Here is a 57,237-nt window from a genome sequence, read left to right on the forward strand (position 1 = left end):
CACCCCCCCACCCATGACAATCCCGTCCAGAAAGGACACGACCGGCTTGGTGGAGCGGGCCAGTTGCAGCATGGTGGCATACGCCTTGTCCATGCGGGCAAAGCCTTCATCCGGACCAGAATCCAGCAGCACCTCACGAATGGTTTTAAGGTCCCCGCCAGCGCAGAAAGCGCGGGCACTGCTGCTTTCAAGCAGGATCTGGCGCACGCCGGGCTCCGTCGTCCAGGCATCCAGCACGCGGCTGATCCCCGCCGCCGTATCGGCGTCCAGCGCGTTCAGCTTGGCGGGACGGTCCAGAATGATCCGGCCCAAATGCCCCTGACGCAGGGTCCTGACGCTCGTGGTGCCAGAAAGGGCATCTTCCGTCATTGCTTTCCTCTTCATTTCATGCACAAAAACAATTCCGCATTCGTATGAAAAGGAGAGCAGATGTTGGCCCCCGAGACCAGCGCCTATCGCGATACAATGGCCAAACTTGGCGCAGCTGTGAACATTATTACCACAGGAACGCTTGAGGCCCCTGTCGGCTTTACGGCCTCGGCCGTGTGTTCGGTCACGGATACCCCGCCAACCCTGCTTGTCTGCCTGAACCGCAACAGCCGCGCCCGCGCCGCATTCCATGAAGGCAGCGCCCTGTGCGTGAACGTGCTGGCCGGCCCGCAGCAGGCCCTGGCAGGACATTTCGCCAGCCCCTTCACCATGGCCGAACGCTTTGCCCAGGGACACTGGACCAGCCTTGTGACCGGAGCCCCCGTGCTGAACGAAGCCGTGGCGACGTTCGACTGCCGTGTGAGCCAGATTGTCGAAGTCGGCACCCATAGCGTGATGTTCGGTATTGTGGAGGCCCTGCGCAGCCACGAAACCCATGGCGGGCTGATGTATTTCAACCGCGCCTACCACACATTGCCCACCGTTTCGGCCTGACCATACCGCGACGGCGCCTTGCGCCGGGATAACCAACCCGGCGCCCCCGCCAGCCACGAGGTTCCGCCCATGACACCCCTGCCCCCAGCGCTCCGCAAAGTGATTCCCGCAGCACTGCCCATGCCAGACGGCATGCAACGCCCCGGCCTGCGGCGAAATGACGCGTCACGGCAGGCTGGCACCACGGCGGAGGATGACGGGGTGCATGTACCGATCATGACCGGGCGGGCCCTTATCGTCATGCAGGGGATGTTGCTCGTATTCGTGGGACTATGGTCCTGGCTGGGCTGGTCGATCCCCCGTTAGCCCATACCGGCGCAGCCCCGCGCCATTTTACGCCTTGCAGGCCTGATATTGCCGCCTGGCAGCCTGCCTGACGCGGCAGACTGATGATGCCCCCCGGACCAGCCCGCCGCATTAGCGCCCCGAATTAGCGCCCCAGAGCGCGGGCAACGCCAAATGCCGCGCCACAGGCTCCGCAGCCCAGCGCCGCGATCCAGAACACGGCGGGAAAACCGCTTTGCCATGACAGGGCAAGCCCCGCCCACGATTCCGCCAGCGCCAGCCCCGCCGCCGCCGCCATGCCAGCCACCGGTGCCAGCCCCAGCCGCAGCACGGCCGCCGCCGGTGCGATCATCAGGGTAAAAACCAGCAGGGCTCCTGTAATCTGCGCGCATTCGGCCGTGGCCAGCGCCACAAGAGACAGGAACAGGATATCGAGCCCCCGCAGCGATACGCCCTTTGCCTCCGCCACATCGGGCTGGAGCGAGGCAAACAGCAAGGGGCGCGCCATAAGGGCAAGGCCTGCCAGGCACGCGGCCGAAAGCCCGGCCAGCCACCACAGGGTCGCATGGGCAATACCCAGGATATCCCCGAACAGGAGCGATGTGGCGGCTCCGGCGGAGCGGGTTAGAAAATGCAGGCACAACGCCCCCAGCCCCATGGCCAGCGACAGCACGAGACCGATTGTCACGTCCCGCCCCATGATCCGTTCACCCGCCAGCCCCATGGCAATACCGCTCAGCACGGCACTCGCCCCAAAGCCTGTAACGGCGGGCTGCCCGGCCAGCAGGGCCGCTGCAGCCCCGGCAAACCCGACATGGGACAGGGCATGGCTGGCAAAGCTCTGCCCGCGCAGGACCAGAAACCACCCCACAGGCCCACAGACGACCGACACGAAAAACGCCGCCATGAAGGCCGAACGCATGAAGTCATAAGCGAGCATCAGGCCATATGTCCCGCGCAATCGCATGAATGCAATGTATCCCCGCCCCCTTCGGCCACCACGAACACACGCCCCCGGGCGTGAATGACCTCCACCGGCGCACCGTATAGCGCGCTCAGGGCCGGGGTGGTCATGACCTCATCCACCGGGCCGAGCAGCGCCTTACCATGCGCCAGATACAGCACATGATCCATGAACCCGTGCAGGGGGTTGATGTCATGCGTGGACATGAGCACCGTCAACCCGCGAGCGCGGGCCAGATCGTGGATACGGCGGGCGGTCTCGCGCATACGGGCCGGGTCCAGGCTGGCCAGCGGTTCGTCCAGCAGCAGAATGCGCGGTTCGTCCAGCAGGGTCTGGGCCAGAAGCAGACGCTGGCGCTCCCCGCCTGAAAGACTGGCCAGCGGGCGGTGGGCAAGTGCTCCGGCGTCCACCGCATGCAGTGCGGCATCCACCCTGGCGCGGGCCGCCCGCCCGTACCAGGGCAGGCCCGGCACGCCGCCGCCAAGGGCCGCGGCCACCATGTGCCACCCGCTCAACTGCCCGGCGACCAGCCTGCGCATCTGCGGCATGTAGCCAATGCCTGCCTGCGCGCCACGGGCACGGTGCCCAGCCACGCGCCCCTCAACCCGAACCGTGCCCGCAACCGCCGCTTCCAGCCCCAGAATGGCGCGGAACAGGGTGGTTTTTCCAGCACCATTGCCGCCCAGCACGCCCACAAAACTACCTGCGGGCACCTCAAAACTGACCGAATCGAGCACCAGCCGCCCCTGCCTCATGACACTCAGCCTGCATGCTTCCAGCGCGGGGGTGGGCGCTGCATGGCTCATGGGTGGGGCTCCAGCAGGTGGGCGGCCTGTTCCGCCGTCATGCGTATCCAGCCCTGCCAGTGCAGGCCTTCTGGCATTGTCTCGGTCAGTGGCAACAGGGGCACATGGGCCGACCGCGCCAGATCGAGCACGCGTTCGACCGAAGGTTCGACCACCTGCCGGTTATACGCAACAAGCCGCAGCCTGTGCTCAGCCAGATCGGTCTCGAACGCGGCCACCACGGCGGGTGCGGGTTCCACCCCATTCATGACCGCGAGCTGGTAGGCGCGTTCTTCCATCACCAGCCCCATACGCTCGGCCAGCGGGGTAAAAAGAGGCTCGGTCGCGGCGACATGCAGGCCACCAACCCGCACAGCCAGGCCGCGCACCTGCCGGTCGAGCCGGTCGATACTGGCCAGAACATCCGCCGCCCGCGCGGCATAGGCGCTGGCATGGGCAGGGTCCACCTGCTGGCAGGCCAAGGTAAAATGGCGCACGAACGCCGCTGCCGCGTCCAGATCGAACCAGAGATGCGCATTGCCTCCGTCATGCCAGCCCGGCCAGGAATCGGCCCGCACATAGCGGGCCGCGGGCAGGCCGGCACTGGCGACAAGCCTGTCCACCCACGAATCGTACCCTGCGCCATTGGCCACGACCAGCGTGGCATCAGCAATGTGGCGGGCATCGTCAGGGGTGGGTTCATACACATGGGGATCTGCCAGAGGGGAGGCCAGCAGGGTGGTGACAGTCACATCTGGCCCCGCGACCTGCGCCGCCAGATCGCCCCAACTGTTTTCCGCCGCGACAACGGAAAACACCGGAGCCACCCCGGCCCCACGCGCAGGGCCCGGCGCACCGGCCATGACAAGCACGGCGGCCAGCGCCCGCATGGGGGTATATGCCGCACCAGCCATGGCACGCAGCCACTCGGCAAGCCTATGGCGCGTAAGTAAAGCCATGTCTGTCCTGAACACTCCCGATGTATGTAATAATGTTACATTAAATTTTTCCGCCCGTCACCTCCCCGCGCGCGTATCTGGCCTTCCCCCCAGGGCTTGGTTACGCTAGAGAGAAAATGAGAACGGAAGACGAACATGCCAAGCACATCGCAGCACGCTACACCCGGCGCGGACGTTTACGGTTTTTCGGCCCGCACGCGCCAGCAACTGGACTACGCCACACGGCTCTGCGCCAACCAGGGCGGTCGCATGACCCCGCAGCGCCGCGACGTTCTGGGCCTGATCCTGCGCGCCAGCACACCCGTGGGCGCGTATGACCTGCTCGAACAGCTCAAACACGCCAGCGGCCGCCCGGCCCCGCCAACGGTCTACCGCGCGCTGGACTTTCTGCTCGAACACGGGCTGATCCACCGGATCGAACGCCTGTCCGCCTTTGTGCCCTGCACGCACCTGCTGCACGACGCCCCCGACAGCGCGGCCGACTGCTGCGACCATGACACCACAGGCCACAGCCATGCCGGACATTGCCAGCACGCCGCCCAGCCCATGGACCCCGCGCAGGCGGCATCCATGCACACGGCACAGTTCCTGATCTGTAGTGCCTGCGGCGCTGTGACGGAAATTGCCAATGCCACGGCCATTCTCGACCTGCTCAGAACCATTTGCCAGGACAAGAGTTTTACAATGCACAGCGCCTCGGTCGAAGTGGAGGGGCTGTGCGCGCAGTGCGCCGCAACCGCGCGCAACACCCCCCCGCACGATGCGGCGAAAGAACACGATCGATAGGTCATTCATGCCGCGCGCGCATTTTTCCGCCCAGCCCTGCTTTCCCGGCTTCGATACCGGATGCGACACGGCACCCGACCCGGCACGGGCGCAAAGGCGGACAAGCCGCAGACCGGCCACCCGCGCGCGCAAAATACCGCCAGCCACCCTGCAGACCGCACCCGGCCTGACAGGCGCAACGCAGCAGCACCCGGCTCCGGCCAGCCAAAAAAAGCGCGCCCCTTCCGCCCGTACGGCGGCTGATTTATCCGCGGCCTTACCCGCCGGCACATCCTCTGACACGCCCTATGGCACACCAACTGGCAAACACGCTGGCATATCACCCGCCACCGCTGCCCACAGGTTTACTGGCAAGCTTGGTGGCAAGCTTGGTGGCAGGCTTGCTGGCGGACATAATGATGGCCCAGATGGCCCATCGGGCAGCAGATTGAAGGGCAGGCCGGGCCCCCCCACCGGTACCCCGCCCCTGCCACCATCGGCACGGCAGGACCCTCCGGACCTGTTCTCCCTGCCGTTGCCCGCCTTGCCCCGCAGCCATTTCACCCCGGATGAACTCCGGCTGGCCCCCGTACCCGCCTCCACCCTTATGATGGGCCGGACCAGCCGCCCGGCACAGGCAAAAGGACAGGCCGCCACAGGCGACGGAAACGACGCCTGCCTCTACCTTGTCACCACGGATGAAGAGGCGGCGCATTTTCTTGCCCATGGCCTGAAACTGAGCCGCGCTACCCCCATCATGCTGACCGAGCGCGACGGCATAGGCCCATGGCTTGCCAAACTGGCGGAAAACGTGACAGACGAGGCGCCATGCTCCAACGTGGTCCTTCGCCTGAGACGCGCCATGGTGGCCCAGGCGCTGGAGCCCGAACCGGACCATTCGGCGGAATTTGCGGCGCGGTGCTACCTGCTGAGCGGAAACTGACCGCGCCACCAGAACGGGATCTCTTGCATGGCGGATGATGTGCTTTTGGCCGAAACAACGCGCGGCGGTCGGGTGGAATCCCGCCATTATGGCGCGGCGGTGGTGGTGGACGCCCATGGCGGGGTCGTGTTTTCTGCCGGGGATGTCACAACCCCGGTTTTCCCGCGCTCCACGGTCAAGGCCTTCATGGCCCTGCCGCTGGTCGCAAGCGGAGCCGCCGACCGGTATGGCCTGAGCGACGCCGCACTGGCCCTGGCCTGTGCCTCCCACCAGGGGGAACCCGCTCATGTGGCGCTGGCCGCCGACATGCTGGCCCGCACCGGGCGCGATTATACCGCATTGGAATGCGGCACACACTGGCCGCTGGATACCACAAGTGCCCGCGCGCTGGCCGCCGCAGGGCAGGACGCCTGCGCCCTGCACAACTGCTGCTCGGGCAAGCATGCCGGGTTTATCTGCCTGTCCTGTGCGACAGGCGTGGACCCGGAACATTATGCGCGGCCTGAACACCCGGTCATGCAGACCATGGCCAGCACCCTGACAGCCGTAACGGGAGCGGCCCATACGCAGGACAACAGAGGGGTGGATGGCTGCGCCATTCCGACATGGGCCATTCCCCTGCCAGCGCTGGCACTGGGTTTTGCGCGTTTGGGCACCGGCGCAGGGCTGAACGCCGACCATGCCGCAGCCGCGGCCCGGCTGCGGACGGCCATTGCCGCCAACCCGTTCATGGTGGCGGGCACCGGCCAGTTCGACACGCTGGTCATGCAGGACGTGGCCCCCTATGCCCTGACCAAAATGGGGGCGGAAGGCGTCATGACCGTGACACTCCCCACGCAGGGGCTGGGCATTGCCATAAAATGTCGTGACGGTGGCATTCGCGCGGCAGAAGCCGCAGCCGCTGCACTGATCAGCCGGTTCGGCAAACTCGAAAGTGCCAGGCTGCAACATTTCATGCGCAGGACACTGAAAAACTGGAACGGCCAGATCGTGGGCGAATTGCGCGCCGCAGCCGACCTGGCCCCTGACCACCTGCCCGCAAACGCAAGTTGAGCCAGTAAGCCGTAAGCCGTAAGCCGTAAGCCGTAAGCCGTAAGCCGGGGCAAAACCCGCCAGCAAGATCCCACAAGCCGATGCCAAAAACACTTGGCTTGAACGGGGTTTATGCAAGGGGGATTCGTACGCCCCGCCCCGTAACCGGGCAGCACCCAAAATACCGGGCCATCAAAAGAGCAGAAATTAACGGGACAATACGGCCCGGCGAATACCCCCTGGCCCATTAAATGAGACGCCCCCCACGCGCGGCACGCAACGTCACATAACATTCCGCATGACCCGCAGGCGGTGCGATATTGCCTTAAAACAGGCCGCAATGTCGTATCACGGAAAAAAACCTTCGGCCATACGCCCCCTTTTGCCGGGCGAAGGCCCATAAAAAATGGCCCCGCCTTTACTGGCGGGGCCATTCCATGACCGGAACGCATGAGTTCGAAAGGTCGTCTGTCACCCAGCCCCGAAAGGCCGGATCACAGGTCGTGCCGTCAGGTCATCAGGCCTTGGGCGCACGGGGACGCTTGGCGGGAGCGGCCTTGCGCTTGCGGGCGGGGGCCGCCTTTTCAGCTTCCGCGGTCGCAGCTTCCGTCGCCAGACGCTCATAGCGCTTGCGACGGCGACGTTCCTGGACATGACGCAGCTTGTCCACGGCGGAAAGATGCTTGAGGCTTTCTTCCTTATCCGCGGCGGCGGCACGACGGGCAGGAGCTGCCTTGCTGGCTGCCACAGCCGGAGCCTTGACGGGTTTGGCCTTGACGGCCTTGGGTTTGGCAACGGGTGCCGCCTTGCCGGAAACCGGCTTGGCTGGGGCCGCTTTTACGGAAACACCCTTGGCCCCGGCGGATTTGGCCGCAGGCTTGGCCGGTGCGGCCGCCTTGGCGACAGGCTTGGCAGCATCCACCTTGGCGGACTTGCGGCCACGGGGTGCTGCAACCGGCGCGGCCTCTACACTGTCCTGCGGCTTGGCAGCCTTGCGGGCACGGGCAGGGACTGCCTTGGCAGGGGGGGTGTCTTTTACGACAGGTTTCGCGGCTTTGGCGGCACGGACCGGGCGGGCGGGTTTTTCAGCTTCGGCAACCTTGACGGCCTTGGCTGCTTTGGGGGCGGCAGGGGTCGCCACCTTCTTGCGGGAAGCAGGAGCCGCTTTCACGGGTTTTTCGGCCCGAGCGGACTTGCGGGCGCCAGCCGGGGCGGACGCGGTTTCGACCACCGCGTCAACGGGGGATACATCCACTTCGAAAATTTCTTCCACAATGGCTGCTTTTGCCCGGGGAGCCCGCTTTTTGGCGGCGGGGCGGGGTGTTTCGGCAACCGGGGCCGGGGCGGCTTCAACCGTCTTGCGGCGTTTTTTTGTCTCGCTCATGCGTACTGTCCTTACGAGGTCTTATTGAAAAGACGCTGTTTTTATAAAAGAGTTTTAAAATCCTGATGCAGCAGGACCTTATTCCGGAGATGCACCTGTGATAACAGATACCTGACCATTTCTCTCTCTACATAACAAAAATTGAAAGAAATGCAAAAAATACTAGGCGTGTTTCACAAATAAACCCCACCCCCAAGCATTGCCGCACACTATGTTCTCTTACTGTTCTCGTTTTATGGGGGTGTCGGCAGGCCCGGCCCCCCTCCCGACCGGTTCTTCCATACCCCCCTGTTGCCCCCTACCGGCAAGTCGCCTTAATATTGAGCAGTCTTTCTTCATTTCCTGCATAAGAGTCCCGCCATGAAAATTAACGGCATCCCGTACCGCAGCGTATGGATCGATGAAAAAGACGGCTGGTCCGTCCATATTTTCGATCAGACCCGCCTTCCCTTCGCACTGGATGTGCTGACCCTGACCACCGCCGGGCAGGTTGCCCACGCCATCAAGACCATGCAGGTCCGTGGCGCACCGCTGATCGGGGCGGTGGCGGCATACGGGCTGGCGCTGGCGCTGCGCAGCCAGGCCGACGACGCAACGCTGGAAGACACCGCCGCCATGCTGGCGGCCACCCGCCCCACCGCGATAAACCTGCGCTGGGCCATTGAAAGAATGCTGAACCACCTGCGCCCCCTGCCCGCCGGGGACCGCGCACGGGCCGCCTATGCCCAGGCCGCGCTGATCTGCGACGAGGACGCCGCCCAGAACGAGGCCATAGGCCGCCACGGACTGGAGCTGCTGCGTGCCCTTGCCGCGAAACATGGCCCGCAGAAACAGATCAATATCCTGACCCACTGCAATGCGGGCTGGATTGCGACCGTCGACTGGGGTACGGCGCTGGCCCCCATCTACATGGCCCATGACGAAGGGCTGAATGTGCATGTCTGGGTCGATGAAACGCGCCCCCGCAACCAGGGTGCGGCACTGACCGCCTGGGAACTGGGCAGCCATGGCGTTGCACATACGGTCATTGCCGACAATGCCGGCGGGCATCTGATGCAGCACGGACAGGTCGATATCGTAATCGTCGGCACCGACCGCGTGACCCGCACGGGCGACGTCGCCAACAAGATCGGCACGTATCTCAAGGCGTTGGCAGCGCAGGACAACGCCATTCCGTTCTGGGTGGCCCTGCCCTCCACCACCATTGACTGGACGGTTGCCGACGGGATCACGGAAATTCCCATCGAGGAGCGTGCCGGCGCCGAAATCACCCATGTCGCGGGCCGCGATGACAGCGGCCAGGTCACACGCGTACAGATCACCCCCGACGGCAGCGCCGCAGCCAACCCGGCTTTTGACGTAACGCCCGCACGGCTTGTCACGGGGCTGATTACCGAAAAAGGCTGCTGCCCCGCGACACAGGCCGGACTGCTTTCGCTCTTTCCCGAACAGGGCCGGCAGGCCGCCAGCGGCACAGCGTAAAAGCGCTGCGCAGGATTACAGGCACCTTTCAACCCCGGCTTTTACCCGCCCAAGGCCAAAAGCCGGCATGAGCCGAACGAGGCAGGCATGTCAGAAACACCAGACACCCCGACAACGCGGTTTCTTGCAGCACATGGCATTGCCTTTGCCGTGCATGATTATGACTACGTGTCCGACCCGGGCAAGATCGGGCTGCACGCGGCCGAGGGGATCGGCATTGAACAGGACAAGGTGTTCAAGACGCTCATGGTCGAAATCGACAAGTCGACCGTGGTGTGCGTCGCCATTCCCGTACACCTGAAAATGGATCTCAAGAAAGTGGCGGCGCTGTTCGGCGGGCGCAATGCCCGCATGCTGGGAGCTGAAAAAGCGGAAGCGCTCACCGGTTTCAAGGTTGGCGGGATCAGCCCGTTCGGTGCCCGCACAGCCGTGCCTGTCGTGTTCGACGCCCGGCTGAACACGCTGGACAGGCTCTACATCAACGGTGGTGGTCGTGGCCTTGTGGTGGCCCTGCCCCCGGCCGATGCGCTTGCCTGCGTGCAGGGCCGCGTGGCGGATGTCACTGTGGATACAGACGGCTGACAATACCGGGGCCTGCACGCAGGCCTCACCCAGCCCGCACACTGCGCACCACCCGGCGGCGTAGCCCCATGCACCGCCCGGACCATGCCAGGAGCATGCCAGAACAGCCCCTGAACACATGACCACGCAGCGCATGGCCCACCCCGCCAAAGCCGGTCTGGGCAAAACGGGGTTGGCTGCGGTAAAGAGAAAAGGCAAGACCGTCCAACCGCACCCCTTTCGGGTGCTGCGCCTCTTCATGGAGCAGGCGGCGTTCTGGCGCACTGCTTCGGCCGGGCCGGGGCCCGTTCTGGTATGGAGACGACATGTCACGTCCATTTGCCGCCATCCTGCTGACAACACTGGGCCTTGCGGCCTGCACCCCACAACCCGTATCACCCCACCAGCCAGCCGCACGATGGACCAGGAACCTGGGCGATGTCAGCGCCAGTGGCGGCCACGTTCCCGATTTTGCGACCCGGAATTTCGAACCGTTCAACCGTCAGGATGTCGTGGCCATCGCGATGCGCGAATGGCGGCTGTTCGGCAGCCCCGTCAATGACGACGACCCCGAACTGCGTCCCGAACCCCAGTCTTCAGCACTCAAGCCCGAGCGCGCACCCGGCCTTTGGCAGCGTGTGGGCGAATACTGGTGGATCGGTATGGACCCCAGCATGACCGAGGCGTCATGGAGCGGCAAACACGACGGAAACGGGCAGGTCACCAATTTCGTGCATGACGGCATCTATGCCTGGTCGGCGGCCTTTATTTCCTATGTCATGCGCGTGGCGGGCGCGAACGAACGCTTTCCGTATTCCCCCAACCATGCCACCTATATCAACGCCGCGGCCTCCGGACAGTCGCCTATACTGCGCGCACGGGACCCGGCCGCCTACACACCCAAGACGGGTGATCTGGTCTGTGTCGCGCGCGGCAGCAGCAAGCAGACCATCCGTTTCGCCAGCCTGCCCACCAGCTACGGCTTTCCCGCCCATTGTGGCTACGTGGTGGCCACCGGCCAGAACGGCCCGCCCTTTGGCCACCAGATCAGCATTATCGGCGGCAATATCGACGACGCCGTGACCCTGACGCATGTCCCCACAGACACGCAGGGCCGCCTGTCCGGGGCTGACGGCGCCAGCTACGATCCGCGCTATCCTTGGTGCGCCGTGCTGGAAGTGTTATACGACGCCGAGGCGGAACCCGATGCGGGTCAGTAAAACCACGCGCCCTGTGCTGCGCGGCATAAGGGCAGGAAGCATGACACCGCGCCCCTGGCCACGCCCCTGATCGCTCCGCCCATGCCGGGCAGGGCAAATCCCCGTTGGAAAGGCGGGTGCCGGTCCCGGTCGTTCCATTTCGGTCCATAGTCATCAAGGCAGATCCCATGACCCAGAACGCCGCTCCTGTCTCCCACCCTGGCTGGACCAGCTTGTCCGCCGACATGCCCGCAGCCGTCGGGGGCACGCCCCTTATCCTGCTGCGCAAGGCGTCAGCCGCCACGGGGTGCGAGATTTACGGCAAGGCCGAGTTCATGAACCCCGGCGGTTCGGTCAAGGACCGCGCGGCACTGGCCATTATCAACGATGCCGAACGCCGGGGCGTTCTCAAACCCGGGGGTACGCTGGTCGAAGGCACGGCTGGCAATACCGGCATCGGGCTGACGCTGGTGGCCAATGCGCGAGGCTATCGGTGCGTGATCGTCATGCCCGAAACCCAGAGCCGCGAGAAAATCGGCTTTCTACGCATGATCGGGGCCGATCTGCGCCTTGTGCCCGCCAAGCCTTTTCGCGACCCCGGCAATTACGTCCATGTCTCGCGCCGCCTGGCGGAAGAAAACGGCTGGGTCTGGGCCAACCAGTTCGACAACCTTGCCAACCGCGAAGGCCACCGCGCCACCACGGCGCAGGAGATCTGGCAGCAGGCAGGTGGCAGGGTGGATGCGTTCACCTGCGCCTGCGGTACAGGCGGAACGCTGGCCGGCATAGCTCTGGGCCTGCATGACGCCGCGGCCCGTGACGGCGTGACCCCACCCCGCATCGTTCTGGCCGACCCTGAAGGATCGGGCCTGTATGGCTGGGTCAAGAACAATGACCTGTCCGTTGAAGGCTCGTCCATTACCGAGGGTATTGGCCAGTCCCGCGTGACCGCCAACCTTGAAGGCGCCCCCATAGACGACGCCGAGCGCATTCCCGACCCCGAGGCGCTGGAGATCATCTACAGCCTGCTGGGCGAGGAAGGGCTTTCGGTCGGTGGGTCATCGGGCATTAACGTGGCGGCGGCCATTCGTACTGCGCGCAGGCTGGGGCCGGGGCACCGCATTGTCACCATCCTGGCCGATGGCGGCGCACGCTATGAATCCAAACTGTTCAACCCCGAATTCCTGCGCGAGAAGAACCTGCCCGTGGCCTCCTGGCTGGACCGGTAACGTCTATACCCGGCCACACCCGACAGGGTGGGCCGGGGCGTGCGGCATAAACATCCCGTACGCGGAACAGGCAGCCGCATGATACGGCAACGCCCGGAAGCATTTCATGCACAGGCCCGGCGCCGATGGGGCTGAAGTCTGCGGGGCTGGGGCCTGCGGGCAGAACAATCCGCCCGCTTACGCCGCTGCCGGTTCAGGCCGAACGGGCGCGGGGTGCGGCAACGAGATACCCCACCACCGACAGCAGAACCAGCGCGCCGCCGATCAGGGCCGGGGTTGCCGGTTTTTCGCCAAAAACAAGCCAGACCCATAGCGGCCCCAGCACGACATCGAGCAGGGTGATCAACCCGGCCTCGGATGAGGGCACGTGCCGGCTGCCTTCGAGAAAGAACAGGTAGCTTACGCTCTGCGTCGCCAGGCTGAACACGAACAGCAGCGCAAGCTGCGTCATGGTGGGCATGGGCACGGATGGCAGCGTGACAAAGGCTGCGCCAAAACAGACAATCGCGCCAAAACCGCTGGATAACGCCGTTACCAGCATGGCGTCGTAACCGGTCCAGCGCCGGGCAATGACCATGGAGGCCGCGAACCCCAGGGTCATGACAAAAGCAAAGAGATTACCCGCCAGATCCGACATGCTGGTGGCCGACCCCACCATGATGACCACGCCCGCGATCGCAACGCCGGCGGCGCAGAGCGAGCGCAGGCCGGGTCGTTCGCCCAGCACGACAAAGGCAAGACCCGCCGCCAGAAACGGAACGGTTGCGTAAACAACCATGACGTTGGCCACACTGGTCAACTGCAATGCCTGAACGTAGCCGAACACGGACACAGCCATGATGGGAATGCTCAGCAGCCCACCCAGCCCAACGCTATCGCGCAGGCGCAGCAGCGCGCGGCCACGCAGAATGAAGGAAAGGGGGAACAGCAGCATGAAGCCGAACAGGGACCGCCACGCGACCGTGCTCCAGACATCCATGTTCAGTTCACGCACGAAAAATCCCGCCGTGCTCCATAACACGGTCGAAAGCGTAATCAGCACGACGCCGTAAAGGCGTCTTTCCCTGAACCCTGTCGAGACAGATTTTGTGTCGGCCAGGCACTCTTGCACGCTGCTTGCCATACTGCTTGCTCTCCGCCCGATCGCTCATCGGACACGCCTTCGCTCTCAGCCCGATCTAGTAAAAACCATGACGGAACGCAAGATAAGTCACAACACGACGACAGGGCATGAAACCATTCGCGCCGCCCCTGCTTTACACCGGGGCGCACACGCTGGCGCAAAGCCTGCCATTCAGCACCTGCCACCACCTGCGCGCCGTATACGGGGAAAGACAGTCCCCTCTTCACCCTTTGGTGAAAACCTGTTGAAAATCCATGCCGGATCAGGTGACATCGCACATCCCGACGAACGCATGAAGGACAGGACCCCATGGAACGTCGCATCTTCAACGCAACGCTGGCCGGACTGGGGCTGGCCCTGGGGGGCGGTCGCGTTCGCGCGCAGGGAACCGCCACACCCGCCAAGGTCGACAGCTTTTTTCTGGCCGCCAATGACTGGGTGCCCAACAACCAGAAACTGCCGATTCTTGTCTATCGCAACGCACTACCCGTTACGGGGGACGACCCGGCAGCCGCTTTCGAGGACCTGTTCCAGCGCAATGGCTGGCCCCCGCAATGGCGCAACGGCGTTTACCCTTTTCACCATTATCATACGCTGGGGCACGAGGTTCTGGGCTTTTACGGTGGATCGGCCCGGCTGATGCTGGGTGGCCCGGGTGGGCGGGAGGTCAATGTCAGGGCGGGCGATATCGTCCTGCTGCCCGCAGGCACCGGCCACAAGAAGCTGGAAGCGGATGCTGACTTCGCGGTTGTGGGCGCCTACCCGCCGGGGCAGGACTTCGACATTGTCCGCCAGGCCCCGGACAGCACGCAGCGCGCACGCCTGCTGACCCTGCCCTTTCCCGCATCGGACCCTGTTGCGGGTGTGGGCGGCCCCGTTACGAGGGAATGGCATTATTCCTGACCGGGCTGCGAGGCCTGACCACCCCGGCCCCAGCCACTTTGGCAGCCCCGGCCCGCCTTGCCCGGTTCATGCCCGGTTCATGCCCGGTGGGCAGACAACAGCCCCGCCCCGATACGGGCAAGAGCACATTCGTTGACGCACCCGGGATAGCGCTGGGTGTCAGGTTCCCGTAATGGCGGGGTATTGCCTGTCAGACGATGTCACGATCTGCTCCAGCAGCCATTCGGTAAACCTGCGCGACGCTTCCAGTGGCGCGGGCCCGCGATGACACTGATCATGCCAGTGCGCCGCCTGGCTGCCGACCAGCCCGGATGCCGCCAGCCAGCGGGTGATCGGACAGTCATCGACGGATTTTTCGGTCAGATCCTGCCCGCCACGCGTCGCCATCCAGTGATAGGCCAGAGCGCCCAGCGCACACTTAACCTCGTTGGCAGGTGCGGTCCGATCGGCCAGGGCCGCTCTGTAGGCGCGGTACCAGGCGGGAAAATCGGTATCGGGCATAGGCCGGGCTATGCCGTACCCCTGCCCGTAAGTGCCCCCCAGATGACGGATCGCCTCGATCACCTCGTCATCCTCCAGCCCTTCCGCCACGACGACATCCCGGAAGTCTGCCCCCATATCCAGCACCGACTTGACCATGCTGAATGTCTGCAACGGCGTCCTGCGGATGTGTTTGAGCAGCCCCTGATCGATCTTGATGATGTCGAACGGCAGGGATGAAAGACGCAGCAGGCTGCTATACCCCGAACCCAGATCGTCAATGGCGACGCGTACGCCCAGCGCCTTGAAACGCTGGATGACAGCACTTTGCAGGGCCGGGTCGATACTCTGGGTTTCCAGCAGTTCGATCGTCAGGCGACTGGCCGCCATGCCATAGGTCCTGAGCGTATCGCCAACCCAGCGGGGGCCTTCGGCGTTGAGCAGGTAGGTCGGCGGCATGTTGATCGCGAGACTGACACCAAGCCCTTCCCCGTCCCATTCCTTCACGCGCGCCAGAATCTGCTCCAGCCCCAGATGGAACAGCCGGTCCAGTTCGTTACGCCCCAGCAGCGGAAGAAAAACAGCGGGGGAAATAATCTCGCCGTTCTCGTCCTGCAGGCGGGCCAGGGCTTCCACCTCCAGCAGGGCGCCGGTTCTCAGGTTCACGACCGGCTGCACATACATGCGCAGCCCGCCCGAAAAAAGACGTTCGCGCAACTGGCAGGAACGTTCCTCCGTCACGGCCGGGGCGCGCCGCGAATAGCAGCGTTGCAGCACCTGTTCCCAGCACCGCTGCAGGCCACGGGCGAACTGCTGCATCATCAGGGATTCGAACTGGCTGGGATAGACGCCGAACACGGTCAGTACGGCGGCCACCTGTTCTTCTTCCTGCTTGATCGGAATACTGATGGACGAAGAAATACCCAGCCGCTCCATGACATCGCGCCAGACAGTCAGGCGGGAATCCTGTGCGTAGGACGCACAGCTCTGCCGCTGCCGGGTCCGCCAGGCCATGGCGGTCACCGACTGCCCGAACGCTGTCTGGGTGTCGAAAACCGTATACCCCATCGAATCTTTCAGGACGTCTATCAGATCCAGGGCCTTCGAACCCGCGCTGCCTTCCACCACCAGATGCCCCGACGGGTCCATGCGGAACAGCAGCACGGCCTGGATACCGGGCAGTCTGGCCAGATCCTCCATCCCGCGCGCACTGGCGTCGGGCCAGACGCTGTCGATCGCGGGCAGCGGGTCGGACAGCAGGGAGAAATAGGCCTGCTCTATGGCCTGCCCGGCCTCAAGCTGCGTGCCCTTGTCATCCTGAAGGCGGATTTCTGTCGTCAGCAGGATATGGTAGCGATCATATGCCCGCAGCATCGCATTATCGAGACTGTCTATGAGCAGACGCCGGTAGATGCTGTAGGATTCGCTGAGCAGCGCCGCCCCCATACCGGAAAGCGCGTGAACTTCTCCCAGCCTTTCGGCAACGGTGACAATATCCTTCTGGGTGGTGTCGGGGGCCAGCAGAAAACCCAGATGGGCAACCTGTCTCTGCTTGAGCCGCTCGAGCTTTTCGGGGGAGAGGGAGGACAGAATGCGTTTGCCCTCGCTCATTTCCCAGACGATTTCGTAAAAACGCTCGACAAAATCCTGACGGATCTGGGTCAGGAACGTCTTGGCGCGGGTCAGCAGTTCCGCGGCTTCCGGACCATAGGCGTTGAAGGTTACTGGCTCGGGTATGCTGTCCGTCGCCTGCCGTGCGGATGTGGCACTTGCCAGGCACCACCAGGTCTTGCGGGTGGCCTTGGTTTCCTTGGACTGGTACATGGCGGCATCGGCACGGCGGAGCAGGCTGTCCGGGTCATCGCCATCCAGCGGGTAGAACGCAAGTCCCAGTGTCATGCCCACGGTGGCGAACGCGTCGGCACGGACCTGGAAGGGTGTTTCCACCGCGACGTGCAACTGGTTCAGCACCGTGGTGGCCTGCGTTACCGGCAGCAGCGCATCCAGATCTTCAAGGATGACAACGAACTCATCCCCGCCCAGACGGGCGACGTAATCGGTCTGCCGCAGCCCAAGCTGCACGCGGGCGGCAAGCTCCTGCAGCAACCTGTCACCCGCTTCATGGCCGTAACTGTCGTTGACGATCTTGAAATCGTCCAGGTCGAGCATGCACACGCCCACGGCCGTGCCACGCCTGCGGGCCCGCGCCAGGGCCTGGGGCATGTATTCCTCCAGCGCCAGACGGTTGGGCAGGCCGGTCAGCAGGTCATGGCGGGCACGCAGCGATTCCTCGACCTGGAGTTTTTCAACCCGCTGCTTGGCGTCCAGCGTATCGAGCGCATGGCCCAGCAACTGGGCAACACGCTGGCACAGGGCAATGCTCTGCGCGTCGAACACCATGGCCTGGGGTGATACGAAGCTGATGACAGCCCAGATCGAGCCGCCACGCCAGATGGGGGTGGCCAGTACGGCACGCCACTGATTGTCGTTGAGGAAATCGTACCAGGGGGCGTCCGCATGGTCGCCCAGTTCATCGTTGCTGTAGGCCAGGGTCTGCTGGTTCCAGGCCCGGGCCGCAACCAGCGATGCGCTGCCGGGCTGGCTGACGCGGATATCGAGCTGTTCCAGCCCGCCCGTGCCTTCCCCGGCATGGGCGACGACACTGATCCGGTCGTCAGCCGTCACCTGCCCGATCCAGACCGCGTGGAACAGCGTATCCTGCACCAGATCGGCGCAGGCCCGGTCGCACATTTCCGTATCGCTTGACGCCTGGAGGACGGCATCCGCGGTATTGATCAGCGCGTGGTACAGACGCTGCGCCACGTCACGGCTGGTCACGTCCTCTATCGTCCAGACCGAGACATTGCCGTTGAGGTCGCGAAGCTGAACACCGGAAAAATCGGCGATCATGATCCGCCCGTCAGGCCGGGACAGCCGCACGCTGGTCACCCGCACTTCACCCTCCGCGCGGAGCTGCTCGTAAATGCCCCCCACGCGGTCATATTCATGCCGGTCGGCGTAAAGCATTTCCGCCGACTGGTTGAGAAACGAATCCGGGCTTACGCCAAGCATCTGCGCAACCCGGGTGTTGGTCATCTGGATGACGCGATCACGGACCAGCAGAATACCCACCACCGAATTGTCCAGCAGGGCCTTTTGCAGGCGACGGTTGTAAAGCTGCTCCAGCCCGTTGGAAATATCGGCGGAAATTTCACGCAGCAGGGCCTGCAACTGGCTGTCGAACACATGCGCCTGCTCGTGATAGACGCTGAGCACCGCCCAGACGCGCCTGTCACGGTAGATGGGCAGTACCGCATTGGACCGCACCCCCTGGCGCATGGCCCAGTCCTGCCAGGGCTGTGTATACTCCGTCGTGGTGAAGGAGGCGTTGAAAATCGGCTGCCCGCCGCGCCAGACCCGCCCCACGCTGCCGCGCCCTTCGGGCAGGTTGGGGTCGATGGAAATGGACACGCCCTTCATGCAGTCGGGCGGCCCGCCCACGGCCAGAATCTGGAGAGCCTTGCTTTCATCCGGACGGCCGATGAAGGCGATCTTGAGATGGGCGTAATGAATGGCCATGTCGCAGATTTCGCGCAGCAGGGTTTCTTCATCCACTGCCTGGCTCACGCACTGGTTGATCTGCGCCATGAAACTGTTGAATTCGGTCAGCCGTGTCAGATGCTGCATCTGCTCACGCTCGCGGCGGCGAATCACCAGAACGCCAGCAGTCAGCAGCACCGCGAAGGCCAGCGCCTCCACCCCCCAGCGGGAAGGGGCTTCCTTTTCATAGGTCCGCCACACGCGACTGGGGGCAATGTCCGCTTCCACACTGAACGGATAATCCCCCACCGGGGTCGATACCACCGTGGTCCCGGCTTCGACGGGGGCCGCGGGTTCCCCGCCGCGCGGGTCCAGCCAGCGGCTGACGGATGTGCCGTCCCTGTTGTCCTTGAGCGTGAAGGACCAACCCTGACGATAATCGGACGGCAGTTCCTGAACGTCGAGCAGACGGTTCAGCGGATAAGGCGACGCCAGGAAATACCCGGCATGGTCGTCTGTATCGCCATGCACGCGCATGGGCAGAACGGCCTCTTTCGTCCCGTCCCGCAGGTGCACGCGCCCCAGAAGGTGGTCGACACTATGGGGAAGAGAAGAAAAATCCTGGATTTTCGAGACTGTGCGGTTGACCAGGGGGGCTGTCGACCACTGGATTGTCTCCCCGTCGGGGGAGAGGACATTGAACGTATGCGGTGACGACCGCGACAGCAGGTACCGACGCAGCGCCTCTTCAACCTGGGGGGACGGCGCCGCCGGGTTGGCATGCGGTGCCAGAAGCTCCGCCGAGGCGACATCAAGCTCGGTAAAACGGGTATTCAGCCTGTCCGCGATCAGGCTGGCATAGGCCTGACTGTCGCGCAGGGCCTCCTCCGCCACTTCGGTCCTGGCATGGTAATAGTCGTGCACTTCGATCGCCGCCCCACACGACACAACCGTCAGCACCGGCAGGGCATAGGGCAGCAGGGATCTCAATCGGGCCCGCAGTCGTTGAGACGAACCCAGAATGGGGGGGGAAGTGCTCACACAAATACCTATTCTTGAATCAGGCCTTGGCAGAGTCCGGGGCGGCGTGTGGTCGCGTTGCCACGGCGGTGCATCAAATCGCAGGCTGTTACCGCCGTGTCATTGCTCCACTGTCAAGTCAAATAAAAACACAATTAAAACGACCGCCGACGTCAAAGACATCACGCTCGGAATTTTTCCTTTCCCTGAGCCAAACGACAGCAAAAGCAATATAACAGTCCCGTCGCAGACCCGTCACTTGGGAAATATCCAAAATTTATACAGACTGGATATTTTGAATATCCGATATCGGCACCCACTGCATAAATAATACCCCCCACCCGTTCCGGTCTGCTGCGCCGTGCAACATCGCGCGTAAAAACCTATGCAGGCAGACCATAAAAGCTGACCGGACCGGTCCTTGAACATCGTCCCGGGCAATATGGCTTTCTCTGCCTTGCTGGAAAAACGCCACACCGCGACAAAACCGTTTCACATGCCCGACGTTAAGACGAGTGAAACTATTTTGTGCGATCATGCCCGCTACATGGCGGGCGCGCGCACTCCACATCATAAATTTATTAAGAAATCATGTTCATATCCAAAAATCCGATATCACGTTTTATTTCCGTGAAATTTATTGCATAAAATCCAGGCTTTGCCATAGTGATTGCGGTTCCGTTTTTATTGCCTGCCCCTATGAGCCGTTCTTTGTTTATTTAGCCTGCATTCCACAATTTTTTCCTAACAGATGGGCATATCCGCCAATCAAGCACCCTCTCCCGTCAGACATGGTCCCGCAATGCGGTATATGAAAGCCCTGACAGCGGGATCATGATCACAACTCAAGGCGATCGGATTTTGCGCCACTTCCCTGCGCATGGGTAACAGGGGGCAGGCAGGGTATTTTACGCAATATCGGCAATCGTGCAGGTTTTTTTAGGGAATTTTCGCCACTGTCCTGAATGTGGCGCCATACAGGCCAGCACGTGCGGGGTTATCTCTTCCGGCCAGGAGTTCATGACAATGATTGCAAAAGCCGACAAGTCATTCCCCCTGCCCCTGGCACGGTCCGCAGGCGACCCCGTTCCGACATACCCTGTTGCGGCAGCACCATGGTCCGGGCATTGCGTAACCGGCATGGATACATCCGCCCGGCCGCCATCCCGCCGGATGCCTACAACACAGTGACACTTATCCAAAGTCCGGCATGATTTTACGCCGGGCTCCCTGCTTTATGTTCCATCAAGGTCGGTCAATGTCTGCATCCTCCGCCCCCCTGCCCCCTGTCGTAGAAAACATCGCGCTGTATTTCGACATGCTTGAGCAGGCAACCGACGGTGTGGTCATTATCGATAACCGCAACCACATTGTCTTTTTCAACACCGCCGCGGAACGGCTATGGGGGCATACGGCGGCGCAGGTGATCGGGCAGAACGTGAACTGCCTTATCCCGATCGAACACAAAGCCACGCATGACGGCTATATCGCGCATAACCGCGATACGGGCCATAACCGTATTGTCGGCAAATCGCGCGAAATAACCTTCACCCGTAGCAACGGGGATTATGTCGCAGCCGAGATGTCGATCTCCACCGCAGTACTCGGCCCCCAGCGCGAACGCTATTACATGGCGTTCGTCAAAGGCGTGACGGAGGAAAGTCACCGCCGGAAAATTCTTGATCTGCAGAACCATGTTTTCACGCAGCTTGCCGGAGAAATGACCGAAAAGGACATTGCCGGCCTGCTCTGCGCGGAGGCAGAGCGCATGGTCCCCAACAGCGTGGCTGTGCTGCTCCAGGTCACGCCGGGGGTGGAACTGGAAATCCTTTCGGGGGAAGGGCTGCCGTGGCGCAGGATCGCGTCACTGACAAACGTGATCCTGACCGATGACGATATAGCGGCCCTGCACGCCAACCCCGAAGACGCGCGTGCCCTCGTCTGGCACAGCAGGGCCAGCGACGCACAGGAAATCGAATTGCGGGACTGCTGGGCCTCCGCCGTTTTCGGTAATTCCGGCGAACTGATCGGCATATTCGCCCTGTATTCGCGCAACCGCGACAAAACGACCGACTGGCCGCAGAAAATTGTCGCGGGATGCGTGCCGTCCTGCGCCGCCATTATCAAACAGGGGCTGACCCGCCAGCACCTGACGCGCCTCAACCATTACGACGTCCTGACAGGGCTGCTGAACCGCGCCTCCATTACCGCCACCCTCAAGGACATGACATCGCAGCCAACGCCCTTGCCTTTTGCGCTGCTGGTGCTCGATCTGGACCTGTTCCAGGACATCAACAATGTCATGGGCTACGACCAGGGCGACGTTCTGCTACAGATCGTGGCCAGACGTCTTGCCCAGCAATGCCGGGGCAATTTTGTGCTGGGCCGGCTGGGCGGGGACGATTTCGTGGTGATCATGCCTGGCGGAAACGTCGAAACCACGCGAACCTTCGCCGAAACGTTCACAACCGCCATGAGCGAACCCATAGAAATCAATGGGCAGGAACTGATAATTTCCTTCAGCATCGGTATCAGCCTGTATCCGTATGACGGCGTTGAAATCGAGCAGATTCTCAATCATGCCGATGTCGCCATGCGCGAAGCCAAAAAAACCGCCCGTGGCAGTTTCCGGCTGCTGAGCGGCGTCGCCAATGACGAGGTGAAATCGCGGCTGATTATCGGCTCGGCCCTGCGCAAGGCTGTCCGGCATTCGGAACTGCACCTGTTCTACCAGCCACAGATCTGCACCATGACAGGCCGGCTTTACGGGGTTGAAGCCCTTGCACGCTGGTTTCATCCCACCCTAGGGGCGGTGCCACCGTCACGGTTCATTCCCATTGCCGAAGAAACAGGGCAGATCATAGCGATCGGCAAATGGTCCATTGAGGAAGCATGCCGCCAGCTCGCCAAATGGGACATGGCGGGGATTGTTGTGCCCGTTGTCAGCGTCAACATCTCGGCCGCCCATTTCTACGGCACCGATCTGGCTGGCCATATCAGGGCCCTGCTTGACCGCTACGACCTGGACGCATCGCGCCTGACGGTAGAAATTACCGAAAGTGTCATGATGCAGAACCATACCGAGGCCATGACCGCCATTCGCGAAATCGGGGTGGGGTTGTCGCTGGACGATTTTGGAACCGGGTTTTCATCCCTGTCGCGTCTGGCCCATCTGCCCCTGACCGAAATCAAGATCGACCGCAGCTTTGTCGTGAATTTCGAGCGCGATGTCAGCGCGCTGATCGTAACGGAAGCCGCAATCAATATCGGCAAACGCCTGGGCGTGAAGGTCGTGACCGAAGGGGTGGAGGAAACACGCCAGGAAACCAGGCTGAGAGCCATGGGGTGCGATGTCATGCAGGGCTATCTGTTCAGCAAACCCATGCCACCCGCCGACCTGCCGGAGTGGCTCCGCAACTTCTCCGCCCTATCCCACTCCCAGACTCAGCCCCAGTCCCAGTCAGAGGCACAGGCACAGGCACAGGCACAGGCACAGGCACAGCCCCGAACGGGCAAATAAAAGAACACCAGCAGGGAACGTAACCCCGCGTCATGCCTTATGAGCAAGACGCCGCGGGCAAAATGCCAAAGCCACCAGCAGGGGCATAAGATGGCAAGGCCGATACAGGCCGGAACGTCCGCTGAACCCGGTATGGCAAATAGCGCTTGCATCACTATCTTACGATATGTATATCTTACGACATGATTAGACATCTTAAATCCAGACTCCATCATCACGCCTTCTTCCACACCGCAGGCCGGCACAGGGGCGGCCACGATGGTGGCCATGGCTTTGGTGGTGGTTTTGGCCGCCGGTTTGGCGGCGGAGATTTTCCCACCAGCCGCAAGTTCAGTTCGGAAGAATTGCAGCTCCTGCTTCTTGCCCTGCTGGCCGAACGCCCGGCCCACGGTTACGAACTGATCCGCCAGTTGGAAGAAAAATCCGGCGGTTTCTATGCCCCCAGCCCCGGCATGATCTACCCGGCCCTGACCTATCTGGACGAAATCGGCCAGGCGGTCTCAACGCCCGAGGGCAATCGCAAGCTCTATACCCTGACCGAAACAGGCAGCGCCTACCTTCAGGCGAACCGTGCACGGGTCGACGCCATTCTGGACACGCTGGCGCGGATCGGCAGCCGCATGTCCGAGGTCCGCGACGCTTTTGCCGGTGTCGATGCAACGGACCCCCAGGCCGCGGATGAAATCCACCAGGCCCGCCGCACGATCAAGCAGGCCCTCATGAGCAAGCGTGGCTGTTCGGCCGAGGAAGCTCGCCGTATCGCGGATATTCTCAACCGGGCCGCCAAGGACATTCTTGGCACGTCTCACTAACCGCGACGCAGGACCCCTTTTCATGACCTCACTCCTCCGCCATACGGCGCTGCGTGTGCGCTACCCCCTGCGGTTTCGCATGATCCAGGTTGCACGCATCGAACCCGTTTCTCCGCGCATGCGCCGGATTATTTTTACCGGCGACGATCTGGACGGTTTTACCTCCGGCGCGGCTGACGATCACGTCAAACTGTTCTTTCCCCTGCCGGGCACGGACACGCCGCATCTGCCGACACTGGTGGATGGCAAGCCGGTGCACGATCCGTCCGCCCCCGTCATCATGCGTGATTACACGCCCCGCGCCTTCAACCCCCAAACGCGGGAACTGGCCATAGAATTCGTCCTGCACGGGGACGGCCCGGCCAGCGGCTGGGCGGCCCAGGCACAGCCCGGCCAATGGCTGGGCATGGGCGGACCGCGCGGCTCGTTCCTGGTGCCCGACACATATGGGGCTTACCTGCTGATGGGGGACGAAACCGCCCTGCCCGCCATAGCCCGACGGCTGGAAGAGCTGCCGGCTGGCCGCAAAGCCCTTGTCATGATCGAGATCGCCGACATGCAGGAACAACGCGTGCTGGACACCCGTGCGGACGCCACCATCCAGTGGCTCCCACGCAACGGCACCCCGGCAGGCCAGTCCGATGTGCTGGTGCAGGCCTTGCGGCAGACGACACTCCCCGACGTGGATCTCCACGCCTGGGTCGGGGCTGAAATCCGAACCGCCCGTGCCCTGCGCGAGTGCCTTATGAAAGAAAAAGGCCTTGCGCGCGATCAGGTCCGGGCGGCGGGATACTGGCGCGAGGGCACGCCAGATGGCGGCGCCCGCGTGGAAGACTGAATAATATCCTTCAGATCAGCCCTTCTTCCTTCAGGGCTTTTAATGCCGCTGGCCGGGCCAGCACACGCTCCTTGAGCGCCCAGGCCTTCCTGTGGTGAGAAATATCCACATTCTTGAAAGCCGCCCAACTCATGACCACGGCGGCATAGGCATCAGCCTGCGTGAACTCGGCCCCCAGCCAGTAGGGGCCGGTTGCATCCAGCATGCCTTCGAGCTGCTGCATGCGCCGATGAATGTCATGCCGGATGCTCTCCAGCCCCTCCGCCGTCAGGCCGGGGGCGAACAGGCCGCTGAACGCCTTGTGAAAATCACCGCAAAAACCCAGCGCTTCCTGCAGGCGTGCCCGCGCCATGGACCCGTACGCGGGACGAAACGCGGCAATATCGGAATGGTCGCCCAGATACTGAAGAATGGCGGCATTCTGCGTCAGAACCACACCCGGTTCAAGCTCGATCGCGGGCACCGCGCCACGCGGGTTGACTGTCAGATAATCCACCCCGGTTTCTGTCCTGTGGGTTGCCAGATCGACCGCCTCCAGCGTGTAGGGCGCACCGATTTCAGCCAGCACGATATGCGACGCCAGGGAACACGCCCCAGCCAGATAATACAGTTTCATCATCTCAGCCTTTCCTTCTAACGGAACGGAGCATGACGCAACTTTTCGTCCGCGTAAAACCCCATACATATCACCGGAAAACCACCCGGATCACACATGGCGGACACCGCATGCCCCTGACAGGCGCCGGCACGACGGGCGCAGGAAACAGGCGGCGGAGTACGCTCAGAGCTTCTGCTGCATATGATTGCGCAAGGCATTGCAACGCGTCGTATAATGCGACGCCTTGGAGGCCGTAATAAAATTCAATACAAACGCGGCTGCCAGGGAAAGAAAGGACAGAATTGCAAGCACTTCGCCTTTCAGACCTATGGGGTCGTTGTAAAACAGGCCCGAAACCCACAACAGCCCAATACTCAGGACTGCACCGACAAAGCCGCATACACCCGTGATCTTGATCATGGAATCTTCCACGCTTTCAAAATCATTTGTTTCCCGCCACAGGTCGAAAAGCTGCTTGTCGATCTCTACGGCCATGCTGCTGTGGCGCTGCTTGTCTTCCTCTGTCGTCTTGTGGGGGTTCTTGCGGTAAATCTCCAGTTCCTGCCGCGCTTTGGTAAAAACGCGCCGCCGCTCCTTGATGGCAGGAATACTGATATCCACAAAGCTGAGAATGGCAACGTTCAGCCCTGCCGAAAGCTGAATAATTGCCTGAAAATCTCCCCACGTAACGCTCATGACGCCTCCCTGCCCAGACCGACCCGATCGGCACAGTTTTAGCGGCACCACAGAAAACGGGAAAAGCGCCCGCAGCATGCCTGCTATTCTGCACGTTTTTCAAAAAACCTGAACAGGCTGCCCGCCCCAGACCTTGCCAGATCTCCGTACCATGACAGAGCACCGGGTTTCAGGCTTACCCGTCTGTGGCCCCCAGCATGCAAAACCCTGCCCTTACAGAGCCCGCGCGGGAGAGGCTGCAAAAACGTCCCAACCACCGCCGCGCACGCCGCACCCAAGCTGGCAGACAAACAAAAAAGGCAGGGCGTTACCGCCCTGCCCCGCATACTCGGTTCTTCCACACCCCCGCTGTACCGGCAGTGCGTTACGTCGGAGGGGTTATTCCCACTCGATTATAAATTACAGAAATTTCCATAGGAAAAACAGCTATTTATATTTCTAATTGACATCGATGCCATGAAAAATACCCCTTCCGGAAAAAATACTCGTTGGCACGGTACAGTCTTGATCCGGTGGCGCACTGCTGAGCTATTCCTCCGAAAAAAAGTCCTCATCGAGCCGCTTGAACTCAATCCTGCGGCTAACACGAACGCCCACGCCATATTCGATCATCAGGTCGGTCAGCCGCTCCCCATCGATCAGGATGACTCTCTGGGCGAGGTGCTTAACGTAGTCCCTCGCCTGACTGCTGAAGGTAGAGGTGGTGACAAACACGCCCTTCGTGGCACCGTGGCCGACCAAGCTGCCGACGAAGGCCTGCACATCAGGACGGCCGACCGTTGTTTCAGCGTAGCGCTTGGCCTGCACGTAGACCCGGTCCAGTCCCAGCCTGTCTTCGTTAATGACACCGTCCACGCCGCCGTCGCCTGAACGGCCGAGTTGGGTGGCCGCATTCTTGTGCGACCCGCCATAGCCCATGGCGATCAGCAGATCAACGATCAGTTGCTCGAAGAAGGCCGGTGTGTTCTGGACGATACGTTCCAGCAGGTCCGCGCGGAGGGCCGATTGCACGGCCTGATAGGCCGCCTCAATCTGTTCCTCCGGCGTGCCGGTTTCGACCGACGGAGCGATGGCAACAGGGGCGGCATTGTCTTCAGAAAACTTCTGACCACTGTAAAATTCGCGGAAGCCTTCATAGTTTTTCAACTCATCCACGCCGATGCGCTCTGGAGAGGCCGCCAGCAGTGCCCGCCCGGCATCCGTCGCGATGAAACGCCCCCGCTTTGGGGAGGCCAAGAGGCCCGCCTTGGACAAATAGAATTTTGCCCACTGGATACGGTTGTACAGCAGGCGTTGCCGTCCACTGGGTAGCATTTCTTCGCGTTCATCGGGGCTGAGGCCGAGATCATCCGCGATGCGCTCGGCGGCATCGGCCACGCGCTGCTCGCCACTGGTGGCGAGGGGCAGGACCGGCAGCATCAATGTCTGATAATCGGGAATGGCCATGGGGTCAGGCCGCTTTCTTGCGGCCGCGTTTGGCCTTTGGCGCGGCGCTGCGTTCTGCCCGGATGCGATCGAGCAAGGCGCTCGCGGGTTCGTCGGCGGGGTCTTGCGGCACGAGTTCGCCCTTGAAGGCCTTGGCCAACACCGATTGATCTAGATGGTCGATCAGCTTGCGGGCGCTGATCGCATCGGCGGCGAGACGATCAATCCACACAAAAGCGGATTGGATGCGACAGACAATCTCAGACTGTTCTGGCAAAGAAAATGCAGGGATTCCCAACGCTATAAATTTGCCCTGCGTGAGGTTCAAACCGCTGTCGCTAATGCCTGTTTTCATAACCTCCAACTCTGAGAGGCACTGAGGTGTGTTGAGCATATAAGTAACAAACGCCGGATCAGCCATTTCTTGATTGATGCGAAGACGATAGGCTTTGTCACACAGCATCAACTTAGGGTGATCTTCGTTAACAAGACACGAAATGGCTACCCTGCTGCGCGGGCCTGCGCGGGTTGTGAGCACGTCACCAGCATTGATGACGATTCCCGGACGAGGCTTGAGATCAGTAGGAAGACGCTTGTTTTCCTGCGGTAAAAAATGAACGGACTGGATTGCTGTCGTCTTAATGACGCCCCAGTCATTTAAGCCTGCTGGCTCGCTAGCGCACTTAGGGCTCCAGCCCTGATCCAATGAATCTATAAATTCCGATAACGGCAGCAGCTTCGGGGACCGGCGTTTAGTACACAGGTCGCCCCGGAAGGCGGCGGCGAGGATGGTCTGTTTGTATTTCTCGACGAGGCGGGGAATGTGGTCGAGATGGTCGCGGGCGCGTCTGGATTTGCCGGTGAGGCTGTCGATCTTCGCCACGATCCGTCGTTGTTCGGGGAGTGGAGGAATGGGAACCTCCGTTTCTTCGAACTTCCCTTTAGTGACGTGACGAAGCCCGACCCCACCGTGTGCCTTCGCAATTTGCTCGTCTAGCGTTTGATTAATCGCATGGCGCAAGAAGTTTCGATCGAAGGCATTTCGATCAAAACGAACGTTGAAAATATGTTGGTTGAGAACGGCCTTCGGGCCATTCCAGATATGCGCACCAAAGGAAGTGCCTGGAGTGCCAGACCACGCAAACAGCAGGTCACCGTCTTCGATCAGAAATCGTTCATCCACCGTTCCGTCGAAGTGATTAAACTTATTGTCGGGTCTGTTTAGGTTTTGAATACGAACAATGGGAAGCCCAGATGCGGACCAGTCGGAGGGCTTGAACGCTTTCCCGTTAACCAAGTCGCAGATTTCACCGATGGTTGTACCGGCCCAGCCGTGCGGCATATCGCTCATTCTGCCGCCTGCCCCACAGCAGCCTCATCAACGCTATCCGGCTCCAATTCTTCCGAAAGCGTTTCAATTTCCTCTAACGCTGCCTTCAAATGACCGATGATGGCAGCAGCGATATCCTCCGGCTCGATCAGCGCCTCTTCCGCTTCTGCCTCAGTATCGCGAAGCCAGCTTATGTCGAGGTTGTCATTACGACCGCTGATGGCGGCGCGATCGAACTTGCGCCAACGGCTGTCCTCCCCGCCATCTCGCCGTTTGGATCCGCCATTGGCGTCCGCGCCATACGCCTTTTCAAAATCCGCAAAGTCGGCAACGGTCAGCGGTCGTGTCTTGCCATAGGCCGGAGCGTTTGCCCGCATGTCATACACCCAGACCGCCTTAGTGTTATCCTTGTCGCTTTTGCCACGCCGGAAGAACAGCACGTTGGTCTTGACGCCCTGCGCGTAGAAAATGCCGGTCGGCAGGCGCAGGACGGTGTGCAGGTCGCACAGATCCATCAGCCAGGTGCGCAGGCGGCGACCGGTATTGTCCTCGAACAGTACATTATCGGGGATAACTACGGCGGCGCGGCCACCAGGAGCCAACGCGCGCACGATATGTTCGACAAAGGCCAACTGCTTGTTCGACGTATCCGCCGTGATCGAGAAGTCGGAACGGGTCGGACGTCCTCCGCCCTTCTTGGTGCCAAATGGCGGATTGGTCAGGATCAGATTGGCCTTAGGCAGCGCCTCCCCATCGGGGGACAGCGTGTCGATATTCTCCATCCCACCTTCGATACCATGAAGCAGCAAATTCATCATGCTCAGACGGTGAGTATCCGGCACCAGTTCCGCGCCAGAGAAAGCGTTGTGCCGCTGGAAGAAGGCCTGTTGCTCGGTCAGTGTGTAGAGATCGTCCGTGTGATCCTTGATGTAGCGATCGGCCGCGACGAGGAAACCCGCCGTTCCACCGGCTGGGTCCTGGATCACTTCGCCCGGCTGCGGCTGCATCAGGCGCACGATGCAGTCGATCAGCGGGCGGGGCGTGAAGTATTGTCCTGCACCGGATTTCTTGTCGGCCGCGTTCTTTTCCAACAGACCTTCATAAAGGTTGCCCAGCCCCTCTTCGCGGGCAGAGAACCAGTCGAGCTGATCGATGTTGGACGTTAGTGCTTTGAGGTTGGTTGGCTTACGCAGACGGGTCTGGGCGTCGATGAAGATTGCGCTGACGAGCGCATCTTTCGCCTTGCCGAGTTCCAGCAACATCGCCTTGTAATAATCTAGCTGTTCCAAGCCTTCTCGTTTGGCAAGCAGGCCCCATCGCCAATCTTTCGGCAAACGCTCTTCCCTGCCTGTCTCTTCCAGCATCTTGAGGAAAAGAAGGTAAGTCAGCTCTGTCACATATTCGTTGTAGGTGACGCCATCATCGCGCAAGACGTTGCACAGGCTCCAAAGCTTGGCGACGATGTCAGTGGTCGTGCTCATTTACGCGGTCTTCTTCCACAACTCTTCGTTAATCCCGACGAGGATGCTTTCCAGCTCTCCGCCGAACACTTTATTAAGGCGATTGAAGCCGCCATCGGCGATAAACGGCTCCTTGTCGATGGCGACACGATCCACCACAATCTCTTTTTCGATCTGCTCGCCGATCCGCTTGAGCCAGCGTTTCTGCGGGTCTGTCCATGCACGGCTCGCCATGATGGCCCGCATCGCGTGTCGCACACGGTCTTCATAAGGGATCAGGGCATCGCCCAGGGCTGCCTGCCGGACGAAGCCGATGACAGACGCGGCAATTTCCTCATTGCGTGCATCCGCCCACGCACGGCGCAGATTGGCGTCGGAAAAGCCCTTGGAGTCTAGGGCAAGGCGCAATGCCTTCAGATCGGCGCGGGTCAGATCACGAGGTCGTTGCACGACGACTTTGAGTGCTGCGATCGTGTTGATGTTGTCGCGCACGAAGGCGGCGAAGCTGTCCAGAAAATCCTCAGGCTTTGCGCCGCTGCCATAACCGCGCGACACTTCAACGATATGATCCGCGTGCTTGGAAATCGGAACATAACCGACATTATCGCCATCAGCCTGCCAATCGAGGATAGGGCCGATCGCAGCATGATCCTTCAGCCATGCGGCAAGGCCCTGTGCATCACCGGACATGACCCGTTGCAGCATCGCCTCCGGCGTTTCGCCCGCTGAGGCTTCAAACTGCTGTCTTGCATCATCGGTCAGCTTTTTGATCCGACGACGCAGCTTCACGGCGAGCTGTTCGCGAATGGCCTCCCGCTGCTCATCGTTCTGCGCTGCTGTCATTTCGTGGACGAGCTGGGAAAAGCTGATCGAAGGGTTAACGACGACCGGCTTCATGTCGGTCATGTTCTGGAGGTGGGGATAGAGATCGACGGCGTCGAAAATCCGGAAGACTTCTTTGCCTATTTCCGGACACTGACGCGTGGCGCGACCAATCATCTGTTCATACAGGATACGACTGTTCACCCGGCGCAGGAACACGAGGTTGGTGATTTTTGGCACATCAATGCCAGTGGTAAGGAGGTCGACGGTCACAACGATTTGCGGATTGGCATCGTTGCGGAACGAGCGAATCCAGCTCTTCACCTTGTCCACGCTACCCGTGATTTTTTTGACGGCTGCGTCGTCAATCTCGCCATAGTGCTCAGCAAATGCGGTTTTGATCGCGCTGACCACCATATCCGCATGGGCATCGGTGGCTGCGAAGATCAGCGTTTTACCGGGTAGCGCTGGATCGATGTGGCGCGCTAGTTCCTCCGCCACGACACTATTGAACTTGGGGGTAATGACCTGGCGGTTGAAAGCCTCGACCTCAAAACGGATTTCGTCCGGCGCATGAGCCAGATCGACTTCGCCGGTCCGGGTGTTGAGCAGTTCAAGCTCTTCATTCTTCTCGAATTTGATACCCGAGCGCGCTAGCGCTGTTTCGATGCGGATCGGCGGCTCATGGTCAATCAGGAATCCATCCACTACGGCTTCGCGATAGGAATAGGTGAAGACTGGATCACCGAAAATATCCGTGGTGTGAAGCGCAGGCGTGGCCGTCAGGCCGATCTTGACCGCGTCGAAATAGTCCAGAACGCGCCGATATTTGGAGATGTAGTCGTCCTGCCCCCGGAAGCTGAGTTCGGCATCAGACATCTCCCGGTCGAGCAGATAGCCCCGATGGCATTCGTCGATGACCATCAGGTCATATTGGTCCACAGGCGGCACGGATGCTGCATCGGCGGCGAACAGCACACGCTTCACCAAGCCTTGAATAGTGCAGATGTGGACCTTGGTTTCCACATCCGGGGTCACGTCTCCCAGCCCCTTTAGGCCAAAGATTTCCGCGAATGTCTTGCCGGATACGACTTTAGTTGTCGAAAACTCTCCCTCAGTCTGATCGCCAAGGGCGCTGCGATCAACCACGAAGCATATGCGCCGGAACCGCTTCACTGAGAGCAAGCGGTACAACATGGCGATGGCCAGCTTGGTCTTTCCAGTTCCGGTTGCCATCGCGACCAGAACAGCCCGCTGTTCAGCCGACAGGGCGGCTTCCACGGACCGGATGGCGCTTTCCTGATAATGGCGAAGCGGAAAGCCAAATTCGAACGGCTGCGCCTGTAGCGCGGCATCCGCAGCATCTTGATTGACTTCAAGCAGGCCGGTCAGACCTTCCGGCGTCGGCCAATCAACCAATGCACGGCGATGGTTCGCGGTGCGCCGGGTGTCACGGAACCAGATACCGCTCTCTGTCTCGATTTGCCTGAGATAAGATCTGCCATTCGCGCTGAACGCAAACGGCACTTTATGCTCACCCCAAGGGCCACCGGCATAACTGAAATCGACGCTATCCTTAATGCCGATCGAGTAACGCTCAGCCTGATCGATCGCAGCGGAAACATTCTTTCGGCGGCGCTTCGCTTCCACGACCCCGACCAGGGTGGTTCCGACAAACAAGGCGTAATCAGCCGGGCCATTTGCAGTAGGCCATTCAGCGATAGCGAGATTGCGGCCTTTGGCTGGGCGAATACCATTAGCGTATCGAAGCTCGCGGGTGTTCGCCTCCCATCCACGGTCGCGAAGTTGCTGGTCTATGAGCGCGCGTGTTTCCGCCTCGTCGAGGTCGATCTTTATCGCAGCCTTTTCGCCTCGCTCCACCAACTGAGCAGCTACAGCGCGAGGGATGGCCTCCGCCTCAGCTTGGAGTGCGGCGAGCTTGGCAGTGACCTCGGCCTTCTCGGCATCGATGTCCTGAGCGATCTTCTCCCAAGCGGAACGCTCCTCAGCCTCGCGCGTCAACCTCTCTTCCACTGCCTCCCGCGCGTGAGCGTGTTCGTCAGCCTCAAGTCGAGCGCGCGCCGCATCGCCTTCAGTTTCCGCTACTTTTTGCCTAAGATTTTCGATCTCTTCGCGTAACGCAACCGTCGCATCGACGGGCTTGCGCGGCGGAACAAAGGCACCGGACCGAAAGTTTGCTGCACGGCCATAAGTCCTATGAAACCAGATACCGAGCGACCAAGCGAGTTTCAACGCCGTAAGGGCGGCAGAGTGGTCCCCCGTTGCTTCATGTACCGCGCTATTTCCGGCCTTCCGCAAGGCATGGAAAATATCAGCGGCTTCTTTCGGTATCAGGCGATCATAAGAAAGGCGTCGCAGGGTTTCCTCGAATGTTTCACGCTCATCACGATAAACCGCATGATGGGCAGCGACCAGCTTCGCCATCAATTCTGCGAACTGTCGCAGCTTCACGATCGCCGTGGAGGGATCGCTAGGGAAATAGCTTTCCGCGAGACCACCAAGAGTCACCAATTGTTTGTTGTGCGGCGCTAAGAAATCGAAGTTCAACGAATTCATCGTACACCTCGGTTCTTGATCAAGTGTTTATGCCCCGCAAAAGTCATGAATGCCTCGGGGCAACGACGCCTACATGCTTGTAGAGCGTGGTCCGGGAAACTCCATAACGTCGGGCCACGTCAGCAACCTGAATTTCTGGGTCGCGCAGGAGCGCCTTGATCTCGCGGACCTGCTTCTCCCCAAGCTTGGGTTTGCGGCCGCCGGAGCGGCCTCTAGCGCGAGCTGCGGCTAGGCCAGCATGGGTGCGCTCGCGGATCAGGCTACGCTCGAACTCCGCCAGGGCAGCAAACACGTGAAAAACGAGTTTTCCAGCAGCACTGCCGGTCTCAATTTTCTCGGTTAGGCTTTCGAAGCTGATGCCGCTGCGTTCAAGATCGGCCACAATCTGCACCAAGTCGGGTAGACTGCGACCGAGCCTGTCTAAGCGCCACACCACGAGAGTGTCGCCGCTACGGAGAGCCTTGCGGCACTGCTCAAGCTCAGGGCGTGTGGCGCTCTTACCGCTCGCGGCCTCTTCATAGATGACACCGCACCCGGCCTGCTGAAGCGCGTCGCGCTGTAGATCCAGATGCTGGTCTTCCGTGGAGACCCGCGCATATCCAATACGCTGATTCATTGACGAAACCGGAACATTGAAAACTTGACGGCAATGCTAACCCAGCGGATGCCGTTCGGCTAGTCCGGAATGCCCATCTTCAACCTGTCCAGAAAATGACCGTTTTCTGGACAATCTTCTCCTGCCTCATAAACTCCACACCAAAACGAGCCATCAGTCACAGATAGCTTTCTCCATAGCTACAATCAGGCTCGAAAGCTCGCCTTGCTTAGCCAAAATCGTATTGAGCGCGGCTCTCACTTCGCTCTCTGGAACAGCTTGGCTGGGCGGGTCCACAAGCCATAATTTCAAGAGACCACCCAGCCGCCCGAAGTCACCCCGTAACCGCCCAACCGCATAGAGGGTTTCAAGGTCGATTTTACTTGGCGGTTCGTATCCAAGAGCCAGCTTCCGAAGCAAGGCAGAAACAGGAAGTCGCACCTGCCGGGCTGTATCCTGAATGGCCTTCCTCTCGTCCTCTGTAACGCTTACCCAAATAGGTTTCTTTGAGCGCGGACCGATGTGCTTCTGCCGCCTTTTCTTGGCGTCATTTTCTCCTGACATATTTCCCCTGCCCTCCTGATTCCGCATTGAGCCGAAGGCGAATAAGCACGTCGTCCCCTATGGGGCGACCTATCTTGCTTTCAAACATCACGCGACAATATGCAATTATATGCGAATGCACCCCCGGTCTCACGATCAGGAAGATTTTCGCATATATTCGCCTATAATTGCGCATATTGGATTATATTCGCGCACTAATGGGAAGGCTATGCCTTGGAAGTGATTACAATGACGCCAAATAAGAAGGGGATGGCTCGCGTGAGGTTTCTTGCCCTGAAATCCGTCATCGCAGAAGAGTTGAAGCAAGGTTACAACAGGTCAGATGTCTTCCAAAAACATCACGATGCTCTTCAGATGAGCTACAGTCAGTTCACTCGGCACATCAGGAAATTTATTTTGGGGCCCTCCTCACAGATATCCCAAAAAGAGCCGCCCTCTGCCCCTTCTACCGCCTTCGAGAAACAGAGCCCAAAGGCATCTCCGAAACGTCACGTCTTCAGCCCAAGGCCGCTAAACCTCAATCCGAGCCCTGATCCTGATCGTATTGCCTACTGGCTGTCTCCCGCAGGCGGCCCAGAGAAACAATGAATTGCGTACCGTTTAAACGCTACGATCAAAGTGTTTAAACACCCTCGGCTCTCGACTACATCCTATACTGCGGAACGTTGCTGTAGACATATCCCCAGCTGGAAGAGCCCCTCAGACGTTAAAAGAATATATTTAAGTTAAAACGCGCGCGCGTGTTACGGGTTAGAAAAACATATCAGTTTCAACATGTTATATGCCACTCGTGTGGGTGAAAGTACGTGTCGGGGCGTGTGTAAAGGTACGTGCTAATCCACAGGGAAACGTGGGTGAAGGTACGTGTCATTCCACAAAGCTGTCACCACTTATCAACAGGGCATTTTGGGAGGATCAGGTGTTCAATATCGCGCTGCTGCTGATGAAATGAGCGCCCCGTTCAGCGACAGATTGCGGGCAGCCGCTTTTTCGCGATCTTCTCTATTGGCAAAGAAAGTTACGTGGTCACGCTCTGTATCGAGCGATATCTGATAATCAGGTAGCAGGTTGATAACAGACAGTTCCTTTATCTGCCGTCGAAACTCTCTCAACGTCGCGGTACTGCCGCTTTTCGCGTACAGGACCGTCACAGACACACGCCATTTTGGCTGAAGACCACAATGTTTGCGGGCAAGTTCATATATGCGCCGCTCAAGCGGCTTGCGGAGTTTGAAATAATCTCGTGAAAGGGTCAGAACCCGCATGGTCGCAACAGAACGGAATAGCCAGTGAGGCAAATCCACCTCAATGGCGGTCACACGATCATCTGTTGGCGACTTTTCTACAATCCGCCATGAATCAATCAGTCCAAAGCCGCGTCGCTCACGCTGTCCATTCGTCTCAATGTTAGTCTCGATGCCAGTCCCTCTCAGCCTTGCAAGCATACCGACTATACGGCGGTAGCCGACACCCCCTGTTGAGCGGTTCGTACTACGGAGAAAATCATAGGCCGTAAAACGCACTGTTGGTGTTATGGGGCGTCCACGGTTCTTGGCCTCAACCAACTGACTGATGCAATAAATCCATAGGTCCTTGTCATGTATGGTCGCACAGCCATCCGACCCGGGCTTCACGGTCACCACGAGACCGTTACGCTCATAGGTTCTTACACGCCTATCGCCCGCTTTTAACGCAAACAGTGGATGCTCCATGCTAACCGCGTCACCCTTTGGTGCAGCCGCCAGAATGTCTGCAACGAAAAAGCCTTCCCGATGGCCGAGCTCTGCTGGGGAACATTTTGATGCCTTGCTGACGGCATGCTGTTCCCAGCGAATAGGAGACACAGGCGTTACCAACAAGCTCTGAAATCAGAAGCGCATACCAGGACGATGCGCCTGAGCACCCTGTGCCTTGCGCGTCTCAATCCACTCTATGACCTCTTCGAGATCCCACGCCACGTTTCTGCTGGTCAGCGCGATACGGCGTGGAAACTCGCCACGCCGCTCCATATTGAAGATGGTTCTTTCGGCTAGCGGTATCATTGCGTGAAGCTTTTTGCGGTCAATAAGAACCCTATCCGTGTTTCCCATTTCTCTTCCCTCTGCACCCCGATGACAATGTGCTTGAGGTTACCTGCCGCTGCCTGCTGCGGCTGGGAAAAAGATTGAATTTGGTTGACACTGCGGACATAAATTGACCATGGCCAAAGATCACGAAACCCACCTTGCTTTCGATCCGATCCTCGAGCGCGTAGTTACCAAACGGGAAGCCACCGGTCGCATTGAGGCCAAGCTTGCAGACAATTTGACATGGTGTTTTTGTGAGCTTTGTGGAAATCTCACTGAATATTCAGCAATACGCTTCAATCCAGTTGTAGTAAAAAAACTGAAGAACGAAAACGCCAAGCTTGTTCCTCTAACAAAAAAAATGATTTCATTAGGGCTGGAGAGAGCAAAGAAAGTGGCTGAACATTATTCAGAGGCCTTGTCAGGAAAATATGGCCCTCATAAAGCGAGCCAAATGATCGCTCGTTATGGCGATCTAGTCGAGATGCGTGCAGATTGTTCCGTAGAGAGTTTCCACGAATACATCGAACCAAAAATGAAGTTACGGGAGCATGCACGTCATGGTGACCTTGCGTGGACAACTCGCTTGGCAGGCTCTCCCTCTGCTGGCCCTAAACCTAGTAAGTTATATTGTGAGAAACACCATCCCAGCAGAAGTGATTCTTCAAGAAGAGCCTATCAACGTGATCGGAGATTTATTTGGGAATACCGTGCCCTGATGGAACAAATTTGGTCTCATGGTTTCAATAATTCGACCCTCTCTGGCTGGGATATTGAAGAGCATGCTTACGTGCGGAGAGAAGCTTATAGACAAGTTAAAGCCTTGCGATCTCCCACAAGCATGCTTGATGATTTTCTCTCAAAAGGCACAATGACGCAGGCGGAAATAGCTCGAGAACTAGGTATTTCACGCCAAGCTGTTTCGGCAGCCATTAAGCGGCGCACTCTAAAAAATCTCCAAGAAGGCAAGCGTTAACCAGGCTTGCTCGTCCATTCCTCAATCATATCAGCCCAGTCTTGAAGCATAGCGGTGCGCTGCTCACGATATTCAGCCTTGTTGTAAACGGCTCTTACCCCTTTCTGTTCATGAGCAAGGCACTTTTCAATCCAGTCAGTATTGTAACCTGCCTCATGCAGCAGAGTGCTTGCCGTCCTGCGCAAATCATGAGGACCAAATTTTGCAAGCGGCTTTCCTTCTTTCTGAGCGAGCCTGTAGGTCAGCGTGAGTACCTGATTGAGCGTGGCACTGCTCATCGGCTGATCGATGTCGTAGCGGGACGGCAATATATAATCTGAGCCCCCGGAAAACGTCTTCAGGGCAATGAAAATATCGAGCGCCTGTCGCGACAGAAATACCAAATGGGGGTTGCGCCGCTTCATCCGCTCTTTGGGGATCGTCCAAAGCGCCTGACTAAAATTGACCTCGCTCCATGTTGCGTTGGTCAGCTCACTCTTTCGAACCATCGTCAGTAAAAGCAGCCTAGCTGCGGCCCGGATCGACGGGGTAGTGCCGATGCGCTCAATGTACTGATACATCAGGCCGATCTCTTCAGGCGTCAGAGCACGATCCCTCGGCTCAAATTTTGCTATGCTTATCGGACGGACCAATTCAGCCGGATTTTCGACCTTTTGTCCCCGTTCGATAGCCCACCGGTAGACTTGAAACATTACCTCTCGGGCATGCACCGCAGTCGCCGGAGCACCACGTTCGACGATGGCATCGGTTAGTGCCCGCAGGTCCTCGTGAGTGATTTCGACAAGCTTCTGGCTGGCGAATTTGGGCTTGAGCTCCCGCTCGTAGACGGATTTGCGCATGTCACGGGTGGAGTCCGCCATCTGATATCCGCGCAGCCACTTCTCGGCCCACGCGCCGAACGTCTCCACGCCCTTGATCCGCGCCTTGTCGCGCGCCTTCTCCTTGGCCGGTGACTTTCCCGCGGCGACCAGCTTTTTAGCCTCTCCCAGCTGCTCACGAGCTTCGGCGAGGGTGATCCCCCCAACGCCATACCGCCCAAAGGTCAGAGTCTCCTGCCTGCCGTGGATCGCATAGTTATATCGGAACGAGATGCTGCCCGCAGGCGTCACCGCGACGTACAGCCCGTCGCGGTCATTCACCTTGTACAGCTTATCCGTCGGCTTGAGATTGCGCAGTTTGGTATCAGTCAGCATCGGTTCATGGCACTCCAAACGACGATACCATGACCAAAAACCATCAAAATAACCGGATAAAACCATTATTATTCATATGGTTATTAAATATTGATACCATGACACCCATAGAATGCCTGACATGGTATCAATAAAAATCATGGCATCAGACTCAGTCAGTGCCACGCACTATGCCATAAAAAATAGCTGCTTGGCGATACCGTTCGATGCCAGACAATGCCGGACCAAAAAACAAAAAAGCCCGCATTTCTGCGGGCTTTAAGGCACTTTCATGCCGGATGATGCCACCCTATGCCAGACGCGGGATCATTCCCACTCGATCGTGCCCGGCGGCTTGGAGGTAATATCGTAGGTCACGCGGTTGACGCCGCGCACTTCGTTGACGATACGGCCCGCCACACGGGTCAGGAAACTCATGTCGAAGGGGTAGACATCCGCCGTCATGCCGTCCGTGCTGGTGACGGCGCGCAGGGCGCAGGCCTGGTCGTAGGTGCGACCGTCACCCATGACGCCCACGGTGCGCACGGGCAGAAGAACCGCAAACGCTTGCCAGATGGCGTCATACAGCCCGGCGGCACGGATTTCCTCAAGGAAAACCGTATCCACCTTGCGCAGCAGGTCCAGTTTTTCAACCGTGATCGCACCTGGAATACGGATCGCCAGCCCCGGCCCGGGGAACGGATGACGCCCCACAATGCTTTCGGGAATATCCAGTTCGCGCCCCAGATCGCGCACTTCGTCCTTGAACAGTTCGCGCAGGGGCTCGACCAGTTTCATGTTCATCCGTTCCGGCAGGCCGCCCACATTATGGTGCGACTTGATGGTTACGGACGGGCCGCCGGTAAAGCTTACGCTTTCGATCACGTCGGGGTAGAGCGTGCCCTGGGCCAGGAACTGCGCCCCGCCCAGTTTGGTCGCTTCCTCCTCGAACACTTCAACGAACAGGCGGCCAATGGTCTTGCGCTTGATCTCGGGGTCGGTCACGCCGTCAAGGGCGGCCAGAAACAGGTCGGACGCATCGCGATGGACAAGCTGGATATTGAAACGCCCCTGGAACGTGCGAATGACCTCATCCGCCTCGCCCGCACGCAGCATGCCGTGATCGACGAAAATGCAGGTGAGCTGGTCGCCAATGGCTTCGTGGATCAGTACCGCGGCGACCGAGGAATCCACCCCGCCGGACAGGCCGCAGATCACGCGACCCGTGCCCACCTGTTCACGGATGCGGGCAATTTCCATGTCGCGGAAACCCGCCATGGTCCAGCTACCCGAACACCCTGCGACATCATGGGTGAAATTTTTCAGCAATGCCGCGCCATGGGGCGTATGCACCACCTCGGGGTGGAACTGCACGCCATACAGCCTGCGCCCTTCATCCGCGATAACGGCGAACGGCGCACCTTCGCTGACGGCAACGGTACGGAAACCGGGGGGCAGCTCCACCACGCGGTCGCCATGGCTCATCCACACCTGTTCGCGCCCGCCGCGCGACCATGCGCCGCGGAACAGGGAGCAGTCTTCCACGATATCGACAAAGGCGCGGCCGAATTCACGGTGGTCGCCCCCTTCAACCTGGCCACCCAACTGCTTGCACATGGCCTGCTGCCCGTAGCAGATACCCAGCACCGGAATACCCAGGTCGAACACCACGGCGGGAATACGCGGCGCATCGGGATCGTTGACGCTGCGCGGGCCGCCTGAAAGAATGATGCCGCGCGGCGCAAATGCCTGGATCCGCTCGGCCGTGGCCGTATAGGGCCAGATTTCGCAGTATACACCACTTTCACGCACGCGGCGGGCGATCAGCTGCGTCACCTGGCTGCCAAAATCCAGGATCAGGATACGGTCCTGGTGCAGGGTTTCATCCAGCGTGACAGGAGATACAGGCAATGTGGCGTTAACGGACATGGACTACTGGTCTTTCTGGGCAGCGCCGGGCAGGCAGTCTTGAGACGGATCGGCCGCCACGGACCACGATCACGCATTAACGTCTGCTCGATCGTGCGGGCCATGGCCAGCCGGGGACTTAAACTCTTGTCAAGCGGATATAATGCCATGGTGGCGTATCGTCACCCTCTAAAACCACGCGGGCGGCGGCACCATGAACTGCAATGGCTTGCATGCAACACAGCGCCCGGCCAGAGTCCGCACCGGCATGAACGCCGCCCCAACCCCACCACCTTGCCCATGCAGGAGGTCAGCATGTTTCCAACCCGGTATCGGTCCGGCTTATCCGCACGCCACATAGTCCTGGGCCTGTTTTGCGGCGCGGGCCTGTCCTGCGCGTTTCCGGTCTTTTCCGCGCAAGGTGGGGCCGCCCATGCGGCCACAGCATCGGCGGCGGAAGACCCTTATGGCGACTGGGTTGGCACGCTGGTGCAGGACATGGGTGCTGACTGCCCCGTCAACGGCCAGTCGCTCATGCAGATCGAGTCCCACAAAATGATCTTCGTGCCCGAAACCGGCTCCCTGATCCTGCGGGGCGTGCCCGACAAGGCCCGACAGCATTACCACGCCCAGCTTGTCATGAAAGACGCCAAGAACCAGCCCTTGCCCATGGTGTTCGAGGCCCACCCCGTGGGCGATACGTTCGAGGGGGTCTATGGCACGCCCGAATGTCGCGCCCATGTCACGCTGCGCCGCCCCGCCACGCGTGCCCTCGATAATTATCTGGGCCGGTAATGCTGAAAGCCATGACGCCCCCCATGAACCAAGCGAAGGAAAACAAAGGAAAAAAGCCGTTTTTGTAAAAAAATTGAAAAACTGGTTTTTTGGGGCTTGCCCAGACCGGGCCTGTCGGCTAAACACCCCCTCACGGCGCACCCGTAGCTCAATTGGATAGAGCACCAGACTACGAATCTGGGGGTTAGAGGTTCGAGTCCTTTCGGGTGCACCACTTTTTCTTCCTGAAAAAATAATACGCTTTATTCGCACCAGCGCATGACCCGGTCATGCCGGGCGAATGTGCGTGCGGCCTTGCGAGCAGTCTTTACAGACTGCGGCAAGATAGACTGCGCCGTGGGTTCGAATCCTGTAGGCGAATGCCAGCCCGGACAAGCCGACCATGCGTTCCTGATCACTCATGCCCCGATCACGCGCGGCGGTACGGGCCGGGGTCTTCAGGCCCTGCGGCCCCCGCCCCGGCACATATCCGATCCCATGCTCCGGCTACATGGCCCAGGACCGCGCACCCCGGGATTACGCAACCAGAACTGCGCACCGGGACGTAGCGAGGCTTCAGGCCTCAGGCAGCGCCTTGAGTGTATGAATGGCCGGCGGTGCCGTCAGCAGGCTTTCCAGCGTTGCAACCAGTGTCTTGAAATGCGGCGTTTCCAGATGTTCGGCAAATGCCTCGCGGCTGGCCCAGCGTTCCACAAAAATCAGGGTGTGCGGATCGTCCAGGTCACGGGTGGGTACATAGGACCTGTTGCCCGCCTCCGCGCGGGACGGTGCAATACCGGCCACCATGGCCGCCGCCACGGCGGCCTCGGAGCCGGGCTTGGCTTTCAGAATAGCGACAACCGAAATTTCATCACTCATGCGCTTCATGTCCTGTACGGTTCAGTGTGTGTTCATCTCCGTCGGGCATGCTAGAAAACTGCGCCCGGTCTGGCTACATGCCAGCCCCGTTTTTTAAAGACAGAGGTTATGCGCAGGCCGTAGGGCACCGCTCGGATAACGGGACAATCCGCCCATGCCCGCAGGCCAGACCGCGCAGGCTGCCCGCCATTATCAGGAGGGCAGCCCCTGGAATTGCCGTCTTGGAGGGAAGATGACCTGCCCCTATACTGCGCGCGCATGATTATCATCACAGGCGGGGCCGGTTTTATCGGCTCCTGCCTTCAGGCGGCACTGGCCGCCCGGGGGCTGGACACTGTCATTGTCGACTGGCTGGGCACGGAGGGGAAATGGCGCAACATCGCGGCACACCCCCCCACACGGCTGGTAACACCTGACGAACTGCCCGCTTTTCTGGCATCCCTGCCCGGCGCGCAGGCGGTGTTTCATATGGGAGCGATCAGCGAGACCACCGCCCGTGACGGCGATCTGGTCTGGCGCACCAATGTCGCCCTGTCCCATGACCTGTGGCAATGGTGCGCCCGCACGCAGACACGTTTCATCTATGCCTCGTCCGCCGCGACCTATGGGGGGGCGGACCGCCCCGAACTGTTCAGCGACGACCCGGCCCGGCTGGACACGCTGGCGCCGCTGAACCTGTATGGCTGGTCCAAACATGTTTTTGACCGCCAGGCCATTCGGGCGGCCCAGATAGGGGCACCCTGCCCGCCGCAATGGGCAGGGCTGAAGTTTTTCAATGTTTTCGGCCCGAACGAATACCACAAGAGCAAGATGATTTCGGTCGTCAAAGTCAAATATGACGAACTACGCGCGGGCGGCCCGGCCCGGCTGTTCCGCTCCGACAAGCCTGGGATCGCGGACGGCATGCAGGCGCGCGACTTCATCTGGGTGGGCGATGTGGTGGACATGCTGCTCTGGCTGTTCGACACGCCCTCCGTCAGCGGGCTGTTCAACTGCGGCACCGGTGTCGCGCGCAGCTATCTGGACGTGGCGCATGCGGTCTGCGACGCGCTGGGCCTGCCCCGGCGCGTGGAATTTATCGACATGCCACCCGCATTACGCAGCCAGTACCAGAGCTATACACAGGCCGACCTGACCCGCCTGCGCGCGGCCGGGTACAAAAAAGCGTTCACACCGCTTGAAGACGCTGTGACGCATTACGTGCAAGAATACCTGACGACTGGCCGCCTTTACCTGTAAGGCATACGGCACGCTTTTTCTCCCGCGCCCCGCAACGGGCATTTCTGGCACCGGACACCCGCATGCTTCCTGTTCTGATGTTTCCGCAGTTCGACCCTGTTCTGGTCCATTTCGGCCCACTGGCCGTACGGTGGTACGCGCTGTCCTATATTCTGGGGATCGTGCTGGGGATCATGCTGCTCCGCCGTCTGGTGGCACTTGTCCCGCGCGTGGCCACGCTGGAACAGGCGGACGACTTCCTGACATGGGTGACACTGGGCGTGCTGCTGGGCGGGCGGCTGGGCTACGTCCTGTTCTACCAGCCGGGCTATTACCTGCGGCACCCGCTTTCCATGCTGGAAGTCTGGCATGGCGGCATGTCCTTTCATGGCGGGGCCCTTGGGGTCATCATCGCCATGGTGCTGTTCACCTGGCGGCACAAGCTGAATTTTCTGGCTTTTGCGGACCGGGTTACGGTTGCCGTGCCGATCGGGCTGGGCCTGGGCCGCGTGGCCAATTTCATCAATGGCGAACTCTGGGGGCGCGAAGCACCGGCAAGCCTGCCCTGGGCCATGATTTTCCCTGATGGCGGTCCGATCCCGCGCCATCCCTCCCAGCTTTACGAATCCCTGACCGAAGGGCTTTTGCTGTTCGTGGTGCTGTTCGTCGCGTCCCGCAGGCAGGCCATACGCGAACGGCCCGGTTTTCTGGCAGGCATGTTTCTGGCCGGCTATGCCTGTGCGCGTTCGTTCTGCGAATTTTTCCGCGAACCGGATTCGTTCCTCGGCTATCTGGCCGGGGGGCTGACCATGGGCCAGATCCTGTGCCTGCCCATGCTGGCAGCGGGCATTGCCCTGATGGTCTACGCCCGCCGCCACCCGCCTTATGCCGGGCTGCCCGCTATCGCCACGGACGAGCCCCCACCCGGAAGCTGAACTGTCCCATGCCCGCATTCCCCCCCCACGCGCAGCGGCTTGACCGGTTCATGGCGCAGGCCAATGCGCGGTATTACGCCACAACCCCCTTGCTGAGCGATTTCATTACCGCCCCGGAAATCAGCCAGGTGTTCGGGGAACTGCTGGGGGGCTGGGCGGCCATGGTCTGGCAGGGCATGGGCTGCCCGGACCCGTTCTTACTGGCTGAAGCCGGGCCGGGTCGCGGCACGCTGATGGCCGATGCCCTGCGGCTGATCACCCGGCAGATGCCCGCCATGGCCCGGGCCATGCAGGTGCATCTGGTGGAAACGTCGCCCCTCATGCGCGCCGCACAGGCGCAGGCCCTGCGCCCCTATACGCAACCTGTCTGGCATGACAGCTTGGACGACCTGCCAGCCGGACCGCTGATCCTGCTGGGGAACGAGTTTCTCGACGCGCTGCCCATTCGCCAGTTCGTGCACATGCCCGATGGCTGGCACGAACGCCATGTGGCCGACGCCGCCTTCCATCTCGCCCCCTGTCCCGCGCCCGTGCTGCCCGATGGCCGCGCGCTGGAGAACGGCGCGGTGGTCGAACTATGCGAACCCGCCCTGCATGTCGCCCGGCTGCTGGGCACGCGCATGACCACGGCACCCGGGGCCGCGCTGTTTCTCGATTACGGTCATGGCTCGACCCTGACGGGGGATTCGCTCCAGGCGCTGCGCCATGCCCGACAGGCCCCACCGCTGGAAGCAGCGGGTGAGGCCGACCTGACCGCCCACGTGGACTTTACCGCCTTTGGCGCTGCCGCCCGCCAGACGGGAGCCCGCGCGTACGGGCCCGTGACACAAGGCGCGTTCCTTGTCGAACTGGGCCTGATGGAACGTACCGAACAACTGGCCCGCGCCACCACGGCCGAGAACGCCGCCACCTTGCGCAGCGGAGCCCACAGGCTGGCCGCCCCCGAAAAAATGGGGCATCTGTTCCGTGTCATGGCGTTACAGTCACCAGCCCTTCCCCCCCCACCCGGTTTTACGAAAGGACCTGCCGCATGACGATCGATGTGGCGTCTTCTGGGGGTGTCTCACGGCTTTCCCCCCTGACAAGTCCCCTGCTGGGACAGGCACGGCATGGTTTTTTCACACGTGAAGGCGGGGTATCCACCGGTCCCTACGCCAGCCTGAACTGTTCCACCCGGTCAGGGGACACAGCCGAAAATCTGGCCGAAAACCGCCGGCGTGTGGCAACGCATATCGGTGTAGCACCGGCGCATCTGCTAGGCGTGACACAGGTTCATGGCGCGGATGTCGTGACGGCGGAGCAGGCCTGGGCCCTGGGGGCGGGCCCCGCGGCCGACGCCCTGGTCACAACCCGGCCCGACCTTGCCCTTGGTGTCATTACCGCCGATTGCGCGCCTGTGCTATTCGCCTCGGCGGATGGCACGGTGGTGGGGGCCGCCCATGCAGGCTGGCGGGGGGCGCTGGCCGGCGTGCTGGAAGCGACACTGGCCGCCATGCAGCACCAGGGCACCACGGCAGCGGATATTTACGCCGTTGTCGGCCCCTGCATTGCCCAGGAAAGCTATGAAACGGGCGAGGACATGCGCGCCAGCATTCTGGCGGGTGACCGGCAGGCCGCCATTTTTTTTGCGCCCGGCCTGCGGCCCGGCCATTACCAGTTCGACCTTGCTGGCTGGTGCGTCTTTCGGCTCCAGCGCGCGGGCATTGGCCGCGCAGCCGCCCTTGGCATGGACACATTGCAGGACGAACGCCGTTTTTTCAGCCACCGGCGGCGCACCCTGGCCGGTGGTGGCCCGATCGGCCACCAGATTTCCGTCATAGCCACAGGACCCCGGCCCGCATGAAACGTCGCCCGCCCGTAACCGCGCCTGCCTGCCCACCCGCCTCCATACCGGAACACCCTGCCATGCGGGCAGAACCACATTCGCGCCCGGCATATCCATGGCCTGCCCGCGCCGCCGCAACGCTCCCCCTTGCTGCCCTGCTGCTGCTGGGTGGCTGCCTGAGCATGCCCGGCCCTTTTTCCAACCCCGGGCGCGAGGCATCCGCCCTGGCGCGTAACGCCCCACCCGCGCGGCTGGATATTCCCACCCCCACGGAGTCGCTCATGCCCGAAGCCGCGGCCCGCCAGTGGGCGCAGGCCACGGCTGCCGCACTGCTGGGGCAGACCATTCCCGCCATGGCCCAGCCAACCCGCCGGGGCGACTGGTGGCTGAACATGCACGCTGAACTGCGCGACGGGCTGGTGGTGCCTGTCTACCGGGTCATGACCCCCGCAAACCAGGTACGCGCCACACAGGAAGGCGCACCCGTGCCTGCCGCCCAATGGGCCAGCGGACAGGCTCCGGTCCTGAACGCCACCGCCCAGGACGCGGCCCCACGCATTGCCTCGGTGCTGACCGGCATCCAGGCCGACGACATGGAAAAAGACCCCCATAGTCTTAAACACCGGGCGGCCCGTGTTTATTTCAGCGGCGTGACGGGGGCCCCGGGCGACGGCAATACATCGCTCGCCCAGGCCTTTGCCGCGTCGTTCCGCGACGGGACGGACACCATCCAGAACTCGGCCGACAATGCCGATTTCACCGTAACCTGCACGGTCAGGATCACGGACGGGCCGCACGGCACGACCGGCCACCCGCAGCAGCATATTGAAATTGTCTGGCGGGTGCAGGACAAGGCAGGCAAGGAAGCGGGGGCTGCGACCCAGCTCCACGATATTGCCGCCCATTCGCTCGATGGCTACTGGGGCGATGTCGCGGTTGCCGCGGCACAGGAGGCCGCAGGCGGGGTTCACCAGATTATCGGCCGTTACTCCGGGCGGGACAATGCCCCTCTTCCCCCAGCCACGGTCCCTGCCACGCCCGCAGCGGCAACCCCCGCCAAGGGCTGAAAAAACCGGCATGGGGCCGCCATGCGACGCAGGCCCCGCCTGACGCGCAGCCCCCGATTATGAACGGGAATCGGGGGAAATCACGACACAGCCGCTGAGTTTGCGGCAGGCATCGAGCGCCTGGCTATGGGAGAGATTGACCAGTCTCGCGCGATAAAGCCGCCCCTGCCGGGCCTGCACGGGCGCGACAGACGGGCGGGCGGTCTCGAGGGCCGTGGCCTTGTGCCGCGCCTGCCCCGCCGCCTGCTGCGCCATGGCCGCGGACCCGAACGCCCCGACCTGAATGGCCCAGTTCCTGACTTCCGGCACGCGGGATCTATGGGTCAGCAGGGGAACCGGTTCGGCGTGAGCCGTGGACAAAAACCCCATTCCGGATGCAAGGGACGACGCATGCGCGGGCTCGGCCGGGGCGTTGGACTGGTTTTCCGCCGTGTTGACGGTCCAGCTTGTATCGGATTGCGCATCGGTCGCGGCTGTCTGCACGGCCTGCCCATCCGCCGGGGAGGTCGCCTGCGTGGCGGCAACGTCAGCCGCAGGGGTATTGCCCGCATCGGTATCGGCCGCCTGCGCGACCTGGACCGGCGTGTTCGCCACCGACTGTGCCGACGTGCCAAGCCTGCGGGCCCACGCCGCGCGTACCGCGTCGGGGCTTTCCGCGCCGTCGGCCACGCGGGGGGCGCGCGGCAGGGCGTGCCAGTCACGGCCGTACATGGCGGAGCCTGCCTGCTGCGTATCCTGCCCGGCCTGTGTATCGGCCGCGTTATCGGCCGTCGTGTCATCCTGCGTGGCGTCCGAACCAATGGCCTCGGCCACCTGCACGGGCTGTTCAGACGCGTGCTTGTTGGCCCAGGCGGTACGGACCGCGCTCATTTCGCTGCCCGCGCGCGGCTGGGCCGACTGGGTCAGCGTATCATGGCTGGCGACCAGAAGATCGGCCTGCGACCTGTTGGCCGGAGAAATCCCGACAATACGGCGCCCGATGGCCGCTACGTAATTGCGTGTCTCACGCGGGAGCACGCGATTGCGGGTAATAAAATCCTCAAGCCTGCCGGGGCCGGCATTATAGGCGGCAAGAAAGCCGGGAGAGCCATACACGTCGTATAACTGCCGCAGATAGGCCGTACCGGCCATGATATTGTCGTGCGGTTCATAGGCATCCCCACCCAGATTATAGGTGGTGCGCATGTCGTCATAGGTGGGCGGCATCAACTGCATCAGCCCCATTGCGCCGGGGCCTGAGGTCACGAGCTGGCCGTTATGATACAGCTTACCGCCCGATTCCTGGTCGATCACGGCACGCACCCATTCCTCCGGCACGTCAAAACGCTGCGACGCTTCCTGAATATAGGGGCCCCACGGATCGCTTGCCGGGCCGGGCGGGGCGTAATATCCGCGGGCATGGGCGCGGTAATACGCGGCTTCTTCCTCGACCGGCATGGTCACACTGTCACCGCCGGGGCCGGTCGCGCAGGCCGCCAGACTGGCCAGCCCCCCAAAAAGCACGGCACCGCGCGCAAGGCGCATGACAGGCCCCAGCGGGCCGGGGCGCGCGGCCCTGCGGGCCGCCTGGGGGCGTGACTGCCTGGCTGTCATGCTGCCGTTCCATCCATCAAGCGTAACACGGTGCGGCTCACGGTCCGCGTCCTCCTGTGAAAACCCCGGACAAGCCCCCGGCCCAAAATCCGGGGACGCCCCTGCAATCCCGCAAAATATGTATACTCCGCCCTGCGCGCATGCAAGAAAACGCGTGCATGGCCCGGACCGCCGGACAGCCCATGGTTGCGGAACGTCAGGGGATCGGATAGGCGATACAGCATGATGGGCACGTCTGGATCTTCCACGCAGATTTCTCCCGCAACCCAGGACCCTGCACCGGTCCCGGACCAGCCACCGGCCATGCGCCCCCCGACGGGCCAGACGGATGACACGGCGTACCTTGCGGACCACACGCAGCAGCCCCCCACGCCACCCGCAGAAAGCCCCGCCACCCGGCACCGCGCGCCACGTTCGCGCCTGCTGCTGGCCTGCCGCGATATCGGCGAAGGGCTGAGCCTGTGGCGTCTGGCCGTGGCCCTGGGCTGGCTCGACATCCGCATGCAGTTCAACGGCTCACGGATCGGACCGTTCTGGCTGACACTGACAACCGGGATCATGATCGGCTCCATGGGCTTGATCTACGCACAGATCTTCCACCTCGTGCTGCAACAGTATCTGCCCTATCTCGCAATTTCGCTTATTCTGTGGCAGGCGGGCATAGCCGCCCTCATGCAGGAAAGCTGCACCACCTTCACCAGTGCTGCGCAGACCATCCAGTCTGTCAACATGCCGTACTCTGTCCAGGCTTTCCGGACCCTTGTACGTTGCAGCGTTGTTTTCGGGTATAATATCATTCCACCCGTGGTGGTGTTCGTGCTGATGGGCATCTGGCCGGGCGTGCTGGCTTTTATGGCGCTGCCCGCCATAGCAGTCTGGATGTTCAACGGCGTGGCGCTGTGCCTGCTGCTGGGCAGCCTTTGCGCACGTTTTCGTGATATTCCGCCCATTATCGGCAGCCTGATGCAGATCGCTTTTTATGTCACCCCTGTCATATGGGACGCGACGCAGCTTAAAAGCGGTGCGCAATGGTTGCTGTACAACCCGTTTTACGCCCTGCTTGAAATCGTGCGCGGCCCCCTGCTGGGCCATGCCCCGGGCCTGGCTGAGTGGCTGGTCGCTGGCGGGTTCAGCCTTGCGCTGTGGATACTGGCCCTGCTTGTTTTCTCTCGCGCGCGTCCCCGACTGGCGTTCTGGATATGACCGTGCCCTCCGACACCCCCGCCAGCCGTCCCCCGCAGGGCCTGGACACACCCGCCCTGCCGGAAGTCCCGCCGACAATGCCCCAGGCAATCCAGCAGGTCAGCCAGCAGGCAACACCCCAGGCTGCCGGACAGGCCGTCACACCCGCACCAACGCCCATGGCTGCGAAAAAGAACGAGAACACGCATGGCAGCGGGGCTTTTATAGCGCTCGAACATGTCCATCTCGATTTCCCGATTTTTCGCGCGGGGGCCCGTTCGCTCAAGAAGTTGCTGTTCCGGCAGGGCAAAAACCTGCTCCAGAACGTGCGTGGTCCGCGTGTGGGCGGGGCCATCACCCTGGGTGAAAACCATCACAGCAGGATCGTTCACGTTCAGGCCCTGCGCGATATCTCGCTCCGGATCGGGCCGGGGGAGCGCGTGGGACTGGTGGGCCATAACGGAGCGGGCAAGTCCACCCTGCTGCGTGTCATGGGCGGCATTTATCACCCCGGCGCTGCAAGGCTGGAAGTCCACGGACGCGTTTCCGCACTGCTGAACCTGCAATCGGGCATGAACGCGGAACTGAGCGGGCGGGAAAACATTACGCTGTTCGGACGGCAGAAAGGGTTCAACACCCAGCGTATCCGGCAACTGGAAAAGGATGTGGAGGCTTTTGCCGAGCTTGGACCGTTCATGGACCTGCCGGTACGGCTGTATTCGAGCGGCATGAGCATGCGCCTGGGTTTTGGCCTTGCCACGGCTACCGCGCCGCAGATCCTGCTGATGGACGAATGGTTCATGGCCGGTGACCAGCATTTTCAAAAACGTGCCCAGCAGCGCCTGACCAGCATGGTCAGCGCAACCGATATTCTGGTCATGACCTCGCACGAGCTTACCGTGCTGGAAACATGGTGCAATCGCCTGATCTGGATGGAAAGCGGGCGTATCCGCATGGACGGGCCGCCCCCCGCCGTGCTGGCCGCCTACCGCGCGGATACACAGAGCGCAGCGCAGAACAATCCGGACCGATAGCTGGTCCGCGTATTCTGCAAGGGCACTCTCTTGATTTTTTAACTGGTCAAGTTAAGACTGAAAAGCATGTTTTTCATGTACTGCATTTGTACAGAAATACATATTTATTATTGAATAAAGACTGGAAGGCTATCGTTAATGAAAAAATTTACAGCTATGGGCTGTCTTTCGGCCCTTTTGCTGGTGGCCGCCTGTGCCTCGAGCGGCAATGAATCGATCAAAAATGAAACCTCAACCACTGTCGACCAGAAAATTCAGGATGGCGTGACGACCAAAGATCAGGTCAAGGCCGTGTATGGCGACCCGCTGGAAACAAGCTTTACCGATAGCGGACATGAAATCTGGAAATATGTCTTTGCGCGGACACGTGCGAACGGCACCAATTTCATTCCTTACTATGGCGCGTTCTCAAGCGGCTACCACGGAAAAGCCAAGACACTGATTATTATTTTCAACAACAACACTGTCTGGCACCACACCCTGTCGGATTCCGACGTCAAGACCCATACCGGGATCGGCGGCTAGGCTTTACCGCACATGGGGGTGGCATTGCGGTGCGACCCCCATGCATGAGGGCCTTGCGCCCCGGCACGTAACGCGCCTACCTGAACCCGACGACGGACCGCGCGCAACAGTCCCTGCACGCGTTGCAAAAACTCCGGTCCCCAAATTCTGTGCCCCTGCCTTGCATGTCCCTGTCACGGCGCAGGATGCGCAATCGGGGGCGTTATTGAGACCGCAGGCTCAGAGCAGCTTGGTCATTTTCAGCACCAGCCACGTACCCAGCATGATGAGAAAGCAGAACCCACCGGCTTCCACCGTGCCCCAGTTGCCCGTGGTCAGGAACATGCCGCCCGTATTCATGCCGAAAAATCCGGTCACGAAAGTTGCTGGCAGCATCAGGGTGGTGCCGACAGACACGATATAAAGCCGCCGGTTGGTTTCTTCCGCCTGGTTGGACGCCAGTTCGTCCTGCAATGAGCGCGCGCGGTCCTGCAGGGCCAGAAGGTCGTCCAGTGCGGCATGAACCTGCCGGTGCGAACGGTCGCGCAGGTCGTCCTCCGCCCAGTCGGGCAGTTCCAGTTCCTCATCGCGAAAAAGACGGTCCACCGGGGCCAGAACACGCCGCAGTTCGGTGGAGCGGCGGCGCACCACACCCAGCAACCCGCTGACCCGGCCCAGATCGGTGTCACGGTCGAGCATCAGCAGCACGTCTTCCGCGCGGTCGAGCTGGTCGTCCAGGCGGGCGAAGTCACGCCGCACCGTATCCGCGAACTCCAGCAGCGCGCGGTCCACCACCTTGGCAGGCGAACGTGGCGCAAGCCCCCGCCAGAGTTCGTGATACACGACCCCCAGCGCGGGAATAGGGTGGCGGCGGGTTGTCAGCAGCAGGTCGGGTTCGAGCGAGAATCGCCATGTGCTGACATTGCGGTCGTCATCCACGCCGGTGTCGTCAAAGGCGGGCAGCGCGCCGAATACGATATCACCCTCGCTGTCCAGCCGGGTGCTGCGTTCGGGGTTGGTAAGCACCTGCCGCGCGTCCTCGGGCAGGGAGGGAATTGTCTCGATCTGCGCGCGGGAGAGTGTGTGGACGATATCGAAATGGAACCACGCCCAGCCGTCCTGCCCGGCAAATTCTGGCGGGAACTGGCCGGTTGTCAGGCGCTGTGTCACCACGTCACGCGGCAGTTCGACCGGTTCGTGCCCGAAGCGGCAGAAAATGGCCCACACGAGACCGTCATGCAGATGGGTTCCGCCCTCGGAGAGCGGTTCGGACAGGGAGAAAGAGGGGGTTCCGGCCATCACGGCTCTCCCTGCTTGAAAAATGCGCACATGGCGGCGTCATGCCAGACCATGCGCTATGGCACCCGAAAGACCGGCTGCTGGCTCCTTATCACGCGATGGCCCCGTGATGCAAAAGCCAGCCTGCCATTCAGCCCCCTATGGGGGACTGGCGCGGCCGACCGCCCGGCCGTGCACCGTCGCGCGCGCCGGGTCCGTTGCGCCCGGCGCCAGCCCGGCCGGCACCGGCCCCACCTCCAGCCCCACGGGGGGCGGCATCGCCCTGCCTGCGGCCCGTGGCCTTGAGCACGGGAGCCGCCGCCAGTTCCGCCTCAAGCTGGGCAATACGCTTGCGCACGCTTTCCTTGAGGGAGGCGGAGGTGTGCGCCTTCATGCCCGCCAGGGTTTCCTTCAATTCGCGCAACTGCTTCTGCTTTTCCGCCAGAGACCGGCGAATGGGCTGGTTGTCGGACAACTGCCCCTGGAATGAACGCATGACTTGCTCCATCAATCATGATCCACACGTGGCCCGTGGCCCATGTGGCGAACGTCAAAAAAACTGCATGGGCCCCACGGCGCGGAAGCTGCCAGCCCACCGCGCACGCGGCAGGACAGCCCCTGCGAAAAGGGTGCCCTCGTTATGTGTTGCGGTGCAGAATATCCCGCAGTACGGCCAGCAATGTCTGGCATTGCGCATCCGTGCCAACAGTGACACGGAGCCACTCAGCCGTACGCTCACCCTTGAGATGGCGGACGATAATAGCCCGCTCTCGCAACCGGGCTGCCAGATCTGCGGCATCCCGGTCGGGGTGGCGCATGTAAACAAAATTCGCAGCCGACGGCAAGACCTCGAACCCCTGCGATTCCAGCCCCTGTGTCAGTTCCGCACGGCTGTGCATGACACGGCGCACGCTCTGCTCCAGCCAGGCCTCATCCTCCACCGCGGCGGTGGCGCCCACAAGGGCCAGCCGGTCCAGCGGGTAGGAGTTGAAACTGTCCTTCACGCGGGTCAGCGCCTCGATCAGGTCGGGCTGGCCGAATGCAAAACCTACGCGCAGCCCCGCCAGCGCGCGGGACTTGGACAGGGTCTGCACCACCAGCAGGTTGGGGTATTCCGCAACAAGGCGGGCAGCACTCTCCGCCCCGAAATCGACATAGGCTTCATCGACCAGCACCACCCGGTCGGGCTGGAGGGCGAGCAGGCGGCGGATCTCGTCAAGCCCCAGGGCTATGCCCGTTGGCGCATTGGGGTTGGCCAGCACCACGCCGCTGCATGGGCCTGCGTAATCCTGCACCACCACACGCATGCCGCCATCCAGCGGAACCACCCGATAGGGCAGGTTGTACAGGCCGCAATAAACCGGATAGAAGCTGTAGGTCACGTCCGCGAACAGCAAGGGCTGGTTATCGTGGGCAAAAAACGCCTGGAACGCATGGGCCAGCACCTCGTCCGAACCATTGCCCACGAACACACAGTCGGCGGGCAGGCCCACGCGCAGGCCCAGAGCCGTGCGCAGGTCATGGGCCTGCGGGTCGGGATACAGGCGCAGACTGTCATCCGCCGCGTCCCGCATGGCCTCAAGCGCGCGGGGTGACGGGCCATAGGGCGATTCATTGGTGTTCAGCTTGACCAGATTGGCAAGCCGGGGCTGTTCGCCCGGCACATAAGGCGTAAGGGTGTGAACGAGTGGGCTCCAGAAGCGGCTCATGGCTGAGAGTTCCAAATCAAAGCGGGTCCAAGATCAAAACGGACGGAACAGTTAAAAAAAGCCCCATGCACGCACCCGGCGCGGGTATGGAGGCGGCAGGCCACACAGCGGAACGCCCCCCTGCCGCAGGTCTCGCGCGGCAGCGCGGGGGCGCTTTTTTTTCGGGCAGGGCCGATCCATCGCCCCGAACCACTCCACCCGGGCCAGACAGAGACCGAACAGGCATCAACAGGCCGGGCCTGCGGCACTTTCCCGGGGCTGGCGCGGTCTAGGTGACGAGGGCTAGGTGGCCGAGGCAGCGCCTTTCCTGAGGTCCTGAGCCAGAACGGTGTAACCCTGCCGCAGGGCCAGATCCACGGCGTTATGCCCTTCACCGTCGCGCAGGGTGGCGCTGGCGCCGGCCTGCAGCAGCAGACGGGCCATGTCCTCACGCCCGAACATGACAGCGAACATCAGCGGCGTGCGCCCGACAGCATTGGGCACATCGACCGCGGCCCCGCTTTCCAGCAGCAGGCGCGCAAGTGGCATATCCCCCTTGAACGCAACACCGGCCAGCGCCGTGGCCCCTTTTTCGTCCTGCTGGTCCGGGGCGGCCCCTTTTGCCAGCAGAATACGGGCGGCATCCAGATGGCCGTTATACGTAGCCAGAATAAGCGGGGTATACCCTTTTTCGGCCCGCAGGTTGGGGTCCATTCCCGCGTCGAGAAAACGGGCCAGCAGGTCGGCCTGGCCTTCACGCGCGGCGTTCAGGAACAGGGCGTCCACCTGGTCGCGGGTAAACCCCGGCGCGGTGGCCCCATTTTCCGGAGCCTGGATGGACTCGTCTGTTGTCATAGGTGATCTCCGCAAAACGACACGACCAGGCTGCACGGCCGGAACCGCTGGCCACAGGTGCCGCCGCAGCCGAGTGCCACGCAGCATATCGCGCATCGGCACGGACCGCAAACGCCCCGGTCTGCGCCGCCCCTGCGGGCTGTGGCCCCAGTATGGCACCCGGCACGCAGCCCGGAGCGCGGCGGGCCGGACCGCCACCCGGCGCGGCGCGAGAACGGGCAGGAGCCGAAAAAAACGGCGCGTAGGATAGCGTAATCTGTTATGCTGGACACCAAAAGAACCAGACGGCTGAACCGCCGCGTTCCTTCTGGGGCAAGCTCAAGCCTTGCCGAAAAACCCGGAACCGTGGAAATGTGCCGAACATGTTCAGGGCCGCCGCTTGCCCGGGCATGATCCCGGATGCGGGTTGCAGGCGCGGCCCGGGCGCGGTCTGATGGTTTTTGGGTCTATAAGCTCATGGGCGTTCGCAGGATGAATGCCCGGTAGAAGGACAGGTTTGCATGCGCGTTTCTCTTCCCACCCCTGTGTGCGCTCCCGCGGGGGCCGAGGCCGGTGGGCCAGCCAAAGCCTGCGCAACCGGCGCCGACAGGCTGTGTATCGACACAATCCGCACGCTGGTCATGGATGCGGTGCAGAAAGCCAATTCCGGCCACCCCGGAGCCGCCATGTCCATGGCACCGGTCGCCTACACGCTGTGGCAGGACGTGCTGACCTATGACCCCGCCGACCCGCTCTGGCCCAACCGCGACCGCTTCGTGCTGTCCATCGGCCATGCGTCCATGCTGCTTTACACCCTTATCCACCTGTTCGGCGTGCGCCAGGTGCACGACGGCAAGGTCACGGCCGACCCCGCGCTGACCGTGGCCGATCTTGCGCAGTTCCGCCAGTTCGGCTCCAGAACCCCCGGCCACCCCGAGCACGGCCATACCAGCGGGGTGGAAACCACCACAGGCCCGCTGGGCGCTGGCTGCGGCAATTCCGTTGGCATGGCCATTGCAGAAAAATGGCTGGCCGCACGCTACAACAAGCCCGGTTTCAACCTGTTCGACCACCATGTGTACACACTGTGCGGCGATGGGGACATGATGGAAGGTGTCACCAGCGAGGCGGCGTCCCTCGCGGGGCATCTCAAGCTTGGCAACCTGACCTGGATTTACGACTCCAACCGCATTTCCATCGAAGGCTCGACCGATGTCGCCTTCACGGAAAACGTGGCCGAACGCTTTGCCGCCTATGGCTGGCAGGTGCTGGACCTGCCCGACGCCAACGACACCGCCGCCCTGCTTGCGCTGCTGGCCAAAGCCAAGGCCGAAACCACTCGCCCCAGCCTGATCATCGCCCATTCCGTCATTGCCTGGGGCGCGCCCAACAAGGCGGGCAAAGCCTCCGCCCATGGGGAACCGCTGGGCGCCGAGGAAGTGCGCGCCACCAAAAAAGGACTTGGCTGGCCCGAAGACAGCAGCTTTCT

The 57,237-nt window shown here is 61.4% G+C and carries 51 protein-coding genes and 1 tRNA gene (1 of these 52 only partly in view); 26 read left to right on the forward strand and 26 right to left on the reverse strand.

Annotated elements, in window-relative coordinates; genetic code table 11:
- Positions 1–369, reverse strand: a 369-nt coding sequence (locus ABF990_RS10460) for an enoyl-CoA hydratase/isomerase family protein (protein ID WP_415506601.1), incomplete at its 3' end; no start/stop codon positions are given.
- A gap of 60 nt (positions 370–429) precedes the next feature.
- On the opposite strand from ABF990_RS10460, the gene ABF990_RS10465 reads away from it, so the two are divergent.
- Together ABF990_RS10465 and ABF990_RS10470 are read left to right on the forward strand one after the other, a co-directional pair.
- The gene (locus tag ABF990_RS10465) at positions 430–924 is read left to right on the forward strand and encodes a flavin reductase (protein ID WP_415492430.1); all 495 of its coding nucleotides are present in this window, start codon (positions 430–432) and stop codon (positions 922–924) included.
- Between the two features lie 69 nt (positions 925–993).
- Positions 994–1,230, forward strand: coding sequence for a hypothetical protein (locus ABF990_RS10470; RefSeq protein WP_415492431.1), 237 nt, complete (start codon positions 994–996; stop codon positions 1,228–1,230).
- Positions 1,231–1,354: 124 nt separating this feature from the next.
- Here the strand turns inward: ABF990_RS10470 and ABF990_RS10475 are convergent, their stop codons facing one another.
- The 3 genes from ABF990_RS10475 to ABF990_RS10485 are packed head-to-tail and all read right to left on the reverse strand — an operon-like array spanning position 1,355 to position 3,917.
- Positions 1,355–2,149 (reverse strand): metal ABC transporter permease, encoded by a 795-nt coding sequence (locus tag ABF990_RS10475; protein WP_415492432.1) that lies wholly within the window; start codon positions 2,147–2,149, stop codon positions 1,355–1,357.
- Positions 2,149–2,979 (reverse strand): metal ABC transporter ATP-binding protein, encoded by an 831-nt coding sequence (locus ABF990_RS10480; protein WP_415492433.1) that lies wholly within the window; start codon positions 2,977–2,979, stop codon positions 2,149–2,151. The genes ABF990_RS10475 and ABF990_RS10480 overlap by 1 nt, the downstream gene beginning before the upstream one ends.
- On the reverse strand, positions 2,976–3,917 hold the full coding sequence (locus ABF990_RS10485; RefSeq protein ID WP_415492434.1) for a metal ABC transporter solute-binding protein, Zn/Mn family: 942 nt from the start codon (positions 3,915–3,917) through the stop codon (positions 2,976–2,978). Before ABF990_RS10485 ends, ABF990_RS10480 begins: the two co-directional genes overlap by 4 nt.
- Before the next feature lie 135 nt (positions 3,918–4,052).
- Here ABF990_RS10485 and ABF990_RS10490 point away from each other — a divergent pair, with 135 nt between their 5' ends.
- The 3 genes from ABF990_RS10490 to ABF990_RS10500 are packed head-to-tail and all read left to right on the forward strand — an operon-like array spanning position 4,053 to position 6,678.
- Complete coding sequence (locus ABF990_RS10490; protein WP_415492435.1) at positions 4,053–4,703, forward strand: transcriptional repressor; 651 nt, start codon at positions 4,053–4,055, stop codon at positions 4,701–4,703.
- Between the two features lie 7 nt (positions 4,704–4,710).
- Positions 4,711–5,625, forward strand: a complete 915-nt coding sequence (locus ABF990_RS10495) for a hypothetical protein (RefSeq protein ID WP_415492436.1) — start codon at positions 4,711–4,713, stop codon at positions 5,623–5,625.
- A 27-nt stretch (positions 5,626–5,652) separates the two neighbouring features.
- On the forward strand, positions 5,653–6,678 hold the full coding sequence (locus ABF990_RS10500; RefSeq protein ID WP_415492437.1) for an asparaginase: 1,026 nt from the start codon (positions 5,653–5,655) through the stop codon (positions 6,676–6,678).
- A gap of 496 nt (positions 6,679–7,174) precedes the next feature.
- Here the strand turns inward: ABF990_RS10500 and ABF990_RS10505 are convergent, their stop codons facing one another.
- Complete coding sequence (locus tag ABF990_RS10505) at positions 7,175–8,041, reverse strand: hypothetical protein (RefSeq protein WP_415506602.1); 867 nt, start codon at positions 8,039–8,041, stop codon at positions 7,175–7,177.
- 360 nt (positions 8,042–8,401) lie between these two features.
- Between ABF990_RS10505 and mtnA the strand changes: the two genes are divergently transcribed.
- Together mtnA and ABF990_RS10515 are read left to right on the forward strand one after the other, a co-directional pair.
- Complete coding sequence (mtnA, locus tag ABF990_RS10510; RefSeq protein WP_415491837.1) at positions 8,402–9,523, forward strand: S-methyl-5-thioribose-1-phosphate isomerase; 1,122 nt, start codon at positions 8,402–8,404, stop codon at positions 9,521–9,523.
- An 87-nt stretch (positions 9,524–9,610) separates the two neighbouring features.
- The gene (locus tag ABF990_RS10515; RefSeq protein ID WP_415491838.1) at positions 9,611–10,105 is read left to right on the forward strand and encodes a YbaK/EbsC family protein; all 495 of its coding nucleotides are present in this window, start codon (positions 9,611–9,613) and stop codon (positions 10,103–10,105) included.
- A 25-nt stretch (positions 10,106–10,130) separates the two neighbouring features.
- Here ABF990_RS10515 and ABF990_RS10520 read toward each other — a convergent pair whose 3' ends face one another.
- Complete coding sequence (locus ABF990_RS10520; RefSeq protein WP_415491839.1) at positions 10,131–10,412, reverse strand: hypothetical protein; 282 nt, start codon at positions 10,410–10,412, stop codon at positions 10,131–10,133.
- Here ABF990_RS10520 and ABF990_RS10525 point away from each other — a divergent pair.
- Positions 10,411–11,304 carry a DUF2272 domain-containing protein gene (locus tag ABF990_RS10525; protein WP_415491840.1) on the forward strand — a complete coding sequence of 298 codons (894 nt, stop codon included), beginning with the start codon at positions 10,411–10,413 and terminating at the stop codon, positions 11,302–11,304. The two genes, ABF990_RS10520 and ABF990_RS10525, sit on opposite strands and share 2 nt — an antisense overlap.
- 167 nt (positions 11,305–11,471) lie before the next feature.
- Complete coding sequence (locus tag ABF990_RS10530; RefSeq protein WP_415491841.1) at positions 11,472–12,512, forward strand: cysteine synthase A; 1,041 nt, start codon at positions 11,472–11,474, stop codon at positions 12,510–12,512.
- Positions 12,513–12,705: 193 nt separating this feature from the next.
- Here the strand turns inward: ABF990_RS10530 and ABF990_RS10535 are convergent, their stop codons facing one another.
- A complete protein-coding gene (locus ABF990_RS10535; RefSeq protein ID WP_415506603.1) occupies positions 12,706–13,635 on the reverse strand; it encodes a DMT family transporter in 930 nt (309 codons plus the stop codon).
- A gap of 309 nt (positions 13,636–13,944) precedes the next feature.
- Between ABF990_RS10535 and ABF990_RS10540 the strand changes: the two genes are divergently transcribed.
- Positions 13,945–14,538: a cupin gene (locus ABF990_RS10540; RefSeq protein ID WP_415491844.1), complete on the forward strand. Its 594-nt coding sequence runs from the start codon at positions 13,945–13,947 to the stop codon at positions 14,536–14,538.
- Between the two features lie 159 nt (positions 14,539–14,697).
- On the opposite strand, the gene ABF990_RS10545 is transcribed toward ABF990_RS10540, so the two are convergent.
- Positions 14,698–19,599, reverse strand: coding sequence for an EAL domain-containing protein (locus ABF990_RS10545; protein WP_415500543.1), 4,902 nt, complete (start codon positions 19,597–19,599; stop codon positions 14,698–14,700).
- Between the two features lie 1,237 nt (positions 19,600–20,836).
- Between ABF990_RS10545 and ABF990_RS10550 the strand changes: the two genes are divergently transcribed.
- From ABF990_RS10550 to ABF990_RS10560, 3 genes are all read left to right on the forward strand, one after another.
- Positions 20,837–23,098: an EAL domain-containing protein gene (locus tag ABF990_RS10550; RefSeq protein ID WP_415500542.1), complete on the forward strand. Its 2,262-nt coding sequence runs from the start codon at positions 20,837–20,839 to the stop codon at positions 23,096–23,098.
- Between the two features lie 182 nt (positions 23,099–23,280).
- The gene (locus ABF990_RS10555) at positions 23,281–23,910 is read left to right on the forward strand and encodes a PadR family transcriptional regulator (RefSeq protein ID WP_415491848.1); all 630 of its coding nucleotides are present in this window, start codon (positions 23,281–23,283) and stop codon (positions 23,908–23,910) included.
- Between the two features lie 22 nt (positions 23,911–23,932).
- Complete coding sequence (locus ABF990_RS10560) at positions 23,933–24,748, forward strand: siderophore-interacting protein (protein WP_415500541.1); 816 nt, start codon at positions 23,933–23,935, stop codon at positions 24,746–24,748.
- A gap of 10 nt (positions 24,749–24,758) precedes the next feature.
- On the opposite strand, the gene ABF990_RS10565 is transcribed toward ABF990_RS10560, so the two are convergent.
- The 8 genes from ABF990_RS10565 to ABF990_RS10600 all read right to left on the reverse strand — a co-directional run bounded on the left by ABF990_RS10565 (position 24,759) and on the right by ABF990_RS10600 (position 34,815).
- Positions 24,759–25,364 (reverse strand): glutathione S-transferase, encoded by a 606-nt coding sequence (locus ABF990_RS10565; RefSeq protein WP_415500546.1) that lies wholly within the window; start codon positions 25,362–25,364, stop codon positions 24,759–24,761.
- A gap of 165 nt (positions 25,365–25,529) precedes the next feature.
- Complete coding sequence (locus ABF990_RS10570) at positions 25,530–26,042, reverse strand: hypothetical protein (RefSeq protein WP_415491850.1); 513 nt, start codon at positions 26,040–26,042, stop codon at positions 25,530–25,532.
- A gap of 528 nt (positions 26,043–26,570) precedes the next feature.
- Positions 26,571–27,488, reverse strand: coding sequence for a restriction endonuclease (locus ABF990_RS10575; protein ID WP_415500540.1), 918 nt, complete (start codon positions 27,486–27,488; stop codon positions 26,571–26,573).
- Between the two features lie 4 nt (positions 27,489–27,492).
- Positions 27,493–28,818: a restriction endonuclease subunit S gene (locus ABF990_RS10580; RefSeq protein ID WP_415500539.1), complete on the reverse strand. Its 1,326-nt coding sequence runs from the start codon at positions 28,816–28,818 to the stop codon at positions 27,493–27,495.
- Complete coding sequence (locus tag ABF990_RS10585) at positions 28,815–30,278, reverse strand: N-6 DNA methylase (protein ID WP_415500538.1); 1,464 nt, start codon at positions 30,276–30,278, stop codon at positions 28,815–28,817. The genes ABF990_RS10580 and ABF990_RS10585 overlap by 4 nt, the downstream gene beginning before the upstream one ends.
- The gene (gene hsdR, locus ABF990_RS10590; protein WP_415500537.1) at positions 30,279–33,656 is read right to left on the reverse strand and encodes a type I restriction-modification system endonuclease; all 3,378 of its coding nucleotides are present in this window, start codon (positions 33,654–33,656) and stop codon (positions 30,279–30,281) included.
- A 43-nt stretch (positions 33,657–33,699) separates the two neighbouring features.
- Complete coding sequence (locus tag ABF990_RS10595) at positions 33,700–34,272, reverse strand: recombinase family protein (RefSeq protein WP_415500536.1); 573 nt, start codon at positions 34,270–34,272, stop codon at positions 33,700–33,702.
- A 153-nt stretch (positions 34,273–34,425) separates the two neighbouring features.
- Positions 34,426–34,815, reverse strand: coding sequence for a plasmid mobilization protein (locus ABF990_RS10600; protein WP_415500535.1), 390 nt, complete (start codon positions 34,813–34,815; stop codon positions 34,426–34,428).
- Between the two features lie 228 nt (positions 34,816–35,043).
- Here ABF990_RS10600 and ABF990_RS10605 point away from each other — a divergent pair, with 228 nt between their 5' ends.
- Complete coding sequence (locus ABF990_RS10605; RefSeq protein WP_415500545.1) at positions 35,044–35,403, forward strand: TraK family protein; 360 nt, start codon at positions 35,044–35,046, stop codon at positions 35,401–35,403.
- A 335-nt stretch (positions 35,404–35,738) separates the two neighbouring features.
- Here the strand turns inward: ABF990_RS10605 and ABF990_RS10610 are convergent, their stop codons facing one another.
- On the reverse strand, positions 35,739–36,659 hold the full coding sequence (locus ABF990_RS10610) for a replication initiator protein A (RefSeq protein ID WP_415500534.1): 921 nt from the start codon (positions 36,657–36,659) through the stop codon (positions 35,739–35,741).
- A gap of 24 nt (positions 36,660–36,683) precedes the next feature.
- Positions 36,684–36,905: a helix-turn-helix transcriptional regulator gene (locus tag ABF990_RS10615; RefSeq protein ID WP_415500533.1), complete on the reverse strand. Its 222-nt coding sequence runs from the start codon at positions 36,903–36,905 to the stop codon at positions 36,684–36,686.
- Positions 36,906–37,014: 109 nt separating this feature from the next.
- Between ABF990_RS10615 and ABF990_RS10620 the strand changes: the two genes are divergently transcribed.
- On the forward strand, positions 37,015–37,857 hold the full coding sequence (locus ABF990_RS10620; protein ID WP_415500531.1) for a winged helix-turn-helix transcriptional regulator: 843 nt from the start codon (positions 37,015–37,017) through the stop codon (positions 37,855–37,857).
- Here the strand turns inward: ABF990_RS10620 and ABF990_RS10625 are convergent.
- The gene (locus ABF990_RS10625) at positions 37,854–39,050 is read right to left on the reverse strand and encodes a tyrosine-type recombinase/integrase (protein WP_415500544.1); all 1,197 of its coding nucleotides are present in this window, start codon (positions 39,048–39,050) and stop codon (positions 37,854–37,856) included. The two genes, ABF990_RS10620 and ABF990_RS10625, sit on opposite strands and share 4 nt — an antisense overlap.
- A 306-nt stretch (positions 39,051–39,356) precedes the next feature.
- A complete protein-coding gene (gene guaA / locus ABF990_RS10630; RefSeq protein WP_415491851.1) occupies positions 39,357–40,958 on the reverse strand; it encodes a glutamine-hydrolyzing GMP synthase in 1,602 nt (533 codons plus the stop codon).
- Between the two features lie 294 nt (positions 40,959–41,252).
- Between guaA and ABF990_RS10635 the strand changes: the two genes are divergently transcribed.
- Both ABF990_RS10635 and ABF990_RS10640 read left to right on the forward strand, forming a co-directional pair.
- The gene (locus ABF990_RS10635) at positions 41,253–41,732 is read left to right on the forward strand and encodes a hypothetical protein (RefSeq protein WP_415491852.1); all 480 of its coding nucleotides are present in this window, start codon (positions 41,253–41,255) and stop codon (positions 41,730–41,732) included.
- Between the two features lie 137 nt (positions 41,733–41,869).
- A tRNA-Arg gene (locus ABF990_RS10640) sits at positions 41,870–41,946 on the forward strand.
- 341 nt (positions 41,947–42,287) lie between these two features.
- Here the strand turns inward: ABF990_RS10640 and ABF990_RS10645 are convergent.
- Positions 42,288–42,590, reverse strand: coding sequence for a putative quinol monooxygenase (locus ABF990_RS10645; RefSeq protein WP_415491853.1), 303 nt, complete (start codon positions 42,588–42,590; stop codon positions 42,288–42,290).
- Between the two features lie 258 nt (positions 42,591–42,848).
- Here ABF990_RS10645 and rfaD point away from each other — a divergent pair, with 258 nt between their 5' ends.
- The 5 genes from rfaD (at position 42,849) to ABF990_RS10670 (ending at position 47,635) form a co-directional block, all read left to right on the forward strand.
- Positions 42,849–43,829 (forward strand): ADP-glyceromanno-heptose 6-epimerase, encoded by a 981-nt coding sequence (gene rfaD, locus ABF990_RS10650; protein ID WP_415491854.1) that lies wholly within the window; start codon positions 42,849–42,851, stop codon positions 43,827–43,829.
- Between the two features lie 62 nt (positions 43,830–43,891).
- A complete protein-coding gene (gene lgt / locus ABF990_RS10655; protein WP_415491855.1) occupies positions 43,892–44,743 on the forward strand; it encodes a prolipoprotein diacylglyceryl transferase in 852 nt (283 codons plus the stop codon).
- 8 nt (positions 44,744–44,751) lie between these two features.
- On the forward strand, positions 44,752–45,777 hold the full coding sequence (locus ABF990_RS10660) for a class I SAM-dependent methyltransferase (RefSeq protein ID WP_415500617.1): 1,026 nt from the start codon (positions 44,752–44,754) through the stop codon (positions 45,775–45,777).
- Entirely contained in the window at positions 45,774–46,586 is an 813-nt protein-coding gene (pgeF, locus tag ABF990_RS10665) for a peptidoglycan editing factor PgeF (RefSeq protein ID WP_415500615.1), read from the forward strand. Before ABF990_RS10660 ends, pgeF begins: the two co-directional genes overlap by 4 nt.
- Before the next feature lie 62 nt (positions 46,587–46,648).
- Positions 46,649–47,635 (forward strand): hypothetical protein, encoded by a 987-nt coding sequence (locus ABF990_RS10670; RefSeq protein ID WP_415500619.1) that lies wholly within the window; start codon positions 46,649–46,651, stop codon positions 47,633–47,635.
- Between the two features lie 57 nt (positions 47,636–47,692).
- Here the strand turns inward: ABF990_RS10670 and ABF990_RS10675 are convergent, their stop codons facing one another.
- Positions 47,693–49,228, reverse strand: a complete 1,536-nt coding sequence (locus ABF990_RS10675) for a lytic transglycosylase domain-containing protein (RefSeq protein WP_415500614.1) — start codon at positions 49,226–49,228, stop codon at positions 47,693–47,695.
- A gap of 222 nt (positions 49,229–49,450) precedes the next feature.
- Here ABF990_RS10675 and ABF990_RS10680 point away from each other — a divergent pair, with 222 nt between their 5' ends.
- From ABF990_RS10680 to bamE, 3 genes are all read left to right on the forward strand, one after another.
- The gene (locus tag ABF990_RS10680) at positions 49,451–50,431 is read left to right on the forward strand and encodes an ABC transporter permease (protein WP_415492216.1); all 981 of its coding nucleotides are present in this window, start codon (positions 49,451–49,453) and stop codon (positions 50,429–50,431) included.
- Positions 50,432–50,589: 158 nt separating this feature from the next.
- Positions 50,590–51,444, forward strand: a complete 855-nt coding sequence (locus ABF990_RS10685; protein WP_415492218.1) for an ABC transporter ATP-binding protein — start codon at positions 50,590–50,592, stop codon at positions 51,442–51,444.
- Between the two features lie 138 nt (positions 51,445–51,582).
- Positions 51,583–51,969 carry an outer membrane protein assembly factor BamE gene (gene bamE / locus ABF990_RS10690; RefSeq protein WP_415492215.1) on the forward strand — a complete coding sequence of 129 codons (387 nt, stop codon included), beginning with the start codon at positions 51,583–51,585 and terminating at the stop codon, positions 51,967–51,969.
- A 219-nt stretch (positions 51,970–52,188) separates the two neighbouring features.
- Here bamE and ABF990_RS10695 read toward each other — a convergent pair whose 3' ends face one another.
- The 4 genes from ABF990_RS10695 to ABF990_RS10710 all read right to left on the reverse strand — a co-directional run bounded on the left by ABF990_RS10695 (position 52,189) and on the right by ABF990_RS10710 (position 55,769).
- Positions 52,189–53,247, reverse strand: a complete 1,059-nt coding sequence (locus ABF990_RS10695) for a transporter (protein WP_415492214.1) — start codon at positions 53,245–53,247, stop codon at positions 52,189–52,191.
- 130 nt (positions 53,248–53,377) lie between these two features.
- Positions 53,378–53,722, reverse strand: coding sequence for a hypothetical protein (locus ABF990_RS10700; protein WP_415492213.1), 345 nt, complete (start codon positions 53,720–53,722; stop codon positions 53,378–53,380).
- Between the two features lie 142 nt (positions 53,723–53,864).
- Positions 53,865–54,935, reverse strand: coding sequence for a histidinol-phosphate transaminase (gene hisC, locus ABF990_RS10705; protein ID WP_415492212.1), 1,071 nt, complete (start codon positions 54,933–54,935; stop codon positions 53,865–53,867).
- 282 nt (positions 54,936–55,217) lie between these two features.
- Positions 55,218–55,769 (reverse strand): ankyrin repeat domain-containing protein, encoded by a 552-nt coding sequence (locus tag ABF990_RS10710; RefSeq protein ID WP_415492211.1) that lies wholly within the window; start codon positions 55,767–55,769, stop codon positions 55,218–55,220.
- A 500-nt stretch (positions 55,770–56,269) separates the two neighbouring features.
- Here ABF990_RS10710 and tkt point away from each other — a divergent pair, with 500 nt between their 5' ends.
- Positions 56,270–57,237, forward strand: the start of a protein-coding gene (gene tkt / locus ABF990_RS10715) for a transketolase (RefSeq protein WP_415500613.1). Its footprint extends 1,162 nt past the window's final position; the window shows 968 of its 2,130 coding nt (coding positions 1–968); its start codon is at positions 56,270–56,272; its stop codon lies beyond the right edge, outside the window.

The sequence above is a fragment of the Acetobacter sp. genome (assembly GCF_047723915.1).
Lineage (GTDB): Bacteria > Pseudomonadota > Alphaproteobacteria > Acetobacterales > Acetobacteraceae > Acetobacter.

What these genes read in the sequence shown, in the direction of transcription:
- ABF990_RS10465 (WP_415492430.1), top strand. Translation starts at nt 430, where the DNA reads ATGTTGGCCCCCGAGACCAGCGCCTATCGCGATACAATGGCCAAACTT.
- ABF990_RS10470 (WP_415492431.1), top strand. Translation starts at nt 994, where the DNA reads ATGACACCCCTGCCCCCAGCGCTCCGCAAAGTGATTCCCGCAGCACTG.
- ABF990_RS10475 (WP_415492432.1), bottom strand. Translation starts at nt 2,149, where the DNA reads ATGCTCGCTTATGACTTCATGCGTTCGGCCTTCATGGCGGCGTTTTTC.
- ABF990_RS10480 (WP_415492433.1), bottom strand. Translation starts at nt 2,979, where the DNA reads ATGAGCCATGCAGCGCCCACCCCCGCGCTGGAAGCATGCAGGCTGAGT.
- ABF990_RS10485 (WP_415492434.1), bottom strand. Translation starts at nt 3,917, where the DNA reads ATGGCTTTACTTACGCGCCATAGGCTTGCCGAGTGGCTGCGTGCCATG.
- ABF990_RS10490 (WP_415492435.1), top strand. Translation starts at nt 4,053, where the DNA reads ATGCCAAGCACATCGCAGCACGCTACACCCGGCGCGGACGTTTACGGT.
- ABF990_RS10495 (WP_415492436.1), top strand. Translation starts at nt 4,711, where the DNA reads ATGCCGCGCGCGCATTTTTCCGCCCAGCCCTGCTTTCCCGGCTTCGAT.
- ABF990_RS10500 (WP_415492437.1), top strand. Translation starts at nt 5,653, where the DNA reads ATGGCGGATGATGTGCTTTTGGCCGAAACAACGCGCGGCGGTCGGGTG.
- ABF990_RS10505 (WP_415506602.1), bottom strand. Translation starts at nt 8,041, where the DNA reads ATGAGCGAGACAAAAAAACGCCGCAAGACGGTTGAAGCCGCCCCGGCC.
- mtnA (WP_415491837.1), top strand. Translation starts at nt 8,402, where the DNA reads ATGAAAATTAACGGCATCCCGTACCGCAGCGTATGGATCGATGAAAAA.
- ABF990_RS10515 (WP_415491838.1), top strand. Translation starts at nt 9,611, where the DNA reads ATGTCAGAAACACCAGACACCCCGACAACGCGGTTTCTTGCAGCACAT.
- ABF990_RS10525 (WP_415491840.1), top strand. Translation starts at nt 10,411, where the DNA reads ATGTCACGTCCATTTGCCGCCATCCTGCTGACAACACTGGGCCTTGCG.
- ABF990_RS10520 (WP_415491839.1), bottom strand. Translation starts at nt 10,412, where the DNA reads ATGTCGTCTCCATACCAGAACGGGCCCCGGCCCGGCCGAAGCAGTGCG.
- ABF990_RS10530 (WP_415491841.1), top strand. Translation starts at nt 11,472, where the DNA reads ATGACCCAGAACGCCGCTCCTGTCTCCCACCCTGGCTGGACCAGCTTG.
- ABF990_RS10535 (WP_415506603.1), bottom strand. Translation starts at nt 13,635, where the DNA reads ATGGCAAGCAGCGTGCAAGAGTGCCTGGCCGACACAAAATCTGTCTCG.
- ABF990_RS10540 (WP_415491844.1), top strand. Translation starts at nt 13,945, where the DNA reads ATGGAACGTCGCATCTTCAACGCAACGCTGGCCGGACTGGGGCTGGCC.
- ABF990_RS10550 (WP_415500542.1), top strand. Translation starts at nt 20,837, where the DNA reads ATGTCTGCATCCTCCGCCCCCCTGCCCCCTGTCGTAGAAAACATCGCG.
- ABF990_RS10555 (WP_415491848.1), top strand. Translation starts at nt 23,281, where the DNA reads ATGATTAGACATCTTAAATCCAGACTCCATCATCACGCCTTCTTCCAC.
- ABF990_RS10560 (WP_415500541.1), top strand. Translation starts at nt 23,933, where the DNA reads ATGACCTCACTCCTCCGCCATACGGCGCTGCGTGTGCGCTACCCCCTG.
- ABF990_RS10565 (WP_415500546.1), bottom strand. Translation starts at nt 25,364, where the DNA reads ATGAAACTGTATTATCTGGCTGGGGCGTGTTCCCTGGCGTCGCATATC.
- ABF990_RS10570 (WP_415491850.1), bottom strand. Translation starts at nt 26,042, where the DNA reads ATGAGCGTTACGTGGGGAGATTTTCAGGCAATTATTCAGCTTTCGGCA.
- ABF990_RS10575 (WP_415500540.1), bottom strand. Translation starts at nt 27,488, where the DNA reads ATGGCCATTCCCGATTATCAGACATTGATGCTGCCGGTCCTGCCCCTC.
- ABF990_RS10580 (WP_415500539.1), bottom strand. Translation starts at nt 28,818, where the DNA reads ATGAGCGATATGCCGCACGGCTGGGCCGGTACAACCATCGGTGAAATC.
- ABF990_RS10585 (WP_415500538.1), bottom strand. Translation starts at nt 30,278, where the DNA reads ATGAGCACGACCACTGACATCGTCGCCAAGCTTTGGAGCCTGTGCAAC.
- hsdR (WP_415500537.1), bottom strand. Translation starts at nt 33,656, where the DNA reads ATGAATTCGTTGAACTTCGATTTCTTAGCGCCGCACAACAAACAATTG.
- ABF990_RS10595 (WP_415500536.1), bottom strand. Translation starts at nt 34,272, where the DNA reads ATGAATCAGCGTATTGGATATGCGCGGGTCTCCACGGAAGACCAGCAT.
- ABF990_RS10600 (WP_415500535.1), bottom strand. Translation starts at nt 34,815, where the DNA reads ATGTCAGGAGAAAATGACGCCAAGAAAAGGCGGCAGAAGCACATCGGT.
- ABF990_RS10605 (WP_415500545.1), top strand. Translation starts at nt 35,044, where the DNA reads ATGACGCCAAATAAGAAGGGGATGGCTCGCGTGAGGTTTCTTGCCCTG.
- ABF990_RS10615 (WP_415500533.1), bottom strand. Translation starts at nt 36,905, where the DNA reads ATGGGAAACACGGATAGGGTTCTTATTGACCGCAAAAAGCTTCACGCA.
- ABF990_RS10620 (WP_415500531.1), top strand. Translation starts at nt 37,015, where the DNA reads ATGGCCAAAGATCACGAAACCCACCTTGCTTTCGATCCGATCCTCGAG.
- ABF990_RS10625 (WP_415500544.1), bottom strand. Translation starts at nt 39,050, where the DNA reads ATGCTGACTGATACCAAACTGCGCAATCTCAAGCCGACGGATAAGCTG.
- guaA (WP_415491851.1), bottom strand. Translation starts at nt 40,958, where the DNA reads ATGTCCGTTAACGCCACATTGCCTGTATCTCCTGTCACGCTGGATGAA.
- ABF990_RS10635 (WP_415491852.1), top strand. Translation starts at nt 41,253, where the DNA reads ATGTTTCCAACCCGGTATCGGTCCGGCTTATCCGCACGCCACATAGTC.
- ABF990_RS10645 (WP_415491853.1), bottom strand. Translation starts at nt 42,590, where the DNA reads ATGAGTGATGAAATTTCGGTTGTCGCTATTCTGAAAGCCAAGCCCGGC.
- rfaD (WP_415491854.1), top strand. Translation starts at nt 42,849, where the DNA reads ATGATTATCATCACAGGCGGGGCCGGTTTTATCGGCTCCTGCCTTCAG.
- lgt (WP_415491855.1), top strand. Translation starts at nt 43,892, where the DNA reads ATGCTTCCTGTTCTGATGTTTCCGCAGTTCGACCCTGTTCTGGTCCAT.
- ABF990_RS10660 (WP_415500617.1), top strand. Translation starts at nt 44,752, where the DNA reads ATGCCCGCATTCCCCCCCCACGCGCAGCGGCTTGACCGGTTCATGGCG.
- pgeF (WP_415500615.1), top strand. Translation starts at nt 45,774, where the DNA reads ATGACGATCGATGTGGCGTCTTCTGGGGGTGTCTCACGGCTTTCCCCC.
- ABF990_RS10670 (WP_415500619.1), top strand. Translation starts at nt 46,649, where the DNA reads ATGCGGGCAGAACCACATTCGCGCCCGGCATATCCATGGCCTGCCCGC.
- ABF990_RS10675 (WP_415500614.1), bottom strand. Translation starts at nt 49,228, where the DNA reads ATGACAGCCAGGCAGTCACGCCCCCAGGCGGCCCGCAGGGCCGCGCGC.
- ABF990_RS10680 (WP_415492216.1), top strand. Translation starts at nt 49,451, where the DNA reads ATGATGGGCACGTCTGGATCTTCCACGCAGATTTCTCCCGCAACCCAG.
- ABF990_RS10685 (WP_415492218.1), top strand. Translation starts at nt 50,590, where the DNA reads ATGGCTGCGAAAAAGAACGAGAACACGCATGGCAGCGGGGCTTTTATA.
- bamE (WP_415492215.1), top strand. Translation starts at nt 51,583, where the DNA reads ATGAAAAAATTTACAGCTATGGGCTGTCTTTCGGCCCTTTTGCTGGTG.
- ABF990_RS10695 (WP_415492214.1), bottom strand. Translation starts at nt 53,247, where the DNA reads ATGGCCGGAACCCCCTCTTTCTCCCTGTCCGAACCGCTCTCCGAGGGC.
- ABF990_RS10700 (WP_415492213.1), bottom strand. Translation starts at nt 53,722, where the DNA reads ATGCGTTCATTCCAGGGGCAGTTGTCCGACAACCAGCCCATTCGCCGG.
- hisC (WP_415492212.1), bottom strand. Translation starts at nt 54,935, where the DNA reads ATGAGCCGCTTCTGGAGCCCACTCGTTCACACCCTTACGCCTTATGTG.
- ABF990_RS10710 (WP_415492211.1), bottom strand. Translation starts at nt 55,769, where the DNA reads ATGACAACAGACGAGTCCATCCAGGCTCCGGAAAATGGGGCCACCGCG.